The following is a 46,260-nucleotide window of genomic DNA, read 5'->3' on the forward strand; positions in this document are numbered from 1 at the left end:
GAATTTTATTTAATCGAAATGGCTTCTTAACCAATTTAAAGTTAACTTCCCTCGGTATTGTCCTCATATCTTAAGGTTATACGAATATAACCCAAAACACAAGGATGTTCACCGATATAGTTGGTTAAACTTCCGACATTGCTGTCGGAGGGGACCATTACAATCCCTTTTGCTACCCAAGCTTTCGTTCATCAGCGTCAGTAAACTCCTAAAGATCTGCCTTCGCCCTTGGTGTTCTTCTCGATATCAACGGATTTCACCCCTACACCGAGAATTCCAGTCTTCCCGAAATCACTCTAGCCAAATAGTATGACCCGCAGTTTCCCGATTGAGTCGGAAGATTTCACGAATCACTTATCTGGCCGCCTACGACACTCTTTACGCCCAGTAAATCCGGATAACGCTTGCACCCTACGTATCACCGCGGCTGCTGGCACGTAGTTGGCAGGTGCTTATTCTCAGTCCATTATGAACTGCAAAAGGAGTTTACAACCCGAAGGCCTTCTTCCCCCACGCGGCGTCGCTGGATCAGACTTTCGTCCATTGTCCAAGATTCCCGGTTGCTGCCACCCGTAGGTGTAGGGACCGTGTCTCAGTTCCCTTGTGTCTGGCCGACCTCTCAGTCCAGATACCCGTCATAGCCTTGGTAAGCAGTTACCTCACCAACAAGCTGATAGGACGTAGGCCGCTCACTCGGCGGGCGGTTAAGCCCTTTACTCTTACGAGGTTATGCAGTATTACCCCTCCTTTCGGAAGGCTATACTCCACCAAATGGTACGTTCCCACGCGTTACTCACCCTTCCGCCACTACCTTGCCCGCAGGGCAAGGTTACAAATTTGAACTAATCGAACAACTAATTCGTACAAATTAGAAGTCATTCGTTATCATTTGTAATCTTGTCCTTTGGACAAGATCGTTCGACTTGCATGCCTAAGGCACGCCGCCAGCGTTCATCCTGAGCCAGGATCAAACTCTCAAAAAAAATTCAAAATTACTTTTGAAAATCAAAGTTATGATCTTACTCGATTTACTCTTTTTAGAATTGTACGAAGATCATGGTTTTTAACCATACTCTTCAAACTTTGCAAAACTTACGTCTTGCATATTTTGGGTACCACTTTTCAGAATTCAAAGTTTTGCAAAAGAAAACTGCAGTCCGCCAAAATTCGCTCTTTGTGTCGCGTACGAATAGTACAAAAAGACACAAAGTAAGAATAGGTGGGCAATTTTCCCTTTGCATTAGACAAAGAAAAACTGAAGAGTGGATTTATTTTCTCTTCAGTTGTTAATGTGCAAAAACAAGTTGTAAACAAGGCTTTCCAGGCCTTGGCCACCCGTTATGGTAGCGAAAGCCATTCTACCTTCCCCGGGCACAAGTTGTCAATGTGTAGCTTTCGAGTCAAACTTTTATAGATTTGAACCTAAATTGCTCACTTGACAACGATAGTAGCAACAACTTATCGTTAAGTTAATGCCCAATATAAAAGTCAAGCGCGGATTTACCCTCATCGAACTGCTCATCGTCATCACAATTATCGGAATACTTGCAACAATAGCAATCGCCTCTTTCAGTAGCGCTCAAGGAAAAGCAAGAGATGGTCGCAGAAAAGGTGATCTTGACGCTCTTAAAAAAGCGTTTGAACTCGCCAAAAGCGATAGCACCGGCGGATTCTACCCGCAACAAATGAACACAGCGTCACTTGAAACTCCAGGTTACATTAAAAAGATTCCCACAGATCCGCAAGCACCGTCCGCAACATATGTCTACACACCAGCACCAGCAGCTTGTACTACTGCTTGCACGAGCTATACACTTACCGCCTGTCTTGAAAACGGTAACGACAACTCCAAAGATGCCGTCAAAGCCGGTTGCGCAAGCTACGCTGCTAGCTACACAATAAGCAATCCTTAATTCTACAAACGCTTCTCTAAAAATTGTATAGTATAGTTAATGCCCAACATTAAGCGCGGATTTACCCTCGTCGAACTTCTTGTAGTTATTACCATTATCGGTATTTTAGCCACCATTGGTACGGTTTCTTTCACAAAAGCTCAGCAAAAAGGAAGAGATTCAAGAAGAAAAACAGATCTCGATAGCATTCGGAAGGCTCTGGAGTTGAAAAAACTTGATTCCGCGGGGGCATTCTATTATGCGCAAGACCTCAATTCTCTCGACCCTCCGGAAGGAAATTACATAAAGCAAGTTCCCGGAGACCCCAGAAACAGCAATTATATATACGCACCAACGTCATCATCTGGCGGAAGTTGCTCAACAGACTGCGTAACCTACACACTCACAGCCTGTTTGGAAAATGGAACTGACACCCAAAAAGATCCGGATAAGGTAGAAGCTTGTACAACAGATGCCAGCTACACAATAAGTCCCCAATAACTACTTTTCGATCGCCCGATAAAGCACAATCGCGAGTGAAACCATTACATTTAAAGAAACATTCACTCCGTATATAGGCAACTCAACAATCACATCAGCAAGATCAAGTACTCCGCGACTCACCCCTGTTGTTTCGTGACCCACAATAAAGGCAATCGGCTCACCATAGTCAAAAGTGCGGTAGTCAACGCTCTTCTTGTCCTGTTCGATCGCGACAATTTTTATCCCCGGAACTTGCTTCCTTAGCTTTAAAATGGCAACCTTGGTAGTTCTTACATGCTCCCAAGGAACCCACTTATCTGTTCCGACTGCGGCCTTAGTAATTCTGTGATAAGGAGGCAGAGCAATGTTGTTGCCGCAAAGATACACCTTTGAGGCCGCTACAGCGTCTGCAAGCCGGAAAATTGACCCGATGTTGTAAGTATCAAGTATGTTGTCGCAAATAATATAAATCTGCCTGCGTTTTACCTTGGCAAGTTGCGACTCAGTAGGATCACTTGATCTTAATTGTGCAGCTTTCAGTTTCACGCACCAATTTTACCAACAATTTGCGCTAGATACTAAATTTCCTATACAATCCGCGCACCTCTGACTCTCGGATCTTTAAAACACCTTCTGCTCATATTTATTAGTTCGATAGTTCGAACTATCGAACCGTACTTCCCCACACAAATACAACTTATAGAAATCAGCAGCAAAAAAACCTTTACCTATTTAAATCGGCCGCGCCAGAAACTATAATTCAAGCATGTCTCCCGATCGAAATCGAAATCATAATGTAGTGGAAACAGAAGGAATGAGAGATACAAAAATCGTTTCCTTTCCAGCTAAAAAACCTCGAGTAATAAATAAAGAGTTAGGACTCGTAGGATGGTGGGGGCCGGAAGGGTTCATTCTGGATGTGTATTGCGACAGCAACGTGGAAATTACTCGCAGTAAAAAACTCCCATTCGTCCCATTTCAGAAAAAGGACAGGCCTGATGGAATTCGCAGATTCAGTTTTTGGCCAAAAGAGGGCGAAACATTGTTTATCGGAGACAGATATGTCATTTCAGAGATAACTTATCACGAAAATATGCCCCCTAGCGCATATGTGTCTTCTACTCAAGATATTCACGTTAAAAAGTACGAAGAGCCACTAGAAGTAAGAAATGTGCTGCGGTCTATGAACTAAGACTTTTTGAGTGGGTACTCGGATGCTTCTGTTATTTCAAGTTCAGGCACCTTTTTGTATTTGTCATTCTTAACCAAAGCCGGTTTTCCGTCTTTTTCAACAACATAATACGCGAATCCTTGCATTTTTTTAACCGCTTCGTAATCCGCATGCCCAGGCAAAGAAACCGGATCTACCTCTTCAAAATTTACAGGTGAATCGTCTGCCGTTACAAAATAAGTTTCGGAAATATTGGCAACCAAATGTCCCCAGCCGCTTGGGATAAACAACGCATCCCCTGGTTTTACGTGTACCGCATACATCGCTTCGATTTCATCGTCAACAGGGTCCCCTTGATCCTCTGCCCTCTTCTGCAATACCACTATCCCTTCTCCAAACAAAACCCAGTACGTTTCGTCTAGGTCTCCAACGTGATAATGCCCATAAGTCTTGATATATTCGTCTCCAATTTTCCCAGGCTCCCAAATTGTAATGTTCCTCTGATCGCTTCCCCCACGAACCATGTGGTAATGAACCTCAGGACCTTCAGCGTCCTGATTTTTTAGAACGTCCATCATCTTTTCGTGAGTTCTCGATGCGTAATGTTTGCCCGTGTAGTCTGTCATTTGTCTGGATTCCATCCTCTGTTGGGATCAGCTCTCATTTCTGCGGTTTCATCGGGCCTATTATAATCGTCTTCCAACCTCTCCGTCGTTCCATCGCCTTCGGGAGACGATGCTTCATGGATATCGCAGTCAGTTATCCCAACTAGTCTATGTTTTTGGCCAATGACAGAGGTAAACCCTTCCCCCAGATTAAGTTCAGTTTCGATCATTTCTCCAGTTGCGTCTTCCCAAATAACTTTTGCTTTACCGCTTACAACCACCCATGATTCAACTTTCCCTGGAGATGTCTCCCCAGGCAGATGCCTCTGTAACGAAAGTCTTTTGCCGGCGTCAATATGCAAGTTCTTGAACATGTAAGGCAAATCTTCAGTCACATAGTGGTCCTCATAACCCCAAGGCTTCAGCACCCTTTTTACAAAACCTTCTGTATTGATTTTCAACATTTCCGCAGTCACTTCCACAGGATTTATATTTTAGCAAAAAGAGGTACAAAAGTCAGATAAGAAATTTATTCAAATCCTTTTCTTTCTAAGTAATTAAATAATTTGGTTACGACTTTCTTAGGATCACTAGAAAGAACCACCGCTCCTTGCATTTCCATGAAACCCATATCCGCTGTTGGGGAGGCAGAGCTTCCCCGGTCTACGAAATAAAACATAGGCTTAAAATCTGACCAATAACCACCCTCACGTGCCCTTCCGTAAGGAGGCATGTAGAAATAAGTATTGAATTCCCTAACACCTTCCTCTTCACGGTCCATCATAAATTCAACCACACCCCAAGATACCTGCATCATCCTGAGGCTTACAAAGTGATCAGTAGTATTGTTCCCGATCACTAGAACAGATCTTTCTTTCGCAGGCGTGAGAGGCATAACAACCCACAAACCATTTCCAGCCATTTCATCCTTAAAATGTCTTGCCAGCCCTAATTCTTCGTGAACCTTCAAAACATCTCTCAAGTACTCTCTGCCTTCGAATTCTCGAGCGTAAGTCTTCGCAGTTTCATGAAACCTTTCATACTCACCTTGCTGCAAGCTCCCTCTATCTAAAAGTGCCTGAGAATGTTGATGCACCTGAGACGCGCCAGCCTTATATCCAAAATTCATTCCCCAAAGTAAATTAACTGCTTCGGAATCACTCTCGTTAACAGCGCGTCCAAAAGCCATCGCCTTATAAAATTGATTCGCAAATTGCCTGCCATCAAGATCGTAAGGGTTATGAGGACCAGCCATCATCATATTGTATTCACCCATTTTTGATACATTTGGAAACGCCGTCAGACCTTCCAAGTTCATACCCGGACTGAACTGGTCATACGGAGTATTGCCCTCGCTGGCACAAAGATCACAGTTATCCCTCCTGGCTTCGATATCATCTTCAAATCGGCTTGTTCCTGCTCTAACCATGGGCCTGTTTGCTCTCAGAGGATTATAAACAGCTGCCTTTTTGGAGTATCTATCGATAATCCTCACGGTCCATTGACCCTCCACAGCATCCACAACATCTCTAAGATCATCACTTTCTACTGCCCCACGAAAAAGATTGGCCACTCTTTCTTGCATCGGTGCGGGAATCGTCATACGTCCTTTATTGCGCGGGTTTCCCTCGTTATCAAACCTACCATCGACCAATTCGTACAAATTATGGAAAATTTCTTGTGATTCAGAGGATAGCAGAGCAATGGCCTCTCTTAAATTAGTAATAGGAATTTCTTGAATTCTTCTGCGGTTTTCGACCTCGGAAACTACACCAGTATAAGAAGGGGACGTTTCTGTTGTCATATAGGAGTCCTATTAATTTTAGGTCTCCGTGAAAAATTTAGGCTTGACAAAATTCGGACAGAAGTTAGTGACCGTATCTGCGCTGTCGTCTGGAGTAATCAGCCATCGCGCGCTTAAGTTCCGCTAAAGAAAAGTCTGGGAAATATTGCTTGGAAAAATAAAGTTCCGTATAGACAGTCTGCCAGGGCATAATTCCGGAAGTTCGCTGTTCGCCGGAAGTTCTAATCAAAAGATCAGGATCATCGAGCCCTGCTGTTTCCAGATTCGCGGTAATAAGTTGTTCATCAACTTTTGAAGATTTTACACCTTTTTTAAGAATTTTCCGGAAAGCTCTGATTATTTCGTCGCGTCCGCCGTAATCGATACATATGTTAAGAACATAATTCGAGTTCTTTGCTGTCGCATTTTCCATATTTTCCAGAATCCCCCTTAGCCTTGCAGGTACCCTATCGCGCCTACCGAGCCAATGAAACCTTACGCCTTCTTTTACCAACTCCTTCAAGTGTTTTTTGAAAAATACTGAATACAGCCTCATTAAATACTTGACCTCTTTGTCTCCTCGACCCCAATTTTCCGTAGAAAAACCCCACAGAGTAAGCGTTTTTACACCCAAACCACGAGATCCACGGACTACATCCATAGCCGTTTCTATGCCTTTCTTGTGGCCTTCGATCGGCTCCAGACCATGAAGTTTTGCCCACCTGCGATTTCCGTCGGGGATTATCACCACGTGCCGAGGTAAAACTTTTTGTGTTGTTGGCTTAGACATTAAATTTGAGCCTGCACCAGCAGGCCCTTTAGCAACTCAAAGGATATCAGATAGTAAGGCATCTTTTCAACTTGCATTCTTCCCGTCACTTGGTCCTGTTTATGACAAAGTCCGCAATTTGGCCAAAAAGTGCCCTTTTAGCTTGATCGTTTGTAATTTTTCCTATTTCCTTCTTCGCAAGAGAAATTAGCCTCCTATTCTCTCGTTTACACCAGTCAAGTGCTCCACTTTTTGTAATTATCGCGCCAACTCTTTCAAGATCTTTATTTTTTGCGGCTTCATTGCCCCAAATTTTATCAAGGTCATCGCGATCTCTACCTTTTGCAAGTTCTTTTGTCTTATGAATCAAAATCGTATTTTTCCCCTCCCAAAGGTCCGACATCGTAGATTTACCAAGAACAGCCTCGTCACCGAAAACCCCTAAAATATCATCTTGCATCTGAAACGCAAGACCAGCCGTTAACCCAAAAGCTTCGATCGCTTTCAGTTGTTTTTCCGCCGCTCCCGAAAGAATTGCGCCTAGCGTCAGAGGGCCTACAAAACTATACCTTGCAGCCTTCAAATCCGCCACTTTTGTTACATCCGACAAGCTTGCATCAACATAGCCGTATTCCACGTCTAAAATTTGACCATACGCAGTTTCCAGAATAACTTTGGCAAGCTCCTTTTGACACAAAATCTTTAAATCTGAAGTAAAGTCGGAATTACTTACAAGATCGAATAATTCAATGGCAGCTATGTCTCCTGCAATTATCGCCATACTTTCACCGTAGTGTTCATTTACCCCTTGAAGCCCCGTTTGCCTATCGAAACTCGTACGAAATTGGGGCGAAGTGGGGCCAAACTTTTTGCCAAAGATTTTATGCACGGTCGGTTTTCCTCTTCTTAAAGTTGCCCTGTCAATAATATCGTCATGAATTAAAAAGAAACTCTGAGTCAACTCAAACGCCAAAGAAATCGGCAAAATCTTGTTTAAGTCTTTTCCCCCGCCTATTTGATAACCAAGCCATACCAAAAACGCTCGCATTTTTTTCCCTCTGCCGGAAAAATCTTGAAGTTTTTTATAAAAATCAGAAACAATCGGTGAATATTTCTTTGTAGATCGAATTTTAGCCTCGAAGTATTTTTTTGCGTAAATATCGTAGTGAGTTAAAAATTTATCAAGCTCTACTTTTAACAAATTGGGGCTATAACCTTCCAGTTCTTGAGCTGCAAGTCTTGTCCAAGGAGCATAACTTTTATGGTTCTTCTTCACATCCGAGAGGAATTCATCAAAAGAAACTTTCTTTACATCGTAGACCTCTTTATTATTAGGTTTGAAGTCACCATCATATTTGCCGACTAGAACAGCACAATGTTCGTTCTCACAATTTCCCCCATCCTTCGCAAAATAATTAAATGCTCCCACGTTTTCGATACGTACATGATCTATACCCATTTCCTTTTTTAAGGCGCGATCAGAAGCCTCCTGAAAGCTCTCATCATGCCCATCTACGTGAAGCGGGTGAGAAATAGCCGTTAAATCCCAATAGCCATCAAAAAGCCTATGTTTACGCTTCTGGAGGAGAACTTTATTACCCTGATCAAAAAGCAACGTTACAAACGCTCTGTGCCTTTTGCCTTTGCCAGTATGACAATGGTCATATGTGTCATAGCCTTTAAATTTGTCGTGATCGTCTACTAGAAGAAGTGTTTGTGCCCTCATTCAAATTATTTAGAAAAGCGCTGTCGCAAACTCTCTAAACTTTCTTCAGGAAGTGGGTATCTTGCATCCATTGGTTCACGTTTAACTTGCTCCTGATAAGATCTTGAAGCACTTGGACTCCTCGCTTCGATCCATACAGCTACTTCATCCATAAAACGATCCAAGACAGAAGCACCGGATGTTACCCCAACCTTACGAACACCTGTAAACCATTCGGGCATCAACTCATGTGGGTAATCAATAGAATATGAAGGAATTTTTAACCTTTCGCCTTTGCGTCTTAGCATCTGAGAATTATGACTTTCGGGAGACCCTACAACCAGTAAAAGCCCAATTCCAGATTCAACTAACTTCTCAACAGCTTTTTGTCTACTAAAAGTCGCGTAACATATACCGTTTCTGTCCGGTATTTCGATATCGGTAAACCTTCTGGCCAAGGTTTTTTCTATATCCACAACTTCGTCTGGCATCAAAGTTGTTTGGGAATACACAATACAGTCTTCTCCGGTTCCTATGTTCAATTTATTGATATCTCTGGCAGCATATTCCGCATCTATAAGGTCAACATTCGCCTCATCAACCTCGGACATTACTCCCACGGTTTCAGGATGACCCTCCTTACCAATATAAACGACATGTAAGCCTTGTGCTTCTGCCTCGTGGGCCATACTATGAACCTTAGTCACAAGTTGGCAAGTTGTATCGACAGTCAGAGATCCTTTTTCGCCTGCAATCCTGTGATGTTCTGGGGTTACTCCATGCGCTGAAAACATTACGATTGAGCCGTCAGGAACCTTCGACCAATCGTTGTTAAAAACGTTAAGTCCGCGACCGGAAAGTTCTGAAGCAATTCGTCTATTGTTAACCACAGGCCAGTTTGTATATACAGGCTCTCTTCCATCCACAATGCTTAATACTTGATCAGTAGCGTCAAGAGCCATGTTTACACCAGCGCATGGTCCACGATTACCAGCAATAAGTACCTCTTCGACACCAAAGCTTGGCATTTCTTGTGATTGGGTTGAAAGTTCAGGACTCATTTTTCGAATTTGAAGCCTAATTATACACCAAAAGCACTAAAAAAAGAGAAATTTGCAAAAAAACCTTATAATTCCTGGCATGCAGACAGAAAATTACAGAAGTTGGCTTGATTACTATAGACAAAAAGGCGAACAGCCAGAGGATTTAAGAACAATTAGCGGCTATGACCACCCTTTGGCTCAACTCACAGAAGATGGGCTCGCAGATCTTAAAGCACAAATTGTCACACTTCTTAGGATTCAGCCCGGAGATCGAGTGTTAGACCTAGGAAGCGGCGCCGGACTTATTACACGAGAACTTATTTCTGCAACAGAAAATATCACAGGTTTAGATGCAAACCACGAAATGATAAGACACTCACCCTATTACATAAGAAATGTCGTTGGGGCAGCAAACTCGTTACCCTTTCAAGATGAAAGCTTTGATAAGACACTCTGTCATTCTATCTTTCAATACTTTCCTGACCTTAATTACGCTCGAGATGCAATTAGTGAGGTTATGCGCACACTTTCGCCTGGTGGATCATTCTTAGTAATGGATCTCCCAGACCGAGCAAAACAGGATGAATATACACAATTAAAAGGGCCTGAAACACACAATTTAACACGTATTTTCTACGACAAATCTTGGTTTAGTGAACAATTTCCCGATGCACGAATTTTTGATCATTCGTTAAGGGATTATAAAAACGCCGATTACAGATTTAACGTTCTAATATTTAAATAAATCTGGGTTTTTAATAAGAAACCTTATCTCGTCTAGGCCCCAAGGAGTGAAATTATTTTTGCTAAACTTTCCAAGCTCTTTTATATCTACGAATTTCCCCTCTTTAACCTCTTCCTTGTTTAAATTAATTTCACCTTCGTAGTTGGCAAGATAAAGCTCAACAAGTTCGTATTCCTTAACTATCTCTTTACCCTTTTTGTACTCACTCTTTTGAATATGTTTCGGTCTAATTAATCTCACCCTAGCCTTCATTGAAAGCTCCTCAGATAATCCTCTTTCAGCTGCTTGCCTAAAAGTCTCGCCAGAAACTAAATGCTCCGATGCGCTAACATCCCAAAAAAGCGGAAATGCAGACTTTTTTGCACTTCTTTGTTGCAAAAATACCTGTCCCTTTGAATTAATTACGAATATATTAACAGCTGGATGAAGCAAACCAATTTTGCACGCTTCACTCCTACTGCTCTTACCCAACCTTCTACCCTTTTCATCTACTATATCAATGATTTCATCGGGCATTTGTTGTTATTTTAGGTGAATAATTTATAGTCATCAAACTTATGCGTAAAACCAATATCAACAGAAACATCCAACAACCCTTGTGGGGTATTAACCCTTACCCCAGGACTGTCGGTAACCACGCCAATAACTTGAAGAGACAACCTTCTTTCAGAAAAAGCCCTCTCTATCGCCTCAAGTGAAGATCTTTCAAAAGTAAATAGTAACTGAATATCCCCTGCTGGTCTTGAAGCTAACATGAAATTGGCTACTCCACTCCTCTTATTCTGTATCGGGATATCTTTATCATTTATCAAATAGCCCAAACCACTAGGACTATTGTCGTATAAAGTTTTTACAAGTCCATCAGGAAGATCTGTACAGCTGGTAACACCACCCACAGCAGCCAAAACCTTGCCAGCTTCAATTGGTGCTGGTTGTCTGAGCATATTTCTAAAACCCACGGATACATTATTCTCATACTGTCTATAGCCGTAATTAAATCGGTCTAAATAACCCGTGACAGCCACTACGTCGTCTACCCCAGCTCTTCTTCGCATCAAAACGTTTTCTTTCTTCACCTTACCAATACTCACAACCGAAAGACTAAATTCACCCGCAGAATTTGTGTCCCCACCTAGTATTACAGTTCCAGCGTCATTAACCGCTTTTTCAATACCTGTATAAATTTGTTGCATCTCTTCTATATACTCCCTTGAAACCGAACAGGAAACGAGAACACCTGTAGGATTCCCCCCACAGGCAGCAATATCACTTAAACTAAGTGCTGCACAAAAATAACCCACTTCAAACGGAGGCGCATTTTGGGGGAAATCAACCATTTCCGAAGAAGTATCTACAGTGAGTAGAAGATAATTTTCAGGATCTCCAATATCTATTACTTCACAATCATCGCCCATCCAGTCGCTCACCAATCCCGGGGGTTTTTCGAACCTTTTTCTTAGACTATCAACAAATTCTCGTTCGTTCACATCTTAACCCTTAGGCAGATACGATCTACACCACTGGTCTGAGGCACATTCATCTTCAATAATCGCCTGTTTGTTAGAACAGCCGCCTTCAACAAAAAAATTAAGCTTGGTTCCTCACAAACTATTCTCGACTTATAGTCCACATCGTAGTCAATAAGAGCCTTAGCTCTAAATTGTGAGAAGGAACCTTTTAGCTCAGCAAATTCAACCATGTGCAAATAATAATCTAAACCACTAAAAATTTACAAATAGATTATAATAGCAATCTTAATGGAGCTTCAACGAAATAAAGCTGAACAGGAACAGAAAGAAGGCGCTATCGTCATTTTTGACGTAGATAATACTCTTTATCAAGGATTTACTTTACTTGCATTTTCCAAATTCCTTAGAGATAAAACCCTAATTTTAGACCCCGCTCTCGATCAAATAACAGAGGACAAAAGACAATATGACGATGACGAAATTAATTATGATACTTTTGCCAAAAACGTTGTAAACCATTTCTATCAAGCATTAAAAGATAAGCCTCAATCTGCTGTCCTGGAAGCAGGCAAAGAATTCCTACCTGGATATTTAAACGACGTTATGCCATTCACGCAAGATTTGATTGAGATTATGAGATCTCAAGGAGAATTATATGCAGTCTCAGGTGCGCCCTACGAAGCATTTCTGCCTTTTGCAGAAAGATTCAATATGCCTTCGAATAATTTATTTCTCCTGCAAGGAGAAGTCGTAGACGATAAATATACTGGTAACGTAAGAGTCAACATGGCTTTAGAGGATGAAAAACGAAAAATTGTTACAAATATTATTGGTTCTGGGTTCAATTCTCTAACTTCTTTTGCATTTGGTGACAGCAAAGGAGATTTACCAGTCCTAGAAATCGTTGATAATAGATTTATCCTTGAACCAAAACCAGAAATGATGGAGGAAATCGAAAAACGAGGCTGGAACGATTCAGTCGTCAGAAGAGACAATATCATCTCCAGAGTCACTCAAAAAATAGCTGAAATCAGAAAGCTCGAGGCTTAAAATTCAAATTATAGAAAACCCCTCGAATTCATCACCCTCATTTAACCAATCTTCCTCTACTCTGTCCACATTTGCCATAGGCGGGCCTTTTTTGCACCAATCTACAAATTGTTTAAGCTTCCCCTCGTCTCCCTGAGCGACAATCTCAACCGATCCATCCTTGTTGTTTCTCACCCATCCAACCAAGCCTAATTCATCTGCCTCTGCTTTGGCATATCTACGAAATAAAACGCCATGAACTTTTCCGTAAATTTTAAGATTGACCATTTTTTGTACTATTCCTTGTTTTATAACCGATTCGGCCTACTGCTTCCTGTGCTGGGTCAAAACCTGCTTCTTGGACAACCTTTCTCCAACCTCCCGGATAATCTTGAATTCTTTCACATAAAACAGGGTGATGAACGTCTAAATATTTACGGTTAATAGGAAAACCCGCTTCTTTCATAGTGTATAAAGCCCCCGCCATTATCCCAATCGTCCATTTTCTTCCAGAATTACGCTCACCCGTTTGATGAGAATGACTTACTTGTTCAGCACCCACAAACTCGCCTCCAAATCTACATGTGTTTTGTTGACAAACTTTACGCCTTCGACCTCAAGCCTCTTCCTCTGTTCATCAGCTCCATCAAAAGCGAAATTCGGCGCGAGCCTTCCTTCGCGGTTAACTACTCTATGACAAGGAACATTTGACGAATCAGAATTTCGGCCGTTGGCATGTAGCGCCCACCCAACCTGCCTTGCAAGCCTTGGGTTACCTAATTTCGTGGCTATTTCGCCGTATGTGGAAACTTTACCTTTGGGAATTTTCTTCGTTATCTCCCAAACCTTCTGATTGAAGTTCATGGTTATTTTTGACTCTGTTTTTGATATTTGTGCCATATTTTTTACTTGTATAACCAATTAAATCGATTATTAATCTAATCCTTGTACGGAAGTAATAAACCAATATACCAGCAAATACAATCCATGCAACTATCGAAAATCTGTTTAACCATCTTTCAATAAATTCCCTGTCTCCCCCGACCACATAGCCACCAAATACCCATATCGATGTCCATATCAAAGCGGAAAAAGCTGAAACTATCAAAAATTTCCAATAAGGATATCTCGTTACGCCGCAAACAAGCGCGACCCAGGCTCGTGAAACGCCAGAAAATCTACCCGCAAAAATTGCCCAAATTCCGTGCTTTTTAAGAAGCGGCTCAACTGTCGCAACCGGCCTAGCAAATAAAGGTTTTTTATCCAAAAGCCTACCAGTGTGCTTGCCTATAAAGTAATCAAAATTGTCACCAATAAGTGCACCAAGAGTTGCAAGAGCAATAATCACACCTATATTGGCATCGGTTGACCTAGCTGCGAAACCCGAAAGAAAAATCAGCGTCACCCCTGGAAAAACGAACCCCAGAATAACAGAATTTTCCAAAAATGCACCGATTGGAATAATTAGAAGTCCCCACCTGATAATGCTGTACTCAACTAAAGCTATAAGATCACTAAACGATGGCATGTTAGTTAAACTGATTCATTGTTGCATTAACTCCCTCACTTATAAAAGATTGTACGGCACCATCCGCACGCGTAATAACTTCAGACAGCTTCTTCTTTTCATCCGTAGTAAAATCAGAAAGCACATAATCGCTAGGCTCCCTTGGACCACCTTCAATATCTCTAGGATGACCTATTCCTATTCGTAGCCTAGAAAAATCGAGCGTTCCCAGCGATTCAACAACAGATTCAACTCCGTTATGTCCGGCGCTAGATCCATTGAATGTGATCCTAATTTTGCCAAAATCCAGATCCAATTCATCGTGAACAACCAAAACGTCTTTAGCCTCGATCTTAAAATAATCAGCAGCTGCCTTTACGGCTTCACCCGATTTATTCATAAATGTTGATGGTTTGATAATTACAAAATCAGAAGATTTGGCATAGTAGCAAATAAAATCGCGGCTGTAGCGCCACGAAAGAGCGTTTATGATCGCAAACATGTCGACAACTATAAAACCCAAACTATGTCGATTGTTTTTGAATTTTTCGCCCGGATTACCCAGACCCACGATTAATTTCATGTTGAAAGTTATTGAAACTACAGAAGTATCACTTTACCTGTCTTTCGGCAAAATCTCCTGCCCAAGGCCACTTGTAGATTTGACCTTGATAAGCTTTGATCATCGAAACTATCCAGACAATTATAACCGCAATCGAAATAAGCGTGTTGATAACGGTTGCCAAGAAGCCCAAAAAGCTTAAATTGCCAAAGATAATTCCAATTAAAATATTAAGGATAAAGAAAAAACCAAACACTACTGTCGATTGCATCGCGTGAAATCTTATAAACTTGTCATCTTTTTCTACGAGTAGAATGACAACTCCAGTTATAAAACCCAAGAAATAAGAAAGTGCCGCGACAAAATTTCTACTTTTATCACTTTGCGCCAATTAAATCACCTCCTTTACACTAATAAATTTAACTGCGATTCTTCGTCTTTTTGCCCAGAAACATCTGTTGTTCCGCTCCATATCTTAACAATACCAAATTTGCCATCGAAGCCGGGCTCAACAACGATTTCTCTACTCCTTACCTTGCCTATCGCCTCGCTTAATTTAGAACCACCAAAGCGGACAATCTTCTCAAGTTCTGCTTTAAGCAGTACGTTGAATTCACTCCCAAATACGTTTACAAGCGACATATACTGGTCGTTAACCTTTTGCGTTCCAACTCCAACTTCCAAAGCTTCCGCAATAATTTCATAAAGAGGAACCAAGGAAATAAAAGGCGGCCTTGATTCTCCGTCGGGGTATATCCACTTTACTCCATTCTTGTCTCTAGTTTCTTGTTTCTGATTTATAGTTTTAAGTTCTTCTACTCTATGCATTACACCAACAGTTAAACTACGACCACAAACAGAACATTTTTCTCCTTTTTCGCGAGTTTCAGCAGGGCTCAAACTGACATTACAATCTCTGTGACCTGTAAAATGATATTTTCCCTCTTCAGGATAAAATTCAATCGTAAAGGCAATACGGGAAGTGGACGAGCCAGAAATGGCACCATAAATTGCGTCATAACTAATGTTATTCGCTTCAAACACCGTCACTTCTCTACCCATTTTTTCTAGTGAATGAGCATCCGAAAAAGAAAGTATCGAGCGATTATCGAGATCTCCAACTTCCCAATTCATAGCTGGATCACTCGAAAGACCGCTTTCAATTCCGTAAATGTACTTGGCCATGTCACCGAAGCATTCTTCTACACTGTCAAAACCAGAAAAAGAACCATAGAGCGAAAACCATGGTGTCCACGCGTGAGCAGGAATAACAAGCGCTTTATCCGAAACTTCAAGCGCGATATAGGCTACATCCTTTGCGGATAAACCCACAATTGGCCTTCCGTCCGACCTTAAATTGACCCTCCTTTTTATAAGTTCGTTGTTAAATTTTTCAACATCAGAAAGCTTAGGAAACATCACAAGATTATGTATTCGTCTACCTTTTCCGCCTTGACTGTAAATCGAAGAAATCTCGCACGAAAGCAGGAAGAAGATCTCGCTAGCCGACTGTTCGTTGCTGACTACTGTCTGCTGCGGGCTATTTTCCGGCTGCTTTAATCTGTACAAACCTTCGGCCGTCTCCTCTAGCTGATTTTTAATATGGTCAAACCAAAAAGGATGCGTAAAATCGCCAGTTGCGAGAACAGAAATGCCCTTTAGCCGGGCAAACTGCGCCATATTTTGTAAATTCATCTGTTGAGAAACCGCCCTGGAGTATCTGGAGTGTAAATGAAGATCCGCAACAAACTTCACTGCTGCCTCATTTTGATCAAAAACAACCGACTTGTCAACAATGTTGTTATATAATTCCCTCTTATGGAAAGACCCGCACCAGACGTTGAAAAAATAGCAGAGCAAATGCTCAAATTTGCGAACATGGGAAACGAGTCAGGGGTAAATAATGTAATTCTAGAAGGAGTACCCAGCGTAAGAGGAGTACGTGAAGCCACATTTGGCTATTTTCCATTAGCATTAGGTAGAGAGGCTGCTACAGCTGTGGGGCAGGTTGAGCCAGATCTAGACTACGAAAGCTATTTAGAAAAAATATTAGCCATGGAAATATCACCAGAAGTTCAAGCTCTTACTCCCGACAACAAAAGGCAAAGAGATCACATGGAAAGATTTACTGTTCCAAATCTACTTCCATCTCATGTAATAACTTTTGGCCGCTCCGATGGTCAAGAGGTTGTTACTCTTCATATGCTTATTGGAATATCTCCCCGAACCGCATTGAAGGAAATGCAGAGAACAATAAAACAAGAACTGCAGAGAGCAAACTTTCACAAAAACTGACCTACTTCTTTTTCTTTAAACCTGCGTATTGGTTTGCGTATAATTTTTTGATCTCAGTCACAGTTGTTGCATCCTCTGCTCTTTTGTCATCGCCTCGGAACTTGACCAATCGCGGAAATCTCAAAGCGTACCCAAACCCGTCTTTCTCCCCAGCCGTATGAATTGGCCCCTTCGTAATTTCATCCGCGTAAATTTCCATAACAACCTTCGGTTCTACCCAATAACTAGGCTCAATTTTGGCGGTTACCCGCGCGGGTTTATGGCTAAGTTTCAACTTATTAGCAATTTTATTCACCTTTCTAAACTCATCATCTGTAAGCCCTGTACCAATTCTCGAGATCGTCTCGAACTTATCTTCTTTCTCGTTGTACACACCAACCAAAAGACCTCCAACGCCAAATTCCGTCCTCTTTCCGCGGCCGGAATAAACTCCCAGCAGTACACAGTCAACAGTATCTGTTAGTGCCCCCGCGCTTGCCCTTTTAAACTTCACCCAATGAAAACCACGGCCTCCGGCTTTGTATGGCGAATCGAGCTTCTTAAGCATCAGTCCTTCTAATCCTTCGGAAACTGCCTCGTTAAAAAATTCTGTGATCTGTTTTGCGCTGTGAAGAACTCTTTGCTCAGCCAATCTCACAACCAAATTATGCTCCATTGTCACATCTTCCAGCTTCTTTCTTCTTTCCGTCTGCGGAAGCTCCGTTATGTCGCGTCCGTTCAAATACAAAATATCAAAAGCGAAAAGCACCAGCGGCATATCCTTGGCCATCTGTTCTACTTCATACTTTCTTCTTCTCTTTGTCGTTTCCTGAAAGGGCAAAAACTCCTGAGTTACCGGGTTATAAGCAATCGCTTCACCCTCCAAAATCACGCTTTTCGCGTGAACCTCTTTCCTCACTCCTTCTACCAGGTCCGGAAACATGTGCGTCATGTCTTCAAGGTTCCTCGAAAAAAGCTCCACCTTGTCTCCGTCTTTATGGACCGCGATTCTAAATCCGTCGAATTTAGGCTCCGCGACAAATTTATCTCCAAGCCGTTTTACTGCCTCGTCAGCACTCGGTAATCGTTCCGCGAGCGCCGGCCTTACCGGCTTCCCAACTATCAAATGCACCTTCTTCAACCCTTCTTCTCCATGCTTAAAATAAGTTTCCGCAACATACCCCAAATCGCTGGTTTTGTTGTAAGCATCTTCCAAAATCGGCCGCAGCGATTTATCTCCCTTTTTGGCCAGAGAAAGCGCGTCCATAACCGTTGGATCACCAATTCCCAGCCTTAAAGTGCCCAATGGAATATTAACGACGTGTTTAACAGAAATCGGGTCTAAAGATTTCAAAATATCCGAAAATCCCGAAACTTTCTGGTCAACCGTTCCTTTACCAGAATGATTAGCGATCTTTAAAAGATCATTAAACACTTGAGTTACCGAAGGGTCACCTTTGTGTTTATGCTTCTGGGCAAGTTCCTGAGCAGCCAAACCCATATTCCCTTTTTTTCTGTAAAGCGCAACGACATCATCCTTTGACTCTCCGTAAGCCCTCCCAATAGCTTGAGCCACCAGCATTTCCGCCATTCCGATTTCTATTGGCTCAAAATATGGCGCCACCCTACCTTGAATCAGGTACATAATCTTCCCGATTTCGGCAGCCGAAGACTCTTTAAACAAGTTAGATAGAATATCGATCATCTCCAAGCGTTTGCTTGTTCCCTCTAGTTTTTCAAAACACTGCGCTAAGTTGGAAAACGTCATTTTAGAATATACACAGCTCCCTTTGTGGAACCTTTCTTCTTGATCAAGCCTTTTTTCTGCAAATCTTTAAGGTCGCGGAGTATTGTATCGTCGCTGTAATCTCGCAGCAAGCTTCTCCATTGTTTATTGCTGACGGACCCGTACTGCTCAATATACTCCACAAGCTTTAATTGCCTCTCGGAAAGCGCGATTTGTCCTGTCCTTCCTTTCATCCTAAGATCGAGCGACAGCTTTTGAACCTTTTCTTTAACTCTGCTTAGTTCTTCTGCCAATCCTTCACAAAAATACTCCAGCCACGGCGTCAACTCACGCTCACTCAAACTATCCACTTTCTGATTAGAAACAGACTGCAAAGTTTTGTAATACCTTGGCGCGTTTTTGTCGAAAAACTCCTCTAGCGAAAAGAACTTCTTGATGTCGTAGCCTTCGGCAAACAAAACCATCGTCGCAAACGCCCTCGCCGTTCTCCCGTTCCCATCGACAAAAGGATGGATAAACGCCAAGACATAATGAACAATTCCGGCTTTAATTACCGGATGAGTTTCTTGCCCGTCTGTAGAATTTAGCCAATCGAGAAATTCACCAACCAGATCTTTTACGTCACCCGCCTTGGGCGGAGAAAAACTAACTTCTCCGGTTTTAGAATTTTTAACTACAACTTGCGTACTTCTAAACTTCCCAGAAGCATCCGCTCTCAAAACCTTCTCTACTGTTAGTTTATGAATTGCCAAAAGGTCTTTTTCCGAAAATTTAGCCTTTTTATTCTTTGATTTGTCGATAAACTTAAGTACATTTCGATAATTCAAAACCTCTTGAATATCTCGGTCTCTCGCGTCAATTCCGATGTCCTTCCCTCCGGGCCCAAGGCCCTCTGGGCCGGCGGCCAAAACCGCCGCGACTTCACCCGTATCTAGCTCATTTCCTTCAATATGTGTTCCGTGGTGAACCGTGCGGATTATCGCCTCTTGCCTAAATTTAGCCTCATACGCAGGCACCAAAGGCGCGTTTTCAATAATTTCTTTGGAAGCTTCTATCTTGCCAATGTACTTGAGGATGGCGGAATTTATCGTGAATTTTGGGGAATACATATTAATCGTCATTGCGAGGAGAGAAACGACGAAGCAATCTCCTCCTCTGTCATCCTGAGTGCAAGGAAGGATCTAGATCCTTCACGGAGTTTATCTCGAGACTCTTCGCTACGCTCAGAGTGACAATCGAGAGGTTCAGAATGACACTAATGCGTTAATTATCGCATAATAACCGCAAAAATACAACTACAATTCTATAATCTTAGAAGTTTTGGCTAACTTTCTTGGAATAGAATTAGGCTCTGCTGCTGTGATAATCGTTTGTTGCTTATTAATAACACCCAAAACCGCTTCTCTGTGCTCCCAATCAAGTTCGCTAAAAATATCGTCTAGCGCCAAAATTGGCCTGTCCCCTCGTTTTGCGTTAAACAGCTCAAGCTCAGACAATTTTAAAGCAAGAACGGACATTCTCTGCTCTCCCCGGGACCCAAAATATTCCAGATTTTTGCCTCGAAACAAAAACTTAAAGTCGTCCCTGTGTGGCCCCGAAAGTGTCACACCGGCCGCAATATCGCGCTCCCTATTTCGCTCCAGCTTTTCGTCCGAAAGCACGCTTTCTTCAAGTTCCCATTTGTAAGCGCCTTTTTCTCCGTTAACGAAGTTTATAAATTCAAAAAATTCCTTCCGCTTTCTAGAAACTTCGCCCCCGTGTTCTAGTAATCGCTCGTCCCAAAAATCCAATTCAGTTTTCTTCGCTTTTCCTTCCTGAATCCTTTGCAAAACCCTATTCCTTCTAGTTACAACTTTTCCGTAGGCAGATATTGCTCTCCAGTAATCACGATCTAAAACCGAAAGCAAAATATCCAAATGGTGTCTGCGCTCCGAAGGAGATCCGCTAATTAAATCCAAATCACTAGGCTCAAAAACAATAACAGAAAAATGTTCGGTAAAATCAATCAGCCTCTTTTTAATTTCGTCTATAAAGTAAGCTTTCCTGACGAGTCTTTCGTCTACAACTTGCAGATTTATAGTCAATTTAACTTCTTCCTCTGAATTCTGCTTGGTATAACCTTCAATCTTTGCTTCAGATTGCCCAAACTTAACCAAATCCAAATCCGTATCGACTTTCTTGGCACGAGTCGCAGCCAAAAGCCCAACCGCTTCCAGCATATTGCTCTTACCGCTGCCGTTTTGCCCCACAACAACGGTCAACTTCGGATCAAAAACAAATTTTTTGGAAGAAAAATTACGAAAATTAGTTACGTGAAGATTTAAAATCTGCATCAGCTATTTTGCGAAAGCAAGTACAGCCCAAAGGCAGCCACGGTTGGAGAATCCTTAACTTCGCCATCTTTGATCATTTTTCGAAGCTTATCAAAGCTAAATGAGCCCACCTTCATATCAATTTCGGTAAGATCACGATTGAATTCACTTTGTTTGCAATCTTCTGCAATGTAGACAGAAAACTTCTGAGTACAAAATCCAGGCGCAAGATAAAGTTGACCTAGATATTTCAGTTCTTTTGCAATCAACCCGGTTTCTTCTTCCAGTTCCCTCAGAGCACTATGCGCAATGGACTTATCGCCTTCGAAATGACCCTGAGGAAACGCCCAAGAACGCGCGTCGACCGAAAGTCTATATTCATTAACCAAGTAAAACTTGTCTTCAACTTTAGGAATTATCAGCCCATAATCCTCTTTTTCGACAATACCGAAGTCGGTTTCTCTTCCAACTGGGTCGATAACTTGATCCAGCCTAACCTTCATCCAGTTATTTTCAAAAACCACTTTGCTAGATAGTTTTTTCCAAGGCTTTGTCATTTTAAACCTGACATTTCGGGCAAAAGTGAGCACTGCGCCCATCCATAAATTTTCTAACGATCAGTGTTTTACACCTTGCGCATGGCCTCCCTGTCATATGATAAGCCTTCACAAAGCTTAAAAATAAACCTTTTTCCCCTCCGCTATCTATAAATGAATTCGCGCTCGACCCGCCTTTTTCTATCGCCAGCTTAAGGCTGTCCTGAACTCCTTTATGTATTGCCTTAATTTCCGCATCACTCAGACTTCCAATTATTCTTGCGGGGTGAACTTTTGCCCTCCATAATCCTTCATCCGAATAAATATTTCCTATTCCGGAAACAAAACTTTGATCCATCAACAACTTTTTGATTCGAGCTTTAGGCTTTTTCTTCAGTCTCTCTTCAAATTCTTTATGAGAAATGGCCAGGGCATCCGGACCCAGCCTGCCCCCGATTGCGGAAGCTATTTTCTCCTCATCGCTTTCTACAAACCTCACCCAGCCAAATTTTCTTAGATCGTTAAAGAACAAGTAGCCCCTGTTTGTAAACTTAAAAGTTGCCCTCGTTGTCGTGTTTGGAGCTGGACGATTCAAGGGCGGAATTGGGTGCCCGCCGGCAATTCTCGTCTTCTCATCCTGATAAACAAGTTGGCCAGTGAGTTTAAGATGAATTAAAATTGTGAACCTGTTCGTGTTAATTAAAACTACCTTCCCACGTCTTTCTACCCCAGTAACCTTCGCGCCCTTCAAATTATCATCTCGATAATTTCCCCATTGGAACCCCTTTGGCCAATCAAACACGACCGACTTAAAAGTCAGCCCTTTGAGTTTTTTATTTAATCCGTTCACTATTACAGTTACTTCAGGCAACTCAGGCATTTCCTCGCAAGACCTCCTCTATTTTTGGATATAACTTTCTGTAATATTCTTGTGCCATTTCTGCACCGGCTATAACAAATTCCGGATTATTGTACGATTTAACCAAAATACCGGTTGGAAACTCGGCAGCTAGAACAAAATGCTCAACCTGAGTATCTACGATAGAAAATCCAGTTTCATCCTGTCTCAAAAGACCTCCTAAATGCTGTTCCGTCCTCATTTCTCCGGAAGGATCGTCTCGGGTATATTCCTCCAGATATAAAGCTCTATGCGCAACTTGAACTGATTCCAATACAACGGAAAATCCAGCACTAAAATCATGCATAAGAGCTCCGACCCATAATTTGTTACTGTCTATGCTCCCCAACATCCTTCTCTCAGCTAAATGCATCATATATGTGTAAGTCCCTAAATAAGTAGAGGTCACTGCAGCAGTAGTCCGAGGAAATCTTTCTACATTTTTTACAGATTTCACAGCTTCTTCAACATGCTCCCTGAATTTGTCTTCATCATCGAGTGTCTCGTCAATTGACCGTCTTATTGGTCCACTTAATTCTCCAATCGGACCAAGAGGGGAATCATCTAAAATCTCCACCTTCCCAATAGCTCGCCTCATAAGTTCGAAGCCAATTTGCTCTCTTAATAGCTCGTCGATATCAATTTGATCTCTAGGAAGTTCTGGCATATCTAGATCTCATTACTAATGAATCAAGTTGTGCTAAATCGTTTACACCATCAAGCGTCTTCAAAAGCTCAACACAATCACGGACAGCAACTTTAAAAGTGAAACTACTAACAGAATCGGGCTCTTGAGGAGATACTTGTCTTCTTGATTTGCAAGAAATCTCTACAATTTTAGCAATGATAGATGGTGGCATTTCCGCAGAATAACGGACTGTATCTATTGTCCCCCGCAGACTCTCGTAAAGATCTGTGAGCTTCTTTATGTTGAAACCTCTCGCGATCTCCATAGCTCGCTCCTCTTCTAACCATGTTGGCATCATAGTTGCTTCCTCCACACCTTCTACCTTATCCACATCCCTGTCATACGCACTTCTTCTATTTCTCCCTCGAAAAAAATCCGAGGGAGTCATTTCTATCGACAAAACTCTGTCAGAATTCGCCGGTACCCGTAATCTTCGAGAGACTTGATGATTTTCCCCAAGTGCTTCTCTTGTCTCTTCGATAACACGTTCCCACGAGATAACTAAGGGTTGGGTCTGTCTGAAATTTTCTTTGACGACAAAACATATAGCCGCAAGAGCTAGGGCCCCATCTTTATCAAATCTCTTTCCCGACACCATCTCGATAACCCCTTCTTCTATTGATTCTCTCTGGATTCTCACTGCTGCTGTTTTAGAAATCTCCAATTTGCCTTTTAAGATATAGGCCAACTCGAGTCTTGTACGAGAAGCGTCGGTATCCACTTTCGGCTCCAATTCACGTAATATTTCAGCGAGGCTACTTACTCGTTCGTGTTGTATTGATTCTGTTTGTCTAGTTGCTTCTACCATTTTTTTACCCTTTCTTATTCGAAGAAATTAACTTTTCTCTTAAATGATTCTATCTGGTGGGCGTGTCCAACAAAAATATTGTCTGGCAATTCGCCGAGGCCGAACCACTCCCACTCATAACATCTATCCGGCTCTCTCAGCTCTGGCTCGCCATCAACGTCATTCGCTAGAAATCCTATTTGGATGTAATGTTGATCATCTCTCGCATCATTAACCATGTTCAAAAATGTAAAACTTTGAGCAGATAAACCAGTCTCCTCGTCTAATTCTCTAGCCGCAGCTCCAACCATTTTTTCTCCTTTTTCAAGATGTCCACCCGGCAACCCCCAATCCCCATCTCCATACGCATTTTTTCTTTTCCCAAGTAACAACTTACCGTCACGAATAACAAATATGTTTATGCCTAATGGGAATTTTTCCCGCTCACTTTCCATTCTTCACTTTACTTTCTACAAATTCTAGAATTTCTTCTTTAAACCTTTCTTTGCCAAACTTCTTTGCGTGGCGTTTGATTGCGACTGAATCAAAAGTGCCTTTTTTCTCAAGCTTCATAAAGCTATTCAAAGCGCCAGTTAGAGATTCTACACTATTTTGTTCAAAAAAGACGCCTGTCTTACCATCAATAACAGTTTCCAGATAACCTCCGCCTCGGTAAGCGATAACCGGAGTACCACAAAGCATCGCCTCAACCGGCGTGATTCCAAAATCTTCGTCTGTCGCAAGCGCCAAAAACGCCCGTGCTCCCGCATACAATTTCGCCAGTTCACGATCGCTTACGTATCCAAGGAAGTCGACGTTTTTCCCGGCAATTTTCTTCATATTGCTTTCTTCCGACGCGTAGCCGGCCGGCTTACCAATAACTTTAAGCGGCACATTCAGTTTGTTTGCTGCTTCCACCGCAAGTTTTAACCCTTTCCCACCAACAATTCGCGAAACCACCAAGAAATAACCTCCGTCTACCGTCGACCGTTTACTGTCTACTGATTTTGCCTTTGGCAAATCAACAGGCGGATAAATAACATCCGCGTCTCTTCTGTAAAACTTTTTTATTCTCCTTGCGACGTTTTGCGAATTGGCGATAAAGTAATCAACCCTTTGCGCCGCTTCAAAATCGTAAATACGCATGTAGTGATTAATAAAAAGCGCGTACATCCTCACCAAAAAATATTTTTGCCACTCGACAGAAGTCGGATACCCATAAAGATATCTCGGCGGCGTATGACAATAACAAATCTCAATCGTCCCAGGTCCCTTTTTTACTCCTTTGGTCACATACCAACTACTCGAAGTAATAACGACATCAAAGTTAGAAAAATCAAAGCTATTCCAGATTTTTGGTGCTAAAAATCTTAAGGGGCTGTGCAATTTTGTATTGAAAAAGGGCACTTTTTGTGCCCAGGAAGTAATAATCTTACGACCCTTAAATCGCGCGTACGCTGGCGAATCCTTTCTGTAAAAAGCTGTGTAAATCGGCGCGTTTGGCCAGATTTCCGAAAGCGCCAAAAGAACTCGCTCGGCTCCACCAAATTCCCCTAAATAATCATGAACCAGTGCAACCTTCATAGACTATCCATCACTTCATCTGTTAATTCGTCAAGATTTTTTAAAATCACGTCCGCTTTTTCGTGACGCGCTTTTGTAAAACGAACGTCCGGCACAAAAACAACTTTCATCCCGGCTGCTTTTGCTCCCTCAACACCATGGAGTGCATCCTCTACAACCACACAGTTCTCAGGCGCAACGCCAAGTTTCTCTGCCGCCATTAAAAATACCTCGGGATTTGGCTTACCATTCGTTACGTCTTCCTCGCTTACAATAACCTCAAAAAAATCGTCGACTCCGAATTTAACCAGAGCTCCTTTTATTTTATCTCGCCTTGCACTGCTAGCAATTCCACACCTTATCCCCTTAGATTTAAGCCTCTCCAATAATCCCCGTACCCCGTCCATCAAGGCCATATTTTCTTCCCAAAGCGAATCCGAAATCGCCCTTCTTTCTGCAAGAAGATTCTCTGCTTCCCCTTCCAATCCATATTTCTCCTTTAAAATCCTCATGTTGGCAATTCCGGTCCTACCCATGAATTTACTGTGATCAATGTTCGGATCCTTACCTCTAACTCTCAAAAACTCTTCGTAAGCTTTTGCTATAAACTCCGGGGAATTCACCAAAACACCGTCAAAATCAAAAATCGCGGCACGAATAGCCATCAAATTAACTCCAACTGGTCACCCTTCTCTTCATCTTTCTTGTCCTCCGAAGCTTCAGCGGAGGAGAATGTCTCTTCTGTTACCCTTCCTCCTGATATTTTCGATGCTATCGATTTAAATCCTAATTTCTCATATTCTGCCCTTACTAATTCCCAGTCGGGATTAAATCTTAAGTCTTCAATCTTAAACTCCAAGTCTACGTCGCAGTCCAACTCCACCAAACTTTTAGCAGCCAGTGCCAAATCCCGCCCTGTCCTAAGTTTATCGGCGACTTTTGGCGAAATTTCATCTAATCTTTCAAAAACCGTTTCCAAATTGTCGTATTTCTGGAGTAAATCACTCGCCGTTTTAGGTCCTATTCCGGCAATTCCAGGTACGTTATCCGAAGTGTCCCCAATCAAAGATTTATAATCGACCATTTGCCTCGGTTCTATTCCAAATTTTTCGATTACTTCTTTTCGACCGTAGAGAGTAGTCGTAGTCAAGTTCCATCCGGGCATTTGAACTTTTATATCCCCATCTACAATCTGCAGAACATCACGATCCCCAGAAAGAATCGTCGTTACAATCTTCTTTTTTCTAGCCGCCGTCGCGATTGTCGCGAGCAGGTCATCAGCCTCGTAACCCTCTTTTGTAAAATAAGGAATCCCGAAAGCATCCAAGACGCTCTTAACTTTTGGCAGCTGTGGATATAAATCAGGCGGCGGAGCAGGCCTTTGCGCTTTGTATTTTTCAAATTCAATATGGCGAAAAGTAGGCGCAGCTGTGTCAAACGCGCATGCAACATATGTCGGCTTAACTTCATTTACAGCTTTAATAAGCATGTTCGAAAAACCAAAAACAGCATTAGCGTTCTGACCGGTTTTATCCGTCAGCGGAGGCAACGCGTGATAGGCACGATGGAACAGATTGTTTCCATCTATCAAAAGGAGTGAGTTCATGGCCAAATTTTAGCACAAGAGAAGATTTTGAGGTCTTATTTCCCAGGAGGTAAACGGGGTGTTTCGTGCGTTTCCCACAACTTTCTCGCAAAATGAATCCTGCCTTCTGACGTTAGAGTAAGTCTTTCGTACTGGTCCTCTTCTTTAAAAAGGTAGTAGCCTACAAGAGGAGAATAAGGTTCTCGTCTTCTCCTTGATAAATAAACGTCATTTGTCCTAGAATCTTTCGTCACGAGAAAATCATCCTTAGGGAAAACACCCTTTGAGTCATACGCCACATGAATTACCTCTTTATGCTTTTCATCGTCGGCCCAGTATCGCATTTCTACGTCCGCGTAAGCATTTTCGTCTCTTTGCCTCAGACTCAAAATACCGTTTTTCCAATTAGATCCTCTACTTGAACGCATAACGTGTTCACCTAAATTCCAGAGGTCATAATTACTAACGTCCCTGCCGCTTTCAATTAATTCTCTCCACCTTTCGTCTTCTTGGTCTATTGTAGGTGAGGTTTCTGTCGCCATAAGTGTTGTAGTCTAGTTAATTTCTCTACCTTTGTCAAAAATTTAGGCTTGTGCGGATTTTGCGGGGACTTTTTTAAACTTTGTTTCTCCGTTAGAATCAGCCGACACGGGTTTTCCGACCAATTTTTCAAACTCTTCTCTTTCCAAAGTTTCTTTTTCCATCAGAGTATCGGCGACCAAATCGAGCTTCTTCCTGTTCTTGATCAAAATATCTTTTGCTTGTTTATATCCTGCATCGATAATTTTAGCTATCTCAATATCAATTTTCCCCGCTAGTTGTGGAGATACTTGATTCTGTTCCATTGACATGGGTGGCCACCCTCCTGCCTGAGGTCTTGGCTGGAATACAGTCGGTCCCAGATCACTCATTCCCAGCTCCGTAACCATCAGCCTTGCGATGCTAGAAGCATTATCCAGATCGGCAGAAGCTCCTGTCGTAAATTCCTTGAAAACCAACTCCTCCGCTGCTCTTCCACCAAGCGCCATCGCGATTCGCTCAAGTAACCTCTTCTTCGTCTCTATATTCCTATCAATCTGAGAATGCACCTCTGTGTGCCCACCGGAAGAAGCTCTAGCTACAATCGAAATTCTGTGAACGGGGTCAACGTTTGGGGAAAGATGCGCTACCATTGCGTGCCCACCTTCGTGATAAGCGGTCATCTTTCTTTCTTCTTCCGACTGCATCCTCTTTCGTTGTGGCCCCAACTTAACTTTTGTCGCGGCTTCTTCTAAGTCCAAATTCGTAATCTCTTTTCGAGCTTCACGTGCTGCCAAAATTGCCGCTTCGTTAAGCATATTAGCCAGATCCGCTCCAGAAAATCCGACCGTTCTTTTGGCAAGCCTTTCGATATCCATATCTTTAGAAAAAGGCTTACCTTTCATGTGAATTTTGATGATCGCTTTTCTACCTTCTATGTCCGGCAAATCCAAAAGCACTCTTCTGTCAAATCTGCCCGGACGAATTAAAGCCGGATCCAAAAGTTCTGGCCTGTTGGTAGCTGCCATAACAATTACGTTATCGTTAGGCGCGAAACCATCCATTTCGACCAGAATCTGGTTTAATGTTTGTTCCCTCTCGTCGTGTCCGCCGGAAAATCCCATACCACGCATTCTTCCTATCGATTCAATTTCGTCGATAAAAATTATTGCAGGCGAACTTCTTTTCGCTTGACCAAACAAATCTCGGACTCTAGCAGCACCGACACCAACCAACATTTCCATGAATTCGCTGCCAGCAACAGAGAAAAACGGCACATTTGCTTCACCCGCGACAGCCCGGGCAAGAAGCGTCTTACCCGTTCCGGCAGCTCCTACCAAAAGCACACCTTTTGGCGTTCGGGCTCCGATCGCCTTGTATTTTTCCGGATGCTTAAGAAAATCGACAATTTCTTGAAGTTCCTGCTTTGCTTCATCTACACCTTCAACATCCGCAAAGGTGGATTTAGGCATATCTTTTGTAAATTGTTTTGCTCGTGATTGACCAAAGCTAAATACCGAAGAAGCTCCTTCTCTTGCTTGCCTGAATATAAAAAAGAAGAAAACGAGCATTAAGCCAAGCGGCAAAACCAAAGACAAAATAGAAATCCACGCTTGAGAAAAAGCGCGGTTTTTAACAGTTATTGCAGTTTTAGAAGGATCGACCTTCGCAGATTCAAGAATCGAATAAATAGACGCGCCTTCCTCTTTCCTGGCCGTGTAAGTCGCCCCGTCTTTAAGTTGAACAATAACATTGTCGCCATCTACTTCTATCCTTTGCGCTTTTTGATCGCGAACATCATTTATTACCTTAGAAATAGGCTCCGCAGAAGAAAATTGGCTAACAGGATTCGAACTAAATATAAAAAAGGAGAGTAAAAGTAAGCCTAAAACTGCGTAGATTAAAAACCCTCTCCATGAAGACTTTCGGTTCATTTTAGGAACCTGAACCTTAGGAACGTTGAAGGGTTTTTTCTCTTTTATTGTCGAAGAAATCTTTTTCTTAGCCATGATTGAAGCCTAATTCTATCACTTGAAAACTCAAATTGCCAGAGGTCCGTGAATAGCCTAACTAACCCTGAACGGGTCGATCGAATCTCGAGTCGCCCTAAAAGCTCCGCCGAGTCTATCTGTCATCACTCCCATTTTGTACGATTCTGAATCTCCTCTATCTAATTTTTTGGCGGTTGCAAGAGATGCTGACCAATCATGTATTTGTCTTAAAGGTGGAGTAACTTTAAAGTCAACGTAAAGTGCACCAACTGCTTGCAACTTCCCTTCACCCTCTCCCGCCGTTACAAGCGCAGAGTAAAAAATTGTATGCAGAACTTCTTCGTAAGAAAAAATAAACATCTTGTCGTCAATAACAACAAACTTAAGTACGGGAAGTTTCTCGCTGTCTCCCACCTCTTGAGCAAACTTATCAAAAGTCTCAAGATTAATACCATCTGGATCCATAAGGTCGACAACAAATAGTTTGGCCTTATATGTCTCCGAAATTTCTAGAACATTTAATGCCTCTGGAGTGCTCATTTGGCCGAATAATAGACTTGGGAGTATAAATTGTCAAGAAAATCTAGAAGTAGTTCATCTTCATCGCCGCGAGTACTAATTTCAATGTTTCTTGAGCTTCCGCTCGTGCCTTTTCGGTCCCTTCTCTCAAAATCTTTTCAATCAACTCCGGCTTTCCTTCGTATTCCGCTCTCCTCTTTCTTATCGGTTCCAAGAAATTATCCAAAACCTCAACCAAAAACTCCTTGACTTCAACATCCTTGACTTCTCCCTTTTTATACTTCTCTTTATAACTTTCAACTTGTGACTTGTGACTTTCTCCGGCAAACGCATCCAAATAAACAAACACCGGATTATTCTCCACTTCACCAGGTTCATCTCCATGCACCCGATTCGGGTCTGTATACATTCCCATAACCTTTTTCTTAACTTTCTCGCTGCTGTCCGAAAGATTAATCACGTTTCCGGCACTTTTACTCATCTTCGCCTTCCCATCTGTTCCTGTCAAAGTTCCAATATCGTCTGGAATCAAAGCCTCTGGAACAGGCAATGTTTCTCCACCGTTAGGTCCTGAGCTCGTCGAAGGATAGATTCTGTTAAATTCCTTCGCAATTTCTCTCGTAACTTCTATATGAGAAGCCTGATCTTTCCCGACGGGAACCAAGTTCGCCCTCACCATTAAAATATCCGCGGACTGCAAAACGGGATAAAAAAGTAGCCCGAGAGATGGGATTTGAATTTCTGCATCCCTCATTACGTCTTTAAGAGTCGGAATCCTCTCGGCTCTGGGTACAGTCACCAAATTACTAAAAATTACAGCCAGTTCCTCATTTTCCGGAATCATCGACTGCACATAAATTGTCGCCTTCTGAGGATCAATTCCCACGGAAAGATAATCCAGAACCATTTCGTGAATGTTTTCCTTAAGCTCACCAGTTTTTTCGGGCTTTGTCGTAAGTGTGTGAAGATCGGCGATTATAAAGAAGCATTCACACTCATCCTGCAGCCTGACCCTATTTTTAAGCGAGCCGACATAATGGCCGAGATGTAATCGCCCTGTCGGCCTATCCCCCGTTAATATTCTTTTCTTCATGATCGATGCCTTCCTGCTTGCCCCTCGAAGTTCTGCGTTGCAGAACGAAGTGGGGTAGGTCGGTCTCCTGTTGGTATCCTCATCTTCATTTTTTCCATCATATCATCCCTTCATAATGGTTTTCTAAGCAAGGATCGCAAAAATATTGTTTTTCCCCTTCCACGAACTTCCCTTCATCATTTCTCACAACTTCGCTAATAGGCAAAGTTAGTCGAGTCGTTTGGCAACCCGTGCAAAGATACTCGTGGCCTCGCTTCGAAATAAAGCTCCGGTGGTCCTCCAAATTCGCAACTACTTTAGAATTTTCAGTTAATCTTTCTAGCATATTTTTCCATTAAAAAACCCCGCTTGTCGGGGCCTTGTGTGGTTAATTTTGATTTTTAAACTTTAACTTTGATCTTCCTATTGAACCACGCAAGACTCAACCCAATTAAGGGGGCAAAGCCTGTGCATCCAAATGTAACTTACATTTGCTTGGTTCACGTCTAAATTAAAACAAAATTGGCAGCCTCAAGTCAAACTCAGCGTTGCTTTATCTCTGGCCTTACATCCTTCATCGCATCCCGATTTATTTTATATACGCTTCCTTCTCCAAACCGAAAATCAGGAGTAAATAAAGAATACTCATCGCCTTCTACTCTAACCCGCAGACATTTGTATTCGTTTTTTTCGTCGGCAAGTAAGCCCAGCATTCCCCTTGCCAGAGCCAGAGATGGATCTTTTACGAAATCTTCACGTTCTCGCACTACTTGTGCTACCCTTATAGAAACACCTCCAAACATATTCACCCTAGCATAACCTTCTCGGAGTGCACACCTAGCACTATTTACAAATTCCACTTCAAAGTCTACTTGTACTTCTCTAACTTCGGATCGATTTTGTTCTACAATCATATTTCCTCCTTTCTTTATTTACCCGCCCGAGTTCTGCTTCAGAACGAAGGAGGGCCACAAAAAAACTAGCCCTTCTTTACCCCGCTCAGCGGGCTGGCTAGTAATTTTGTTGTTTATTCGTAGAAAAGCTTTGCTTATTTGGCTCAGACGATCACAAAATTACCAACCGCTAGCGGCTAATAATGATGTGAATAATGTTCTTTCGAACGGTCGAGCTCATATGTTATTCATTTTTATATCAAACCACGTTGACTTTAGTCAACCATAACTCTAGAATAGCGCCGCAATGCCACCAGAAAGAAAACCTACAGAATTATATCTACCAAAAAGTCCGATGAAGCCGACGGAAATTTCCCCAAGAAATATATCTCGAAACATCGACCTGTGGTTTGCGGAAAAAAAATTCGACGGAATTAGAACACTCATACTTCTCTCGCCATCTATGGGAGTGATAATAACCACTGTTAACTCCAGAAATATAACCCCTCATTTCAGAATGATAGCGCGAGAGCTAGAACCTGTGGCATCCACACATATTGCAGTCCTCGACGGAGAATTAGTCCACACCGAAGGGAAAAATGCCTCTGATAGAAACCTGGTAGTTCACAGATCGACAGGTAGCAGGCAAGCTCCGGAAGAAGAATTCACCTTTCAAGCGTTTGATATTTTAAATTTGGACGGTGAGGATCTGACTAAACGACATATTGAAGACAGGAAAAGAAAATTAAGTGAGTTAATAACACCAACCGAACACGTAAAATTAGTTCAACCTTATACATACGAAGAATTGATAGTAGAACTCGAAAAAATGGAAGGCGATACTTATGATGAAGGGATCGTTTTAAAAAAGTTAGGCACAAACTATACTTCTGGACTTAGCTCTAACTGGCGAAAAGTAAAATACAACTAAGTTAAATCCACGATTTCATAATCACCTACGGCTTTTAACAGATCTTTCATATCTATGTTCAACCCTTTCGTTAAGTCCCCGCTCCCTAAATTAACGCGTTTTAGTTTCAATGCTTTTCGATCAAAATATAGGGGAATACCAACTAAAACAGGACAAACTGCGCCGACTGGAACTTTGACTACTTTTAAAACTTCTTCCGGTTTCGCGAGTTCCGCTTTTGTTCCAAAAAGCCTTTTTACTTTTTTAAAGTTGAGTCGATCCTGACCCCGAATCGCTAGCGCGATAAAAACGGTTTTAAATTCAAATCCTACCTTTTTCTCCGCTTTAATAATTAAAGTTTTTACCGTTTCTTTAGGATTTATTCCAAACTTAATTACATCCTCCACCCTAAGTACTTCCTGCCCAAAATCGATAATTTTAAAATCTATTCCCTCTTTTTTTAAAAACTTCTCGATCTTCCCAAAAACTGCCATATGGGAAATAATACAGGATTAATCCCTTCTTATTCTATCTGGCAATCTGACTTCAAGACCCTCAGGGCATAATGATCTCGAAACTCTTGCCAAAACTTGGGGTTCAGCGTCTCTGCCCTCCCTCCTGATCCCTTCAACAGCAACCTGCAAAACATCACAACTCATGCAGTTCCCGACTTGTTCCAATAAACATCTTTCTGACATAAAAGTTCACCTCCTTGTTTTTAACCACAAAAAAACTCGCCTATCTTGGCGAGTCTTGCTTTGTGTGGTTTTTTAGTTTTTTTACTTACTTCTTACCACAACAAAACTCGCCGCTTTGCGAGCTTTAAAAATAAATAAAAAGTTTCGTAGTAAACTAAGAATGTTAGACATTAAAAAGTAGCAAACTTACTGCCCTACTGCCAATACCACCTCAAAAGAGCATTGCTTTTCTGCCTTTTTAATATACCAAAACATCCTAAATTAGTCAACCTAGCAATTCCAACCTGCAAGTGATAATTGCCACAATTTATAGCCATGGTAGGAAATTGTGTAGCAGGGCTGGGAATCGAACCCAGGACCTTGGCGTTATATCACAGCCTTGTATATTTTGTAGCGGCGGTAGGAATCGAACCTACGACCTAAGCTTTATGAGGGCTCCGCTCTAACCACTGAGCTACACCGCCCTAAAATATACAACCTGATATATCAGAGGAGCCTGAAAGGAACTGCTGATATGAGTGCCACGCTCTAACCGACTGTGCTACCCTGCCAAGTCTGTATTCTATCAAATTCTCAAAAAAAAGACCCGACCACTTGTGCCAAGTCCTTTTCTTAATTTTTGAATGTCTCAATCCAACTTGCTTGCAAGTTGAAAATGAGAAACACCGAAACATTAAGTTTCTTGTCAAAAGAAACGACCAATGAAGGTCGTTTCGAGTTGGTAGCGGGGGCGGGAGTCGAACCCACTTCTGGAGATTATGAGCCTCCCGAGATACCGTTTCTCCACCCCGCGTCGATTAGTGTTGCGTTATTTTAGCTTCAAAACCGGCTTATGTCAACCTTATTTAACCTTCGAAGAATAGGCTCCACCATTTTTTCCAATTAGGATCATTTTGGCCTTGTTGTAAATTAATTTGCTTTTTTTCTTCTTCCTTAGGCAAAACCACGATTACTTCCCCTTCTTTGGCCAACCCCAATTTATTCCTGATCTCTTCTTCCGCGAATCTTTCTGTTTTTTTGTATTCAAGTTCTCTTTGTAAATTCTCATTCTCGCGGCTTAATTCCTCCAGCCTCACCTCGGCCTCAGTCACTTCTTGTGAATTCGTGCGCAGCGCAAGCAACCTTTTGGCGCCATTAAACACCAAAATAAGCATAAAAAGCACCGCAAAAATCAAAATCAAATTTCTCTTCACATTATCATTATACAAGGCTAAATATTTACAAAAATTGCTTTAGGCACGGAGCCAAATTTATTTGGCGAGTACCACAGGCCTTTTATGTAATAAAAGGCCTATACGCCCAAAAAGGCACGTCCTTGACAATACCTATAGGCCACAGGTATACTTTACACTGTTAAGCTTCCCTGCTGCCGATCCTGCGCACTGCTATTTTTGTACTTACAAACATTAAATGAAACAGTTACAAGAAGCTCATAAAGAATTTATTGAGCACCTAAAAACCAAAAAGAGAACAACTTCTACAATACTTGCTTACGGCAAGGATATTGAGCAACTTGTCGGTTTTATGACCGAACAAAACAAAGCCCAAGTCCACGAAGTAACGGCCGAAGATATTAGAGGCTTTTTAACAAAACTCGAAAATTCAGGCTACACTAAAAAATCTCTTTCCAGAAAGCTAAATTCTACAAAAACCTTTTTCCGCTTTCTTAAAATTCAGGAATATATTACCGACGACCCTGCAAGCATGGTCGAGCATCCAAAATTCGAAACCAAACCCCCAAGAATTCTCACTCCCCTAGAATACAGAGCACTTAGAGACGCAGCTCGCGACGACGCAAGACTTGCTGCAATTATCGAAGTTTTATTGCAAACCGGAATAAGAATTGGAGAACTTGCAAACCTAAAAATAGACGATGTCTACTTTGGAACTGAAGGAAAAGAAGGACATTTATACATTTCACCGGCAGAAAACAGACAAGAACGCACAGTTCCCCTCAACAAATCAGCCGAAGCCGCTCTTAAGCGCTACATAGAAGTAAGAGCAAAAACTACAAATAAAGCTCTCTTCGTTACAAAAACCGGCAAACCGCTTTTGGTCAGAAACATCAGAACCGCAATCGATAGGTTCTACAAAAAAGCAGGAATTTCTGGCGCTAAGGTCAACGACCTAAGACACACTTGGGTTGCACATCACCTGTCTCGCGGAACTTCCCTTATATTAATAAGCAAAGTCGCAGGCCACAAAAGGCTTTCGACAACAGAGCGATATCTCGCCATAATCCAACCCCCCAAAGGCGAGGAAAAGGTAAGGCTCGAAGAGCTCTAACTTTTCCGAGCAGTTTACCCTGAGAGTCGAAGGGAGGAAAAAGTCCGCCTCGAAGAAACTCTAAGCTCCATTGACAACCTTTTTTAAAACTGTTTAAACTGGTTCCATGCCCGAAGTCACCCCCGAAGTAATGCAAGCCCTAGGTTTGGATCGCGAAGTTGTTGAACGTATTCAGAAAGAACGAGATCAAAAGCTGGAAGCAATTAAAACCTCGAGAGCAAACGGTGCTTCCCTCTACGAATTCGCACGAAATAAACCTGTAACCGAAATTAAACTCGCTGGCGGCACACTCGAAGTTCCCCCGACACCTCTTGATGAATTATCAGAAGTTATCGCTCAAAGGACCAAAAGTTTGGAGCAACAAACAGGTTCCGCAGAGCCCATCAGTCAAATTAAAGCATTCGCGGAAGGACTAGGAGACAAGGCACTCCAAGACCGAAATTTCAAAGTTGCAGTCCCTCTTCTTAATTACGCCTCACCAAGCGGAATCGTTAATAACAGTGAAGTAGTCGCAAAGATTAAAAATCTTGTAGGGGAAAATCCGGAAGAATTAGTCACAGTGGCAGAACTCATAGAAGAAACAAGAAGAGCGTCTGTTCCCGAACCAGCACCTGCGACAACACCAGAACCTATCCCAGTCACACCCACAACCCCACCGCCATTCGAACCAATTCCAACCCCAAACCCAAGCCCGACGCCACCACAATCAACAGAAGCCACACCAGCCGCAACTCCAGCTCCTGCGGAAATTCACAAACTCTACGACGTCAATGAACAGGGGTTGCGGCCAGTTCCCGCACCTAAACCTCAACCACAAACTCCGACAGAACCAAAAGCCGCTTAAGCCTTTTTCTTAAAAAGATCCGAAAGCACGTCAAAAATAAGAATTAGAATCATTGGCGCAAGAAGAAGTCTCCAAAACCACGAGACAAAAAATATCAATACTACTCCCGCTGCCGCGATAATCAAAAAGATAATTTTTCGAATCATTTCGTTTTAGTGACTTCGACAAGCTCAGTCAATACTCCCTGAGTGAAGTCGGAAGGATTATTGGCCAATTTTTCAGTTTTGTAGATTTTAAAACTTTTTTAGTATACTCCCATAAAGTCTTAGGAAACAATCCGGCCGAGCTCATATCTCGGCGGGTTTTTTTAAGGCCAGAATTTAGAGATTATTTCTGCTTTATTATATAAACGACCATCAAGACTGTGGCTATGCGAAAAAGACAGACAGAGATTCAGACAAAAGACACTTTGACGAGATGGGCGAATTCGGCAAACAAATAAGAATAGTCGTCAACCCTCATCTACAAGAGGAACAGGGTTCTATCGCTGCCAAGTAAAAACCTTGCCCAAACTGGTTTAGTTTGTTAATATAACTCGAAGGACTTGAGGGGAAGGGTTCCCGAAACAAGCCCTTTTTTTGGAAGTAAAATGGCAGAAGCTCACTTTTCGCTAGCAGCTGAAGAACTTTTTAAAATTGGTCCCCTACCGATAACCAATACCATTTTAACGACTTGGATCGTGACAATTATATTGATCACTTTCGCCTATCTCGCGACCAGAAAAATTTCCCCAATCCCCCATGGTATTCAAAACGTTGCAGAATTTGCAGTAGAGAGTTTGAGTAATCTTGTCGAAAGTGTCGCTGGCGACAAAACGAAAGTGTTTTTACCAATTATCGCCAGCTTTTTCTTTTTTATCCTGGTTGGGAATTACATGGGGCTCCTTCCTGGTTTTGGCACAATCGGATTTTACGAAAATATCCATGGAGAAAAAACTTTCGTGCCGTATCTAAGATCGATTAATTCCGATCTCAATACAACGCTGGGCCTTGCTCTCATCTCTGTTGGATTTACCCACTACTATGCAGTCAAATATCTTGGCATTAGTGACTACCTTAAAAAATGGTTTAGCTTAAACCCGATTTTTCTATTCGTTGGCATCATGGAACTTGTGGGAGAGTTTACAAAAATTATTTCTCTTTCTTTCAGGCTGTTTGGAAATGTCTTTGCGGGAGAAGTTGTTCTGGCAACCGCCTCCACCAAACTCTTTGCTTTTATAATCCCCGTACCTTTCTATTTTTTGGAGCTTTTAGTAGGGTTTGTTCAAGCACTCATTTTCGCTATACTAACACTTGCATTTATGGTAATTTTAACGAATAAAGAAGGGCACTAAATAAAATTAATCATAAAAATCGTTAGGCCCGCAGTCCTAAGAGTATCGAAGAACAAGGACCACAGCTTTGCTTATTAGGTTTGTCCTTAAATTATTTAGAAAGGAGGTTGAACAATTTGGAAATCGTACTAGCAAAAGGCGCATCAATAGCAATCGGAGGAATGATTCCTGCTCTTGCAATCGGACTTATCGGCTTCAAAGCCATGGAAGCAATTGGTAGAAATCCTGACGCTTCCGGAAAAATTTTACCCGCAATGTTGATCGGTATGGCGTTTGCAGAGGCTATCGCAATTTACGCTTTAATTTTAGCTTTTACCGGCTAACAAATATATCAGGGTCAATAATCCCTTCGACTTCGCTCAGGGAATATTGACTGAGCTTGTCGAAGTCAAATAGTTTGATACCTGATACCTTTAAAAATGGAGTTTTTGCGCGACTTTGGATTACAACCAACATTACTACTCGCCCAGATAGTCAACTTCCTGGTTATTCTTTTTGTACTCAAAAGATTCTTTTACAAACCAATTGTAAAAATGCTGGATGATCGCAAACAGAAAATTGAGGAAAGTTTAAAAAATGCAGACACTATTGAGGAAAAATTAAAAGAGACTGAAGAAAAAACGGCCAAAATTTTGGAAGAATCAAGGAAAAATGCGCAAGACATAATAACTGAGGCTCAAAAAGAAGCTGAAAGAATTGCCCAGGAAGCAAGCAAAGAAGCCAGGGTGACAATCGAACACGCACTTTCCGCGGCTCGAGAACAGATAGAAAGCGAAAGACAAGCAGCGCGAAAGCAAGTTGAAAAAGAAATGCTAGATTTAGTCGCCCTCGTTATTAAAAAAGTTCTTGGAAGCGAACTTGGGCCCAAAGAAAAACAAAGCTTAACGGCAAAGGCAATATCAGAAATCCAAAAACAAACACATTGAGCAAGAAAAAACAAAAACAAATCGCAAAATTTCTCTTTAAAAGAAGCCTGACAGGCGGGTTTGTCGACGAGAAAAAAATAAAAATCATTCTCGCCTCCCTGTCCAAAGAAAACTCGGCGGGAATTGTGGGGATTTTAAAAAGTTATAAAAGGTTGATCGAAGCAGCAATTGCAAGAGAAGAAGTAATTGTAGAAGTGGGATCTGCAATAACAAATGCCAAAAGCATCGAAAAGAAGCTTCTCGAAAAAACAGGCGCAAGAAGAGTTATTTTTAAGTTGAACTCGCAAATTGTCTTTGGCGCAAGAGTAAAACATGGAGATTGGATTTGGGACGATACTCTCGACGCCAAACTAGAGCAAATAATTTTAAATTTTTAAATGAATTTTAAATGATTTAATTTTAGAAATTTAAGAATTAGGATTTGATTAGAAATTAGAAATTGACAAAAATGAGCATTGTCGACGAAATAGAAAAGCAAATAGAAAAAACCAGACTTTCGTCTGTTGCCAAAAACGTCGGTAAAATAACCGAACTTGGAGACGGGGTAGCTCGTGTCAGCGGGCTTTCAGACGTTTCTGCTTCTGAAATTGTCCTCTTCACCCACAACATAACCGGACTCGCACTCAATCTGGAAGAAGACAACGTCGGTATAATTATTTTTGGCGATTGGACTAAATTAAAAGAAGGCGACGAAGCAAGAACTTCAGGCAAAATTCTTCAAGTTCCCGTCGGGGAAAAATTAATCGGCAGAGTCGTCGACGCGCTCGGCAATCCCCAGGACGGCAAAGGTGCAATCACCGCAAAAGATAACTACCCCGTCGAAAAAATTGCTCCCGGAGTTATATATCGCCAATCAGTCGACACTCCCCTTCAAACAGGTCTTAAAGCAATAGACGCGATGATCCCAATCGGCCGTGGCCAGAGGGAACTCATTATCGGTGACAGGAGCCTTGGTAAAACCGCGCTCACACTCGACACAATCATCAACCAAAAAGGCACAGGCGTCATTTGTATTTATGTCGCAATCGGCCAGAAAACCAGCAAAATCGCGCAAGTTGTTTCAATTCTCGAAAAGCACAAAGCTATGGACCACACGATCATCGTTTCCGCGCCCGCTTCCGATTCCGCAACGATGCAATTCGTTGCTCCATACGCGGGAACTGCAATCGGTGAATACTTTATGGACCGCGGAAAAGACGCGCTAGTTGTTTACGACGACCTTTCCAAGCACGCATGGGCTTACAGACAAATTTCCCTGCTTCTTAAAAGACCTTCGGGAAGAGAAGCATATCCAGGCGACGTTTTCTATCTCCACTCAAGATTACTCGAACGTGCAGCAAGAATGGCAGAAAAATATGGCGACGGCTCGCTTACTGCTCTGCCAATTATCGAAACTCAGGCCGGAGACGTCTCCGCCTACATCCCAACCAATGTTATTTCGATAACCGATGGCCAGATTTTCCTCGAAGCAGAACTTTTTAACGCAGGCATCAGACCAGCCGTAAACCCAGGCATTTCAGTTTCTCGTGTTGGTGGTGCAGCTCAAACCAAGATGATGAAAAAAGTAGCAGGATCTCTCCGGCTCGACCTTTCTCAGTATCGAGAACTGGTAACCTTTGCCCAATTCGGTTCCGATTTGGATCCTCAAACCCAGGCAAAGCTAGAACGAGGTAAAAGAATTGTCGAAATCCTAAAGCAGGAACAATTTAAACCAATGGACGTATCATCTCAAGTCTCCGTCATCTGGGCAGCAGTGAATGGCTACTTGGACTCCGTCCCTCTTGACCAGATTAAAGCTACAGAACAGCGTATCGTGGTTGCACTTTCGACAAACAAAAGGCTCAAAAATTACATGGAAGAGAAAAAGGATTTTGACGATTTTGTTCAAAAGGAACTCGAAAAGATGATTTCTTCAATCGTCGGTAAAAGTTCAGCTGCAAGTGAGAATGCGGAACCTAAACCGACTCCATCAAAAACCTCGCCCAAAAAATCATCCCGAAAAATAAAATCATTGCCCAGAAAACCGAAAAGGAGGAAACGCTAAATTCAAGCATCCCGACACTTGATACTTAACACACTAACCTATGGCCCAAATCAGAGAAATCAAACAACGAATTAGATCAGTAACCAACACCTCCAAGGTAACTCATGCAATGGAGCTTGTTGCAGCAGCCAAAATGAAAAAGAGCCAGGAAGCAGCTTTGGCTTCCCGCCCATACACCCTCGCCTTAAATCAAATTCTGGCAGAAGTCAGGCAGAAAGCGAAAGAGGCTTCTCACAAACTTTTGAACAATAATAGCGCACAAACCGAGCTTTTAATCTTGATTACAACAGACAGAGGCTTAGTTGGAGGCTTAAATATTAACTTATTTAGAGAAGTTGCAAACTTAAATAAAAATGCAAAATATATAGTCGTCGGCAAGAAAGGAACACTTTTTGCCTCAAAATCGCACGCAGACATTGTTGCCAGTTTCAATTCCGACGAATACTCCCCCCTCGATCTTGCAAGAACTTTAACCAAGCTGGCAACGGAAAGCTTTATAAAAGCAGAGGTAGCGTCGGTTAAGGTCGCATACCCTGATTTTCAATCTACGGTCAAACAAATCCCAACAATAACTCAGGTCCTTCCAATTGAACTTACAGAAGAGAAAAAATCGGAAGGAGTAGAGGCTGATCTTCTTTTCGAGCCCAACGCGAGCATGATACTAGAAAACATTTTACCTCATTACGTCCTGACAAAAATCTATCAAACAGTCTTAGAAGCAAAAGCTTCCGAACACAGCGCCAGAATGGTTTCGATGAAGAACGCGACAGACGCGGCAGGCGACTTAATAGAAGACCTGACGCTTAACTACAACCAGGCAAGGCAGGAAGCGATCACTAAAGAACTTTTGGATATAATAACAGCTCAAGGAGCGTTTCAATAAATTGATCTAATTTCTAATTGACCTAATTAACCTAAATAATTAGAAAATTTTAAAATTAGGATTTGATTAAAAATTAGAAATTAGAAATTAAAAGAAAAATGCCTAGTAAAACAGTAAGAAGCGCAAAAATAAATAAAGCAGATAAAACTGGTGGTCATATTGTCCAAATAATTGGTCCTGTTGTCGACGTCGAATTCACAAGCGGTAATCTTCCCGATATCTATGCCGCTCTCACCATCGGAGACCTTGTTTTGGAAGTTCAACAACACTTGGGCGAAAATATTGTAAGGGCTGTTTCTCTGGGACCAACTGATGGTTTAAAAAGAGGCACCACAGTAACGAATACAGGCGAGCCCATTAATGTTCCAGTTGGGGTCGAAACTCTAGGCAGAATATTTAACGTTTCTGGCCAACCAATAGACAACAAGGGTCCGGTAAAAGCAAAAAAGACTTACCCCATTCACAGACCTTCACCCACGCTAATAGATCAAGAAACCCAGCCGGAATTACTAGAAACCGGCATTAAAGTAATCGATTTGATGGCACCTTTCCTTAAGGGTGGAAAGGTCGGCATTTTCGGCGGAGCAGGTGTGGGTAAAACGGTCATTATTCAGGAACTCATTAACAATATCGCCAAAGAACACGGCGGTTATTCTGTTTTTGCGGGCGTTGGTGAAAGAACACGTGAAGGAAACGACCTTTACCGAGAGATGAAGGAGGCAGGAGTTCTCGACAAACTGGCAATGGTTTTTGGACAAATGAACGAACCTCCTGGGGCAAGGTTTAGAGTCGCGCTTGCTGCCCTTTCAATCGCCGAATATTTCCGTGACGAAAAACACCAGGACGTTTTACTCTTTATCGACAATATTTTTAGATTCGCTCAGGCCGGAAGCGAAGTCTCCGCCCTTCTTGGAAGAACTCCGTCCGCCGTCGGTTACCAACCAACGCTCGCAGCAGAAATGGGTGCGCTTCAGGAAAGAATTACCTCTACGAAAAAAGGGTCAATTACAAGTCTGCAGGCCGTCTATGTTCCGGCTGACGATTATACTGACCCCGCTCCCGTCGCCACTTTCGCACATCTCGACTCAACAATTTCACTCGAAAGATCGATAGCAGAGCAAGGAATTTACCCTGCTGTTGACCCGCTTTCATCCTCATCCAGCGCTCTTGACCCTCAGATTGTGGGCGAAAAACACTACAACGTCGCACAAGATGTTAAAAAAGTCCTCCAAAGATACAGGGAACTAACAGACATTATCGCGATTCTGGGTGTCGAAGAGTTATCCGACGAAGACAAGGTGACTGTTTCCCGGGCACGAAAGATCCAAAGATTCCTTTCTCAGCCAATGTTTGTCGCGGAAACCTTTACCGGCAAAAAAGGTGCTTACGTTCCAATTGCAAAGACAGTCGAGAGCTTCGACCGCATCTTGAAAGGCGAATTCGACGATGTATCCGAAGGAGACTTTTACATGAAGGGAGATATCAGTGACGTTAAGAAATAATATCAAACATCAAAATGCAAAGATCAAAGTTAAGGAAATTCTCCATGCGCGGAGTTTACCCTGAGTCCTATCGAAGGGCTTAGTCGAATAGTATATATTGTTCGAGCGTAGTCGAGAACTTCCACAATTTTGATTTTTGATCTTTAAATTTTGGATTACTATGATTCATCTACAGATAATCACACCCGAAAAAACAGTTTTTGACGACGAAGTCGATCAAATTTCGCTCCCAACAACGCTTGGCCAAATCACCGTTCTTCCCCACCACATCGGTTTGGTTACTCAAGTTGAACCAGGCGAATTAATCTTCAAAAAGAATCAAAAAGAAAAAATCCTGGCTGCCGGTTTTGGATTCGCCCAAATTGGCAAAGACAGAATTAAAGTACTTGTAGACCTGGCAGCACCCGAAGAAGAAATCGAAGAAAAGAAGATTGAAGAAGCAAGAAAACAGGCAGAAGAAGCGCTCAAACAAAAACACATCCTCTCCGAAGAAGAATACGCTCTCGCTGCCGCCAATCTTCAAAAAGCCCTCGTCCAGCTTAGAATAAAGAGAAGACGTCGAGTGTAATATCTGCCAATTTCCATTTTCCATTGATTTAATAATTGATCAATTTAAAAATTTGAAAATATATGGCAAATGGCAGATGATAAATGGAAAATAATGTACAAATCAATCGTTCTCTCCGGTCCGGTAGCTTCCGGAACATCAACAGCAGCAAAATCTCTCGCCGAAAAATTTAATCTGGAACTCCACATAGCAGGCGATTTCTTCCGAAAATACATACAAGATCACAATATTCCCCTACCAAATAAAGAAGAAATACCGGACGAAATTGAAAAACAAGTAGACGAAGACCTCACAAATCTTCTAAAAGACGCGAGCGGCGTTGTAGTTGACGCTCTTTATGCGGGCTATTTCACCCACGAAATACCCCACGTCTTAAAAGTTCTGCTTATATGCGACGAAGAAGAGCGCATCAAAAGAGCCCTTAGGCGCCACCACACACACTTAGAAACAGCAGAAGACGTCATAAAGCGAGATCGCGCTCACGACAAAAAGTTCAGGAAACTTTACGCCGACGAAAACTTTTTAGATCCTAAGTTTTTTGACCTTGTAATTGACACAACCAAAACTCAACCAGAAGACGTTGTAGAAAAAATCTCAGAAAAATTCGGCGAAAATAACCCTGTCATTGCGAGCACATTCGATGACTCAGTGTAAACTTCGCGAAGCAAATCTCTTCATGTCATTCTGGAGCCCTTCACCCTGTCATCCTGAGCGGAGCGAAGGATCTTTTTGTTCAGGATATACCCCGCGATAGAATCTGAACTAGATTGCTTCGTCGTTTCACTCCTCGCAATGACATCTACTTTAAAGACCAATCTGCTTAAGCTAAACTTAGTTGTGGATCAAGAACAGCAAACTCCTCAAAAACGCCCTTTCCATATACCTGCTGTACTCATGTCCCTGCTCATCTTTCTGACGGGTCCTCTCGCCTATTTTCTGATGATTAGGGAGAAAAAATATCACAGATGGCTTTCTGTACTGTTAATTCTGTTCGGCCTCTCTTACGGCTTAATATTTGCTTTTCAGTCTCTCGTAGTGGGACCTAACATAGATACCGTTCTTCAAAATGTAGGTGCAAAACCTCAAACCCCAATTGTATCGGACTATTTTTTACTCGCCTTTAATGTTTTAGAATTGATATTCGGGGTTTACCTTTTTATACAAACAAAATCTCAAAATGGCCCATCAAAAACGCTTCTTTTAATAGCCGCTACTTTACTTAGTGCAAATGCAATTATTGTCGCGATAGAAACTTACAACAGCGTCGACTCAACTCTGATTCCCTATTATAAGACTGCTTCGGAGCTCAACTATTGAGTGAGACGCGAGGCTAATCCAAACTTGGCGTTCAGAGCTTTAAGAAAATGATCACGGTCCAAATATCCTAGCTTCACCCGGCTTTTTCCTTTTGAAACTTTGATACTTTGACCTTTAGAAACACTCTCATGCTGCTGGCCATCAATAATCAAAGAAACATCGTCTCCGGCAATTACCTTAACTTCGACAGTATTTTCCGGCGAAATTACAACAGAAGGTATTGGCAAACCATGCGCGGAAATTGGAGTAATTAAAATCGCGTCTATTTGAGGATCTACTATTGGCCCACCAGAAGAAAGTGAATATGCGGTTGATCCCGTTTGAGTACTGATAATAACCCCATCTCCCGAAATATTTAGAAATTTCTGACCGTTAACAAAAACTTCAAGATTTACTACTCTATACGCACTTTTTACGACAATTTCGTTCAAGGCCCTAAAAGTTTCAAATTTTCGGTTTCTGGTTTCTGGTTCGAGATTAGCCTCGATTGTCATGCTCTCGCTGACCTCATAATTGCCCTCGAGTACATGATCTACAACCTCTTGCCAATCTTTGCCTTCAGCAGCCGTCAGAAAGCCTAATGTGCCCTCATTTATGCCTATAAAGGGTACATTTAACTCCATGTTCGCGCACGAAACATGGAGCAGCGTTCCGTCCCCACCTATGGTAATTACAGCCTCAACTTCGCTAAGATTAGCCTCATCCACCACATCGTGGCCTTTCCCTTCTATATAAGAAGCAACCTCTTTTGCAAGGTCTTGTGCCTTCGTATTATCTTTTGCTGCTACAACTCCAAATTTCA

General features: G+C 42.1%; 54 protein-coding genes, 2 tRNA genes, 1 pseudogene and 1 other annotated feature. Of the genes and pseudogenes, 19 read left to right on the plus strand and 38 right to left on the minus strand.

The features are described from left to right. Positions 1-99: 99 nt before the first annotated feature. Positions 100-983: a sequence feature (16S ribosomal RNA rRNA prediction is too short), on the minus strand. Positions 984-1,481: 498 nt separating this feature from the next. Together NUV69_05320 and NUV69_05325 are read left to right on the plus strand one after the other, a co-directional pair. Further along, positions 1,482-1,562, plus strand: a pseudogene (locus NUV69_05320) (prepilin-type N-terminal cleavage/methylation domain-containing protein). A gap of 390 nt (positions 1,563-1,952) precedes the next feature. Beyond that, entirely contained in the window at positions 1,953-2,393 is a 441-nt protein-coding gene (locus NUV69_05325) for a prepilin-type N-terminal cleavage/methylation domain-containing protein (protein ID MCR4325075.1), read from the plus strand. Here the strand turns inward: NUV69_05325 and NUV69_05330 are convergent, their stop codons facing one another. Further along, on the minus strand, positions 2,394-2,921 hold the full coding sequence (locus NUV69_05330; protein MCR4325076.1) for a TrmH family RNA methyltransferase: 528 nt from the start codon (positions 2,919-2,921) through the stop codon (positions 2,394-2,396). Between the two features lie 220 nt (positions 2,922-3,141). On the opposite strand from NUV69_05330, the gene NUV69_05335 reads away from it, so the two are divergent. Then, positions 3,142-3,567 carry a hypothetical protein gene (locus tag NUV69_05335; protein MCR4325077.1) on the plus strand — a complete coding sequence of 142 codons (426 nt, stop codon included), beginning with the start codon at positions 3,142-3,144 and terminating at the stop codon, positions 3,565-3,567. On the opposite strand, the gene NUV69_05340 is transcribed toward NUV69_05335, so the two are convergent. The 6 genes from NUV69_05340 to ispH all read right to left on the minus strand — a co-directional run bounded on the left by NUV69_05340 (position 3,564) and on the right by ispH (position 9,469). After that, positions 3,564-4,172, minus strand: a complete 609-nt coding sequence (locus NUV69_05340; GenBank protein ID MCR4325078.1) for a hypothetical protein — start codon at positions 4,170-4,172, stop codon at positions 3,564-3,566. The two genes, NUV69_05335 and NUV69_05340, sit on opposite strands and share 4 nt — an antisense overlap. Next, a complete protein-coding gene (locus NUV69_05345; GenBank protein ID MCR4325079.1) occupies positions 4,169-4,633 on the minus strand; it encodes a cupin in 465 nt (154 codons plus the stop codon). The genes NUV69_05340 and NUV69_05345 overlap by 4 nt, the downstream gene beginning before the upstream one ends. 47 nt (positions 4,634-4,680) lie before the next feature. Next, positions 4,681-5,955, minus strand: coding sequence for a hypothetical protein (locus NUV69_05350; GenBank protein ID MCR4325080.1), 1,275 nt, complete (start codon positions 5,953-5,955; stop codon positions 4,681-4,683). Between the two features lie 64 nt (positions 5,956-6,019). Beyond that, entirely contained in the window at positions 6,020-6,724 is a 705-nt protein-coding gene (uppS, locus tag NUV69_05355) for a polyprenyl diphosphate synthase (GenBank protein MCR4325081.1), read from the minus strand. A gap of 85 nt (positions 6,725-6,809) precedes the next feature. Then, a complete protein-coding gene (locus NUV69_05360) occupies positions 6,810-8,429 on the minus strand; it encodes a polyprenyl synthetase family protein (GenBank protein MCR4325082.1) in 1,620 nt (539 codons plus the stop codon). Positions 8,430-8,434: 5 nt separating this feature from the next. Next, complete coding sequence (gene ispH / locus NUV69_05365) at positions 8,435-9,469, minus strand: 4-hydroxy-3-methylbut-2-enyl diphosphate reductase (protein MCR4325083.1); 1,035 nt, start codon at positions 9,467-9,469, stop codon at positions 8,435-8,437. A 79-nt stretch (positions 9,470-9,548) separates the two neighbouring features. Here ispH and NUV69_05370 point away from each other — a divergent pair, with 79 nt between their 5' ends. Further along, positions 9,549-10,196, plus strand: coding sequence for a methyltransferase domain-containing protein (locus NUV69_05370; protein ID MCR4325084.1), 648 nt, complete (start codon positions 9,549-9,551; stop codon positions 10,194-10,196). Here NUV69_05370 and NUV69_05375 read toward each other — a convergent pair. Together NUV69_05375 and NUV69_05380 are read right to left on the minus strand one after the other, a co-directional pair. Beyond that, a complete protein-coding gene (locus NUV69_05375; GenBank protein ID MCR4325085.1) occupies positions 10,182-10,712 on the minus strand; it encodes an NUDIX domain-containing protein in 531 nt (176 codons plus the stop codon). The genes NUV69_05370 and NUV69_05375 overlap by 15 nt on opposite strands. 11 nt (positions 10,713-10,723) lie before the next feature. Beyond that, positions 10,724-11,683 carry a thiamine-phosphate kinase gene (locus NUV69_05380; GenBank protein MCR4325086.1) on the minus strand — a complete coding sequence of 320 codons (960 nt, stop codon included), beginning with the start codon at positions 11,681-11,683 and terminating at the stop codon, positions 10,724-10,726. Between the two features lie 270 nt (positions 11,684-11,953). On the opposite strand from NUV69_05380, the gene NUV69_05385 reads away from it, so the two are divergent. Then, entirely contained in the window at positions 11,954-12,715 is a 762-nt protein-coding gene (locus NUV69_05385) for a haloacid dehalogenase-like hydrolase (protein ID MCR4325087.1), read from the plus strand. Positions 12,716-12,718: 3 nt separating this feature from the next. Here NUV69_05385 and NUV69_05390 read toward each other — a convergent pair whose 3' ends face one another. From NUV69_05390 to NUV69_05420, 7 genes are read right to left on the minus strand one after another with little or no spacing between them, the layout of a single operon-like run. Continuing rightward, on the minus strand, positions 12,719-12,982 hold the full coding sequence (locus NUV69_05390) for an acylphosphatase (GenBank protein MCR4325088.1): 264 nt from the start codon (positions 12,980-12,982) through the stop codon (positions 12,719-12,721). Then, positions 12,969-13,181: a hypothetical protein gene (locus NUV69_05395; GenBank protein ID MCR4325089.1), complete on the minus strand. Its 213-nt coding sequence runs from the start codon at positions 13,179-13,181 to the stop codon at positions 12,969-12,971. Before NUV69_05395 ends, NUV69_05390 begins: the two co-directional genes overlap by 14 nt. Before the next feature lie 56 nt (positions 13,182-13,237). Continuing rightward, positions 13,238-13,558, minus strand: coding sequence for an MGMT family protein (locus tag NUV69_05400; protein ID MCR4325090.1), 321 nt, complete (start codon positions 13,556-13,558; stop codon positions 13,238-13,240). Beyond that, complete coding sequence (locus tag NUV69_05405; GenBank protein ID MCR4325091.1) at positions 13,506-14,222, minus strand: DedA family protein; 717 nt, start codon at positions 14,220-14,222, stop codon at positions 13,506-13,508. The genes NUV69_05400 and NUV69_05405 overlap by 53 nt, the downstream gene beginning before the upstream one ends. Before the next feature lies 1 nt (position 14,223). Further along, positions 14,224-14,784: an aminoacyl-tRNA hydrolase gene (gene pth, locus NUV69_05410; GenBank protein MCR4325092.1), complete on the minus strand. Its 561-nt coding sequence runs from the start codon at positions 14,782-14,784 to the stop codon at positions 14,224-14,226. A 28-nt stretch (positions 14,785-14,812) separates the two neighbouring features. Continuing rightward, positions 14,813-15,154, minus strand: a complete 342-nt coding sequence (locus NUV69_05415) for a DUF4870 domain-containing protein (protein MCR4325093.1) — start codon at positions 15,152-15,154, stop codon at positions 14,813-14,815. A gap of 14 nt (positions 15,155-15,168) precedes the next feature. Further along, entirely contained in the window at positions 15,169-16,518 is a 1,350-nt protein-coding gene (locus tag NUV69_05420; protein MCR4325094.1) for an endonuclease Q family protein, read from the minus strand. A gap of 63 nt (positions 16,519-16,581) precedes the next feature. Between NUV69_05420 and NUV69_05425 the strand changes: the two genes are divergently transcribed. Next, positions 16,582-17,058 carry a hypothetical protein gene (locus tag NUV69_05425; protein MCR4325095.1) on the plus strand — a complete coding sequence of 159 codons (477 nt, stop codon included), beginning with the start codon at positions 16,582-16,584 and terminating at the stop codon, positions 17,056-17,058. A 1-nt stretch (position 17,059) separates the two neighbouring features. Here the strand turns inward: NUV69_05425 and NUV69_05430 are convergent, their stop codons facing one another. The 16 genes from NUV69_05430 to NUV69_05505 all read right to left on the minus strand — a co-directional run bounded on the left by NUV69_05430 (position 17,060) and on the right by NUV69_05505 (position 32,168). Then, entirely contained in the window at positions 17,060-18,805 is a 1,746-nt protein-coding gene (locus NUV69_05430) for an ATP-dependent DNA ligase (protein ID MCR4325096.1), read from the minus strand. Next, positions 18,802-19,905 (minus strand): Fic family protein, encoded by a 1,104-nt coding sequence (locus tag NUV69_05435; GenBank protein MCR4325097.1) that lies wholly within the window; start codon positions 19,903-19,905, stop codon positions 18,802-18,804. Before NUV69_05435 ends, NUV69_05430 begins: the two co-directional genes overlap by 4 nt. Positions 19,906-20,079: 174 nt before the next feature. Continuing rightward, positions 20,080-21,117, minus strand: a complete 1,038-nt coding sequence (gene recF, locus NUV69_05440; GenBank protein MCR4325098.1) for a DNA replication and repair protein RecF — start codon at positions 21,115-21,117, stop codon at positions 20,080-20,082. Continuing rightward, complete coding sequence (locus NUV69_05445; GenBank protein MCR4325099.1) at positions 21,117-21,653, minus strand: NUDIX hydrolase; 537 nt, start codon at positions 21,651-21,653, stop codon at positions 21,117-21,119. The genes recF and NUV69_05445 overlap by 1 nt, the downstream gene beginning before the upstream one ends. 1 nt (position 21,654) lies before the next feature. After that, a complete protein-coding gene (mutM, locus tag NUV69_05450) occupies positions 21,655-22,512 on the minus strand; it encodes a bifunctional DNA-formamidopyrimidine glycosylase/DNA-(apurinic or apyrimidinic site) lyase (GenBank protein MCR4325100.1) in 858 nt (285 codons plus the stop codon). Continuing rightward, complete coding sequence (locus NUV69_05455; protein ID MCR4325101.1) at positions 22,505-23,197, minus strand: hypothetical protein; 693 nt, start codon at positions 23,195-23,197, stop codon at positions 22,505-22,507. The genes mutM and NUV69_05455 overlap by 8 nt, the downstream gene beginning before the upstream one ends. Further along, a complete protein-coding gene (locus tag NUV69_05460; protein ID MCR4325102.1) occupies positions 23,181-24,026 on the minus strand; it encodes a hypothetical protein in 846 nt (281 codons plus the stop codon). Before NUV69_05460 ends, NUV69_05455 begins: the two co-directional genes overlap by 17 nt. 14 nt (positions 24,027-24,040) lie before the next feature. Then, on the minus strand, positions 24,041-24,460 hold the full coding sequence (locus NUV69_05465) for an NUDIX domain-containing protein (GenBank protein ID MCR4325103.1): 420 nt from the start codon (positions 24,458-24,460) through the stop codon (positions 24,041-24,043). Continuing rightward, a complete protein-coding gene (locus tag NUV69_05470) occupies positions 24,450-25,589 on the minus strand; it encodes a glycosyltransferase (protein ID MCR4325104.1) in 1,140 nt (379 codons plus the stop codon). The genes NUV69_05465 and NUV69_05470 overlap by 11 nt, the downstream gene beginning before the upstream one ends. Then, positions 25,586-26,233, minus strand: coding sequence for an HAD family phosphatase (locus NUV69_05475; GenBank protein ID MCR4325105.1), 648 nt, complete (start codon positions 26,231-26,233; stop codon positions 25,586-25,588). Before NUV69_05475 ends, NUV69_05470 begins: the two co-directional genes overlap by 4 nt. Then, complete coding sequence (locus tag NUV69_05480) at positions 26,233-27,174, minus strand: hypothetical protein (GenBank protein MCR4325106.1); 942 nt, start codon at positions 27,172-27,174, stop codon at positions 26,233-26,235. Before NUV69_05480 ends, NUV69_05475 begins: the two co-directional genes overlap by 1 nt. Positions 27,175-27,209: 35 nt before the next feature. Beyond that, on the minus strand, positions 27,210-27,695 hold the full coding sequence (locus NUV69_05485; protein MCR4325107.1) for a hypothetical protein: 486 nt from the start codon (positions 27,693-27,695) through the stop codon (positions 27,210-27,212). Between the two features lie 42 nt (positions 27,696-27,737). Beyond that, positions 27,738-29,681: an ATP-dependent zinc metalloprotease FtsH gene (gene ftsH, locus NUV69_05490; protein ID MCR4325108.1), complete on the minus strand. Its 1,944-nt coding sequence runs from the start codon at positions 29,679-29,681 to the stop codon at positions 27,738-27,740. 57 nt (positions 29,682-29,738) lie between these two features. Continuing rightward, on the minus strand, positions 29,739-30,203 hold the full coding sequence (locus NUV69_05495; protein MCR4325109.1) for a hypothetical protein: 465 nt from the start codon (positions 30,201-30,203) through the stop codon (positions 29,739-29,741). Positions 30,204-30,246: 43 nt separating this feature from the next. After that, entirely contained in the window at positions 30,247-31,275 is a 1,029-nt protein-coding gene (trpS, locus tag NUV69_05500; GenBank protein ID MCR4325110.1) for a tryptophan--tRNA ligase, read from the minus strand. Between the two features lie 521 nt (positions 31,276-31,796). Then, positions 31,797-32,168 carry a hypothetical protein gene (locus tag NUV69_05505; GenBank protein ID MCR4325111.1) on the minus strand — a complete coding sequence of 124 codons (372 nt, stop codon included), beginning with the start codon at positions 32,166-32,168 and terminating at the stop codon, positions 31,797-31,799. 286 nt (positions 32,169-32,454) lie between these two features. Here NUV69_05505 and NUV69_05510 point away from each other — a divergent pair, with 286 nt between their 5' ends. Next, entirely contained in the window at positions 32,455-33,078 is a 624-nt protein-coding gene (locus tag NUV69_05510; GenBank protein MCR4325112.1) for a hypothetical protein, read from the plus strand. Here NUV69_05510 and NUV69_05515 read toward each other — a convergent pair. The 4 genes from NUV69_05515 to NUV69_05530 all read right to left on the minus strand — a co-directional run bounded on the left by NUV69_05515 (position 33,075) and on the right by NUV69_05530 (position 34,948). Further along, positions 33,075-33,551, minus strand: a complete 477-nt coding sequence (locus NUV69_05515; protein MCR4325113.1) for a YbaK/EbsC family protein — start codon at positions 33,549-33,551, stop codon at positions 33,075-33,077. The genes NUV69_05510 and NUV69_05515 overlap by 4 nt on opposite strands. Positions 33,552-34,146: 595 nt before the next feature. Then, positions 34,147-34,219, minus strand: a tRNA-Met gene (locus NUV69_05520). A gap of 255 nt (positions 34,220-34,474) precedes the next feature. Further along, positions 34,475-34,548 (minus strand) — tRNA-Met (locus NUV69_05525). A 52-nt stretch (positions 34,549-34,600) separates the two neighbouring features. Beyond that, on the minus strand, positions 34,601-34,948 hold the full coding sequence (locus tag NUV69_05530; GenBank protein ID MCR4325114.1) for a septum formation initiator family protein: 348 nt from the start codon (positions 34,946-34,948) through the stop codon (positions 34,601-34,603). 217 nt (positions 34,949-35,165) lie between these two features. On the opposite strand from NUV69_05530, the gene NUV69_05535 reads away from it, so the two are divergent. Then, positions 35,166-36,041 (plus strand): tyrosine-type recombinase/integrase, encoded by an 876-nt coding sequence (locus NUV69_05535; protein ID MCR4325115.1) that lies wholly within the window; start codon positions 35,166-35,168, stop codon positions 36,039-36,041. Between the two features lie 106 nt (positions 36,042-36,147). Beyond that, positions 36,148-36,885 carry a hypothetical protein gene (locus NUV69_05540; protein ID MCR4325116.1) on the plus strand — a complete coding sequence of 246 codons (738 nt, stop codon included), beginning with the start codon at positions 36,148-36,150 and terminating at the stop codon, positions 36,883-36,885. Here NUV69_05540 and NUV69_05545 read toward each other — a convergent pair. After that, on the minus strand, positions 36,882-37,031 hold the full coding sequence (locus NUV69_05545) for a hypothetical protein (protein ID MCR4325117.1): 150 nt from the start codon (positions 37,029-37,031) through the stop codon (positions 36,882-36,884). The genes NUV69_05540 and NUV69_05545 overlap by 4 nt on opposite strands. Before the next feature lie 443 nt (positions 37,032-37,474). On the opposite strand from NUV69_05545, the gene atpB reads away from it, so the two are divergent. The 10 genes from atpB (at position 37,475) to NUV69_05595 (ending at position 45,458) form a co-directional block, all read left to right on the plus strand. Continuing rightward, positions 37,475-38,218: a F0F1 ATP synthase subunit A gene (gene atpB, locus NUV69_05550; GenBank protein MCR4325118.1), complete on the plus strand. Its 744-nt coding sequence runs from the start codon at positions 37,475-37,477 to the stop codon at positions 38,216-38,218. Between the two features lie 116 nt (positions 38,219-38,334). After that, positions 38,335-38,541: an ATP synthase F0 subunit C gene (locus NUV69_05555; GenBank protein ID MCR4325119.1), complete on the plus strand. Its 207-nt coding sequence runs from the start codon at positions 38,335-38,337 to the stop codon at positions 38,539-38,541. A 96-nt stretch (positions 38,542-38,637) separates the two neighbouring features. After that, positions 38,638-39,144 carry a F0F1 ATP synthase subunit B gene (atpF, locus tag NUV69_05560; protein MCR4325120.1) on the plus strand — a complete coding sequence of 169 codons (507 nt, stop codon included), beginning with the start codon at positions 38,638-38,640 and terminating at the stop codon, positions 39,142-39,144. Then, entirely contained in the window at positions 39,141-39,521 is a 381-nt protein-coding gene (locus NUV69_05565) for a F0F1 ATP synthase subunit delta (protein ID MCR4325121.1), read from the plus strand. The genes atpF and NUV69_05565 overlap by 4 nt, the downstream gene beginning before the upstream one ends. Before the next feature lie 71 nt (positions 39,522-39,592). Further along, positions 39,593-41,188, plus strand: a complete 1,596-nt coding sequence (atpA, locus tag NUV69_05570) for a F0F1 ATP synthase subunit alpha (protein ID MCR4325122.1) — start codon at positions 39,593-39,595, stop codon at positions 41,186-41,188. Positions 41,189-41,228: 40 nt separating this feature from the next. Then, positions 41,229-42,071, plus strand: coding sequence for an ATP synthase F1 subunit gamma (gene atpG, locus NUV69_05575; GenBank protein ID MCR4325123.1), 843 nt, complete (start codon positions 41,229-41,231; stop codon positions 42,069-42,071). A gap of 98 nt (positions 42,072-42,169) precedes the next feature. Next, positions 42,170-43,573: a F0F1 ATP synthase subunit beta gene (gene atpD / locus NUV69_05580; protein MCR4325124.1), complete on the plus strand. Its 1,404-nt coding sequence runs from the start codon at positions 42,170-42,172 to the stop codon at positions 43,571-43,573. 160 nt (positions 43,574-43,733) lie between these two features. Next, the gene (gene atpC, locus NUV69_05585) at positions 43,734-44,141 is read left to right on the plus strand and encodes an ATP synthase F1 subunit epsilon (protein MCR4325125.1); all 408 of its coding nucleotides are present in this window, start codon (positions 43,734-43,736) and stop codon (positions 44,139-44,141) included. 69 nt (positions 44,142-44,210) lie between these two features. Further along, a complete protein-coding gene (locus NUV69_05590; GenBank protein MCR4325126.1) occupies positions 44,211-44,795 on the plus strand; it encodes a cytidylate kinase family protein in 585 nt (194 codons plus the stop codon). A 183-nt stretch (positions 44,796-44,978) separates the two neighbouring features. Further along, positions 44,979-45,458 (plus strand): hypothetical protein, encoded by a 480-nt coding sequence (locus NUV69_05595; protein MCR4325127.1) that lies wholly within the window; start codon positions 44,979-44,981, stop codon positions 45,456-45,458. Here the strand turns inward: NUV69_05595 and NUV69_05600 are convergent. Next, positions 45,452-46,260, minus strand: an 809-nt coding sequence (locus tag NUV69_05600) for an NAD(+)/NADH kinase (protein MCR4325128.1), incomplete at its 5' end; no start/stop codon positions are given. The two genes, NUV69_05595 and NUV69_05600, sit on opposite strands and share 7 nt — an antisense overlap.

The organism is Candidatus Curtissbacteria bacterium (assembly GCA_024654445.1).
Lineage (GTDB): Bacteria > Patescibacteriota > Microgenomatia > Curtissbacterales > GWA2-41-24 > JANLHP01.

What these genes read in the sequence shown, in the direction of transcription:
- NUV69_05325 (MCR4325075.1), top strand. Translation starts at nt 1,953, where the DNA reads ATGCCCAACATTAAGCGCGGATTTACCCTCGTCGAACTTCTTGTAGTT.
- NUV69_05335 (MCR4325077.1), top strand. Translation starts at nt 3,142, where the DNA reads ATGTCTCCCGATCGAAATCGAAATCATAATGTAGTGGAAACAGAAGGA.
- NUV69_05340 (MCR4325078.1), bottom strand. Translation starts at nt 4,172, where the DNA reads ATGACAGACTACACGGGCAAACATTACGCATCGAGAACTCACGAAAAG.
- NUV69_05350 (MCR4325080.1), bottom strand. Translation starts at nt 5,955, where the DNA reads ATGACAACAGAAACGTCCCCTTCTTATACTGGTGTAGTTTCCGAGGTC.
- uppS (MCR4325081.1), bottom strand. Translation starts at nt 6,724, where the DNA reads ATGTCTAAGCCAACAACACAAAAAGTTTTACCTCGGCACGTGGTGATA.
- NUV69_05360 (MCR4325082.1), bottom strand. Translation starts at nt 8,429, where the DNA reads ATGAGGGCACAAACACTTCTTCTAGTAGACGATCACGACAAATTTAAA.
- ispH (MCR4325083.1), bottom strand. Translation starts at nt 9,469, where the DNA reads ATGAGTCCTGAACTTTCAACCCAATCACAAGAAATGCCAAGCTTTGGT.
- NUV69_05370 (MCR4325084.1), top strand. Translation starts at nt 9,549, where the DNA reads ATGCAGACAGAAAATTACAGAAGTTGGCTTGATTACTATAGACAAAAA.
- NUV69_05375 (MCR4325085.1), bottom strand. Translation starts at nt 10,712, where the DNA reads ATGCCCGATGAAATCATTGATATAGTAGATGAAAAGGGTAGAAGGTTG.
- NUV69_05385 (MCR4325087.1), top strand. Translation starts at nt 11,954, where the DNA reads ATGGAGCTTCAACGAAATAAAGCTGAACAGGAACAGAAAGAAGGCGCT.
- NUV69_05390 (MCR4325088.1), bottom strand. Translation starts at nt 12,982, where the DNA reads ATGGTCAATCTTAAAATTTACGGAAAAGTTCATGGCGTTTTATTTCGT.
- NUV69_05395 (MCR4325089.1), bottom strand. Translation starts at nt 13,181, where the DNA reads ATGGCGGGGGCTTTATACACTATGAAAGAAGCGGGTTTTCCTATTAAC.
- NUV69_05400 (MCR4325090.1), bottom strand. Translation starts at nt 13,558, where the DNA reads ATGAACTTCAATCAGAAGGTTTGGGAGATAACGAAGAAAATTCCCAAA.
- NUV69_05405 (MCR4325091.1), bottom strand. Translation starts at nt 14,222, where the DNA reads ATGCCATCGTTTAGTGATCTTATAGCTTTAGTTGAGTACAGCATTATC.
- pth (MCR4325092.1), bottom strand. Translation starts at nt 14,784, where the DNA reads ATGAAATTAATCGTGGGTCTGGGTAATCCGGGCGAAAAATTCAAAAAC.
- NUV69_05425 (MCR4325095.1), top strand. Translation starts at nt 16,582, where the DNA reads ATGGAAAGACCCGCACCAGACGTTGAAAAAATAGCAGAGCAAATGCTC.
- NUV69_05430 (MCR4325096.1), bottom strand. Translation starts at nt 18,805, where the DNA reads ATGACGTTTTCCAACTTAGCGCAGTGTTTTGAAAAACTAGAGGGAACA.
- NUV69_05435 (MCR4325097.1), bottom strand. Translation starts at nt 19,905, where the DNA reads ATGACGATTAATATGTATTCCCCAAAATTCACGATAAATTCCGCCATC.
- recF (MCR4325098.1), bottom strand. Translation starts at nt 21,117, where the DNA reads ATGCAGATTTTAAATCTTCACGTAACTAATTTTCGTAATTTTTCTTCC.
- NUV69_05445 (MCR4325099.1), bottom strand. Translation starts at nt 21,653, where the DNA reads ATGACAAAGCCTTGGAAAAAACTATCTAGCAAAGTGGTTTTTGAAAAT.
- mutM (MCR4325100.1), bottom strand. Translation starts at nt 22,512, where the DNA reads ATGCCTGAGTTGCCTGAAGTAACTGTAATAGTGAACGGATTAAATAAA.
- NUV69_05455 (MCR4325101.1), bottom strand. Translation starts at nt 23,197, where the DNA reads ATGCCAGAACTTCCTAGAGATCAAATTGATATCGACGAGCTATTAAGA.
- NUV69_05460 (MCR4325102.1), bottom strand. Translation starts at nt 24,026, where the DNA reads ATGGTAGAAGCAACTAGACAAACAGAATCAATACAACACGAACGAGTA.
- NUV69_05465 (MCR4325103.1), bottom strand. Translation starts at nt 24,460, where the DNA reads ATGGAAAGTGAGCGGGAAAAATTCCCATTAGGCATAAACATATTTGTT.
- NUV69_05470 (MCR4325104.1), bottom strand. Translation starts at nt 25,589, where the DNA reads ATGAAGGTTGCACTGGTTCATGATTATTTAGGGGAATTTGGTGGAGCC.
- NUV69_05475 (MCR4325105.1), bottom strand. Translation starts at nt 26,233, where the DNA reads ATGGCTATTCGTGCCGCGATTTTTGATTTTGACGGTGTTTTGGTGAAT.
- NUV69_05480 (MCR4325106.1), bottom strand. Translation starts at nt 27,174, where the DNA reads ATGAACTCACTCCTTTTGATAGATGGAAACAATCTGTTCCATCGTGCC.
- NUV69_05485 (MCR4325107.1), bottom strand. Translation starts at nt 27,695, where the DNA reads ATGGCGACAGAAACCTCACCTACAATAGACCAAGAAGACGAAAGGTGG.
- ftsH (MCR4325108.1), bottom strand. Translation starts at nt 29,681, where the DNA reads ATGGCTAAGAAAAAGATTTCTTCGACAATAAAAGAGAAAAAACCCTTC.
- NUV69_05495 (MCR4325109.1), bottom strand. Translation starts at nt 30,203, where the DNA reads ATGAGCACTCCAGAGGCATTAAATGTTCTAGAAATTTCGGAGACATAT.
- trpS (MCR4325110.1), bottom strand. Translation starts at nt 31,275, where the DNA reads ATGAAGAAAAGAATATTAACGGGGGATAGGCCGACAGGGCGATTACAT.
- NUV69_05505 (MCR4325111.1), bottom strand. Translation starts at nt 32,168, where the DNA reads ATGATTGTAGAACAAAATCGATCCGAAGTTAGAGAAGTACAAGTAGAC.
- NUV69_05510 (MCR4325112.1), top strand. Translation starts at nt 32,455, where the DNA reads ATGCCACCAGAAAGAAAACCTACAGAATTATATCTACCAAAAAGTCCG.
- NUV69_05515 (MCR4325113.1), bottom strand. Translation starts at nt 33,551, where the DNA reads ATGGCAGTTTTTGGGAAGATCGAGAAGTTTTTAAAAAAAGAGGGAATA.
- NUV69_05535 (MCR4325115.1), top strand. Translation starts at nt 35,166, where the DNA reads ATGAAACAGTTACAAGAAGCTCATAAAGAATTTATTGAGCACCTAAAA.
- NUV69_05540 (MCR4325116.1), top strand. Translation starts at nt 36,148, where the DNA reads ATGCCCGAAGTCACCCCCGAAGTAATGCAAGCCCTAGGTTTGGATCGC.
- NUV69_05545 (MCR4325117.1), bottom strand. Translation starts at nt 37,031, where the DNA reads ATGATTCGAAAAATTATCTTTTTGATTATCGCGGCAGCGGGAGTAGTA.
- atpB (MCR4325118.1), top strand. Translation starts at nt 37,475, where the DNA reads ATGGCAGAAGCTCACTTTTCGCTAGCAGCTGAAGAACTTTTTAAAATT.
- atpF (MCR4325120.1), top strand. Translation starts at nt 38,638, where the DNA reads ATGGAGTTTTTGCGCGACTTTGGATTACAACCAACATTACTACTCGCC.
- atpA (MCR4325122.1), top strand. Translation starts at nt 39,593, where the DNA reads ATGAGCATTGTCGACGAAATAGAAAAGCAAATAGAAAAAACCAGACTT.
- atpG (MCR4325123.1), top strand. Translation starts at nt 41,229, where the DNA reads ATGGCCCAAATCAGAGAAATCAAACAACGAATTAGATCAGTAACCAAC.
- atpD (MCR4325124.1), top strand. Translation starts at nt 42,170, where the DNA reads ATGCCTAGTAAAACAGTAAGAAGCGCAAAAATAAATAAAGCAGATAAA.
- atpC (MCR4325125.1), top strand. Translation starts at nt 43,734, where the DNA reads ATGATTCATCTACAGATAATCACACCCGAAAAAACAGTTTTTGACGAC.
- NUV69_05590 (MCR4325126.1), top strand. Translation starts at nt 44,211, where the DNA reads ATGGCAGATGATAAATGGAAAATAATGTACAAATCAATCGTTCTCTCC.